Annotated in this window: 52 protein-coding genes and 1 pseudogene; 27 read left to right on the forward strand and 26 right to left on the reverse strand. The window is 60.0% G+C overall.

Going from position 1 to position 56,440, the window contains the following annotated elements:
* Positions 1 to 129: 129 nt before the first annotated feature.
* Positions 130 to 798, reverse strand: a complete 669-nt coding sequence (locus tag SLW75_RS27660; protein WP_065987576.1) for a hypothetical protein — start codon at positions 796 to 798, stop codon at positions 130 to 132.
* Between the two features lie 410 nt (positions 799 to 1,208).
* Between SLW75_RS27660 and SLW75_RS27665 the strand changes: the two genes are divergently transcribed.
* Positions 1,209 to 2,414, forward strand: a complete 1,206-nt coding sequence (locus SLW75_RS27665; RefSeq protein ID WP_065987575.1) for an MFS transporter — start codon at positions 1,209 to 1,211, stop codon at positions 2,412 to 2,414.
* Between the two features lie 3 nt (positions 2,415 to 2,417).
* Positions 2,418 to 2,885 (forward strand): metallophosphoesterase family protein, encoded by a 468-nt coding sequence (locus tag SLW75_RS27670; RefSeq protein ID WP_410936014.1) that lies wholly within the window; start codon positions 2,418 to 2,420, stop codon positions 2,883 to 2,885.
* Positions 2,886 to 2,901: 16 nt separating this feature from the next.
* Here the strand turns inward: SLW75_RS27670 and SLW75_RS27675 are convergent, their stop codons facing one another.
* On the reverse strand, positions 2,902 to 3,693 hold the full coding sequence (locus SLW75_RS27675) for a substrate-binding domain-containing protein (protein WP_065987573.1): 792 nt from the start codon (positions 3,691 to 3,693) through the stop codon (positions 2,902 to 2,904).
* Here SLW75_RS27675 and SLW75_RS27680 point away from each other — a divergent pair.
* Positions 3,628 to 3,882: a hypothetical protein gene (locus tag SLW75_RS27680; protein WP_167355776.1), complete on the forward strand. Its 255-nt coding sequence runs from the start codon at positions 3,628 to 3,630 to the stop codon at positions 3,880 to 3,882. The genes SLW75_RS27675 and SLW75_RS27680 overlap by 66 nt on opposite strands.
* On the opposite strand, the gene SLW75_RS27685 is transcribed toward SLW75_RS27680, so the two are convergent.
* Together SLW75_RS27685 and SLW75_RS27690 are read right to left on the reverse strand one after the other, a co-directional pair.
* Entirely contained in the window at positions 3,867 to 4,745 is an 879-nt protein-coding gene (locus tag SLW75_RS27685) for a methyl-accepting chemotaxis protein (protein ID WP_410936044.1), read from the reverse strand. The two genes, SLW75_RS27680 and SLW75_RS27685, sit on opposite strands and share 16 nt — an antisense overlap.
* Positions 4,722 to 5,861: pseudogene (locus tag SLW75_RS27690) on the reverse strand (methyl-accepting chemotaxis protein); the annotation flags it as partial. The gene SLW75_RS27685 and the pseudogene SLW75_RS27690, both read right to left, overlap by 24 nt.
* A 303-nt stretch (positions 5,862 to 6,164) precedes the next feature.
* On the opposite strand from SLW75_RS27690, the gene SLW75_RS27695 reads away from it, so the two are divergent.
* Positions 6,165 to 7,340, forward strand: coding sequence for an acyltransferase family protein (locus SLW75_RS27695; protein WP_410936015.1), 1,176 nt, complete (start codon positions 6,165 to 6,167; stop codon positions 7,338 to 7,340).
* A gap of 23 nt (positions 7,341 to 7,363) precedes the next feature.
* Here the strand turns inward: SLW75_RS27695 and SLW75_RS27700 are convergent, their stop codons facing one another.
* Complete coding sequence (locus tag SLW75_RS27700; RefSeq protein ID WP_410936016.1) at positions 7,364 to 8,602, reverse strand: TIGR03862 family flavoprotein; 1,239 nt, start codon at positions 8,600 to 8,602, stop codon at positions 7,364 to 7,366.
* Positions 8,603 to 8,797: 195 nt separating this feature from the next.
* Positions 8,798 to 9,715, reverse strand: coding sequence for a histone deacetylase (locus SLW75_RS27705; RefSeq protein ID WP_410936017.1), 918 nt, complete (start codon positions 9,713 to 9,715; stop codon positions 8,798 to 8,800).
* A gap of 127 nt (positions 9,716 to 9,842) precedes the next feature.
* Between SLW75_RS27705 and SLW75_RS27710 the strand changes: the two genes are divergently transcribed.
* The 3 genes from SLW75_RS27710 (at position 9,843) to SLW75_RS27720 (ending at position 11,997) form a co-directional block, all read left to right on the forward strand.
* Positions 9,843 to 10,406 (forward strand): GNAT family N-acetyltransferase, encoded by a 564-nt coding sequence (locus SLW75_RS27710; RefSeq protein ID WP_065987568.1) that lies wholly within the window; start codon positions 9,843 to 9,845, stop codon positions 10,404 to 10,406.
* Positions 10,407 to 10,534: 128 nt separating this feature from the next.
* Positions 10,535 to 11,404, forward strand: coding sequence for an acyl-CoA thioesterase II (gene tesB, locus SLW75_RS27715; protein WP_065987567.1), 870 nt, complete (start codon positions 10,535 to 10,537; stop codon positions 11,402 to 11,404).
* The gene (locus SLW75_RS27720; RefSeq protein ID WP_410936018.1) at positions 11,401 to 11,997 is read left to right on the forward strand and encodes an HAD family hydrolase; all 597 of its coding nucleotides are present in this window, start codon (positions 11,401 to 11,403) and stop codon (positions 11,995 to 11,997) included. Before tesB ends, SLW75_RS27720 begins: the two co-directional genes overlap by 4 nt.
* A gap of 348 nt (positions 11,998 to 12,345) precedes the next feature.
* On the opposite strand, the gene SLW75_RS27725 is transcribed toward SLW75_RS27720, so the two are convergent.
* From SLW75_RS27725 to SLW75_RS27765, 9 genes are all read right to left on the reverse strand, one after another.
* A complete protein-coding gene (locus SLW75_RS27725) occupies positions 12,346 to 13,335 on the reverse strand; it encodes a hypothetical protein (protein WP_065987565.1) in 990 nt (329 codons plus the stop codon).
* A gap of 4 nt (positions 13,336 to 13,339) precedes the next feature.
* On the reverse strand, positions 13,340 to 14,233 hold the full coding sequence (locus SLW75_RS27730; protein WP_192132908.1) for a neutral zinc metallopeptidase: 894 nt from the start codon (positions 14,231 to 14,233) through the stop codon (positions 13,340 to 13,342).
* A 227-nt stretch (positions 14,234 to 14,460) separates the two neighbouring features.
* Positions 14,461 to 14,832, reverse strand: coding sequence for a hypothetical protein (locus SLW75_RS27735; RefSeq protein WP_410936019.1), 372 nt, complete (start codon positions 14,830 to 14,832; stop codon positions 14,461 to 14,463).
* A 141-nt stretch (positions 14,833 to 14,973) separates the two neighbouring features.
* A complete protein-coding gene (locus SLW75_RS27740) occupies positions 14,974 to 15,333 on the reverse strand; it encodes a hypothetical protein (RefSeq protein ID WP_410936020.1) in 360 nt (119 codons plus the stop codon).
* Positions 15,323 to 16,285, reverse strand: a complete 963-nt coding sequence (locus SLW75_RS27745; protein WP_410936021.1) for a hypothetical protein — start codon at positions 16,283 to 16,285, stop codon at positions 15,323 to 15,325. Before SLW75_RS27745 ends, SLW75_RS27740 begins: the two co-directional genes overlap by 11 nt.
* A 9-nt stretch (positions 16,286 to 16,294) precedes the next feature.
* Positions 16,295 to 16,783 (reverse strand): Hcp family type VI secretion system effector, encoded by a 489-nt coding sequence (locus SLW75_RS27750; protein WP_065987559.1) that lies wholly within the window; start codon positions 16,781 to 16,783, stop codon positions 16,295 to 16,297.
* Between the two features lie 246 nt (positions 16,784 to 17,029).
* Complete coding sequence (locus SLW75_RS27755; protein ID WP_410936022.1) at positions 17,030 to 18,322, reverse strand: MFS transporter; 1,293 nt, start codon at positions 18,320 to 18,322, stop codon at positions 17,030 to 17,032.
* A 203-nt stretch (positions 18,323 to 18,525) separates the two neighbouring features.
* Entirely contained in the window at positions 18,526 to 19,611 is a 1,086-nt protein-coding gene (gene trmA / locus SLW75_RS27760) for a tRNA (uridine(54)-C5)-methyltransferase TrmA (RefSeq protein WP_065987557.1), read from the reverse strand.
* Positions 19,608 to 20,900, reverse strand: coding sequence for an NCS2 family permease (locus tag SLW75_RS27765; protein WP_410936023.1), 1,293 nt, complete (start codon positions 20,898 to 20,900; stop codon positions 19,608 to 19,610). Before SLW75_RS27765 ends, trmA begins: the two co-directional genes overlap by 4 nt.
* Positions 20,901 to 21,206: 306 nt before the next feature.
* On the opposite strand from SLW75_RS27765, the gene SLW75_RS27770 reads away from it, so the two are divergent.
* The 8 genes from SLW75_RS27770 to SLW75_RS27805 all read left to right on the forward strand — a co-directional run bounded on the left by SLW75_RS27770 (position 21,207) and on the right by SLW75_RS27805 (position 30,149).
* The gene (locus SLW75_RS27770) at positions 21,207 to 21,731 is read left to right on the forward strand and encodes a (2Fe-2S)-binding protein (protein ID WP_296307552.1); all 525 of its coding nucleotides are present in this window, start codon (positions 21,207 to 21,209) and stop codon (positions 21,729 to 21,731) included.
* Complete coding sequence (locus tag SLW75_RS27775) at positions 21,728 to 22,714, forward strand: FAD binding domain-containing protein (protein ID WP_065987554.1); 987 nt, start codon at positions 21,728 to 21,730, stop codon at positions 22,712 to 22,714. The genes SLW75_RS27770 and SLW75_RS27775 overlap by 4 nt, the downstream gene beginning before the upstream one ends.
* Positions 22,714 to 24,933: a xanthine dehydrogenase family protein molybdopterin-binding subunit gene (locus SLW75_RS27780; RefSeq protein WP_410936024.1), complete on the forward strand. Its 2,220-nt coding sequence runs from the start codon at positions 22,714 to 22,716 to the stop codon at positions 24,931 to 24,933. The genes SLW75_RS27775 and SLW75_RS27780 overlap by 1 nt, the downstream gene beginning before the upstream one ends.
* 253 nt (positions 24,934 to 25,186) lie before the next feature.
* Complete coding sequence (choX, locus tag SLW75_RS27785) at positions 25,187 to 26,128, forward strand: choline ABC transporter substrate-binding protein (protein WP_065987552.1); 942 nt, start codon at positions 25,187 to 25,189, stop codon at positions 26,126 to 26,128.
* A gap of 39 nt (positions 26,129 to 26,167) precedes the next feature.
* Entirely contained in the window at positions 26,168 to 27,103 is a 936-nt protein-coding gene (locus tag SLW75_RS27790; RefSeq protein WP_410936025.1) for an alpha/beta hydrolase, read from the forward strand.
* A gap of 337 nt (positions 27,104 to 27,440) precedes the next feature.
* Positions 27,441 to 28,880 carry a cytochrome ubiquinol oxidase subunit I gene (locus SLW75_RS27795; protein WP_065987550.1) on the forward strand — a complete coding sequence of 480 codons (1,440 nt, stop codon included), beginning with the start codon at positions 27,441 to 27,443 and terminating at the stop codon, positions 28,878 to 28,880.
* A gap of 3 nt (positions 28,881 to 28,883) precedes the next feature.
* Positions 28,884 to 29,891, forward strand: coding sequence for a cytochrome d ubiquinol oxidase subunit II (gene cydB / locus SLW75_RS27800; protein WP_065987549.1), 1,008 nt, complete (start codon positions 28,884 to 28,886; stop codon positions 29,889 to 29,891).
* A gap of 57 nt (positions 29,892 to 29,948) precedes the next feature.
* Positions 29,949 to 30,149, forward strand: coding sequence for a DUF2474 domain-containing protein (locus SLW75_RS27805; RefSeq protein ID WP_065987548.1), 201 nt, complete (start codon positions 29,949 to 29,951; stop codon positions 30,147 to 30,149).
* 81 nt (positions 30,150 to 30,230) lie between these two features.
* Here SLW75_RS27805 and SLW75_RS27810 read toward each other — a convergent pair whose 3' ends face one another.
* Both SLW75_RS27810 and SLW75_RS27815 read right to left on the reverse strand, forming a co-directional pair.
* Complete coding sequence (locus SLW75_RS27810; protein WP_410930592.1) at positions 30,231 to 31,355, reverse strand: methyltransferase; 1,125 nt, start codon at positions 31,353 to 31,355, stop codon at positions 30,231 to 30,233.
* Between the two features lie 159 nt (positions 31,356 to 31,514).
* Positions 31,515 to 31,763: a helix-turn-helix transcriptional regulator gene (locus SLW75_RS27815; RefSeq protein WP_410936026.1), complete on the reverse strand. Its 249-nt coding sequence runs from the start codon at positions 31,761 to 31,763 to the stop codon at positions 31,515 to 31,517.
* Between the two features lie 320 nt (positions 31,764 to 32,083).
* Between SLW75_RS27815 and SLW75_RS27820 the strand changes: the two genes are divergently transcribed.
* Entirely contained in the window at positions 32,084 to 32,860 is a 777-nt protein-coding gene (locus tag SLW75_RS27820) for a ferredoxin--NADP reductase (RefSeq protein ID WP_410936027.1), read from the forward strand.
* Positions 32,861 to 33,099: 239 nt separating this feature from the next.
* Here SLW75_RS27820 and mscL read toward each other — a convergent pair whose 3' ends face one another.
* On the reverse strand, positions 33,100 to 33,549 hold the full coding sequence (mscL, locus tag SLW75_RS27825; protein ID WP_410936028.1) for a large-conductance mechanosensitive channel protein MscL: 450 nt from the start codon (positions 33,547 to 33,549) through the stop codon (positions 33,100 to 33,102).
* A 198-nt stretch (positions 33,550 to 33,747) separates the two neighbouring features.
* Between mscL and radA the strand changes: the two genes are divergently transcribed.
* A complete protein-coding gene (gene radA, locus SLW75_RS27830) occupies positions 33,748 to 35,115 on the forward strand; it encodes a DNA repair protein RadA (protein ID WP_074888638.1) in 1,368 nt (455 codons plus the stop codon).
* 11 nt (positions 35,116 to 35,126) lie between these two features.
* Here radA and SLW75_RS27835 read toward each other — a convergent pair whose 3' ends face one another.
* Positions 35,127 to 35,495 (reverse strand): PilZ domain-containing protein, encoded by a 369-nt coding sequence (locus SLW75_RS27835; protein ID WP_065987543.1) that lies wholly within the window; start codon positions 35,493 to 35,495, stop codon positions 35,127 to 35,129.
* A gap of 153 nt (positions 35,496 to 35,648) precedes the next feature.
* Between SLW75_RS27835 and SLW75_RS27840 the strand changes: the two genes are divergently transcribed.
* The 6 genes from SLW75_RS27840 to SLW75_RS27865 all read left to right on the forward strand — a co-directional run bounded on the left by SLW75_RS27840 (position 35,649) and on the right by SLW75_RS27865 (position 41,156).
* Positions 35,649 to 37,718: a carbon starvation CstA family protein gene (locus SLW75_RS27840; protein ID WP_410936029.1), complete on the forward strand. Its 2,070-nt coding sequence runs from the start codon at positions 35,649 to 35,651 to the stop codon at positions 37,716 to 37,718.
* Between the two features lie 26 nt (positions 37,719 to 37,744).
* Entirely contained in the window at positions 37,745 to 37,942 is a 198-nt protein-coding gene (locus SLW75_RS27845; RefSeq protein WP_065987541.1) for a YbdD/YjiX family protein, read from the forward strand.
* A gap of 132 nt (positions 37,943 to 38,074) precedes the next feature.
* On the forward strand, positions 38,075 to 39,046 hold the full coding sequence (yjiA, locus tag SLW75_RS27850) for a GTPase (protein WP_410936030.1): 972 nt from the start codon (positions 38,075 to 38,077) through the stop codon (positions 39,044 to 39,046).
* Positions 39,047 to 39,199: 153 nt separating this feature from the next.
* Complete coding sequence (locus tag SLW75_RS27855) at positions 39,200 to 40,177, forward strand: hypothetical protein (protein ID WP_410936031.1); 978 nt, start codon at positions 39,200 to 39,202, stop codon at positions 40,175 to 40,177.
* A 64-nt stretch (positions 40,178 to 40,241) separates the two neighbouring features.
* A complete protein-coding gene (locus SLW75_RS27860; RefSeq protein WP_410936032.1) occupies positions 40,242 to 40,523 on the forward strand; it encodes a hypothetical protein in 282 nt (93 codons plus the stop codon).
* A gap of 246 nt (positions 40,524 to 40,769) precedes the next feature.
* Positions 40,770 to 41,156 carry a hypothetical protein gene (locus tag SLW75_RS27865; RefSeq protein WP_410936033.1) on the forward strand — a complete coding sequence of 129 codons (387 nt, stop codon included), beginning with the start codon at positions 40,770 to 40,772 and terminating at the stop codon, positions 41,154 to 41,156.
* 152 nt (positions 41,157 to 41,308) lie between these two features.
* Here the strand turns inward: SLW75_RS27865 and glyA are convergent, their stop codons facing one another.
* The 3 genes from glyA to SLW75_RS27880 all read right to left on the reverse strand — a co-directional run bounded on the left by glyA (position 41,309) and on the right by SLW75_RS27880 (position 47,019).
* A complete protein-coding gene (glyA, locus tag SLW75_RS27870; protein WP_410936034.1) occupies positions 41,309 to 42,562 on the reverse strand; it encodes a serine hydroxymethyltransferase in 1,254 nt (417 codons plus the stop codon).
* Between the two features lie 220 nt (positions 42,563 to 42,782).
* Positions 42,783 to 46,610, reverse strand: a complete 3,828-nt coding sequence (locus SLW75_RS27875) for an EAL domain-containing protein (protein ID WP_410936045.1) — start codon at positions 46,608 to 46,610, stop codon at positions 42,783 to 42,785.
* A 217-nt stretch (positions 46,611 to 46,827) separates the two neighbouring features.
* Positions 46,828 to 47,019 carry a hypothetical protein gene (locus SLW75_RS27880; protein ID WP_410936035.1) on the reverse strand — a complete coding sequence of 64 codons (192 nt, stop codon included), beginning with the start codon at positions 47,017 to 47,019 and terminating at the stop codon, positions 46,828 to 46,830.
* 3 nt (positions 47,020 to 47,022) lie between these two features.
* Here SLW75_RS27880 and ettA point away from each other — a divergent pair, with 3 nt between their 5' ends.
* Positions 47,023 to 48,687, forward strand: coding sequence for an energy-dependent translational throttle protein EttA (gene ettA, locus SLW75_RS27885; protein ID WP_065987538.1), 1,665 nt, complete (start codon positions 47,023 to 47,025; stop codon positions 48,685 to 48,687).
* A 75-nt stretch (positions 48,688 to 48,762) separates the two neighbouring features.
* On the opposite strand, the gene SLW75_RS27890 is transcribed toward ettA, so the two are convergent.
* Both SLW75_RS27890 and SLW75_RS27895 read right to left on the reverse strand, forming a co-directional pair.
* Positions 48,763 to 49,257 (reverse strand): GreA/GreB family elongation factor, encoded by a 495-nt coding sequence (locus tag SLW75_RS27890; RefSeq protein WP_410936036.1) that lies wholly within the window; start codon positions 49,255 to 49,257, stop codon positions 48,763 to 48,765.
* Between the two features lie 83 nt (positions 49,258 to 49,340).
* Positions 49,341 to 49,700 (reverse strand): hypothetical protein, encoded by a 360-nt coding sequence (locus SLW75_RS27895; protein WP_410936037.1) that lies wholly within the window; start codon positions 49,698 to 49,700, stop codon positions 49,341 to 49,343.
* Between the two features lie 226 nt (positions 49,701 to 49,926).
* Here SLW75_RS27895 and SLW75_RS27900 point away from each other — a divergent pair, with 226 nt between their 5' ends.
* Together SLW75_RS27900 and SLW75_RS27905 are read left to right on the forward strand one after the other, a co-directional pair.
* The gene (locus SLW75_RS27900) at positions 49,927 to 51,135 is read left to right on the forward strand and encodes a multidrug effflux MFS transporter (protein WP_065987536.1); all 1,209 of its coding nucleotides are present in this window, start codon (positions 49,927 to 49,929) and stop codon (positions 51,133 to 51,135) included.
* Between the two features lie 713 nt (positions 51,136 to 51,848).
* The gene (locus SLW75_RS27905) at positions 51,849 to 52,541 is read left to right on the forward strand and encodes an ArsR/SmtB family transcription factor (protein ID WP_065987535.1); all 693 of its coding nucleotides are present in this window, start codon (positions 51,849 to 51,851) and stop codon (positions 52,539 to 52,541) included.
* A gap of 71 nt (positions 52,542 to 52,612) precedes the next feature.
* Here SLW75_RS27905 and SLW75_RS27910 read toward each other — a convergent pair whose 3' ends face one another.
* Positions 52,613 to 53,566, reverse strand: a complete 954-nt coding sequence (locus tag SLW75_RS27910) for an adenosine deaminase (RefSeq protein ID WP_065987534.1) — start codon at positions 53,564 to 53,566, stop codon at positions 52,613 to 52,615.
* 329 nt (positions 53,567 to 53,895) lie between these two features.
* Here SLW75_RS27910 and SLW75_RS27915 point away from each other — a divergent pair, with 329 nt between their 5' ends.
* Positions 53,896 to 54,987: a calcium:proton antiporter gene (locus SLW75_RS27915; protein ID WP_065987533.1), complete on the forward strand. Its 1,092-nt coding sequence runs from the start codon at positions 53,896 to 53,898 to the stop codon at positions 54,985 to 54,987.
* Between the two features lie 68 nt (positions 54,988 to 55,055).
* Here the strand turns inward: SLW75_RS27915 and SLW75_RS27920 are convergent, their stop codons facing one another.
* Entirely contained in the window at positions 55,056 to 56,411 is a 1,356-nt protein-coding gene (locus tag SLW75_RS27920) for an 8-oxoguanine deaminase (RefSeq protein WP_410936038.1), read from the reverse strand.
* Positions 56,412 to 56,440: the final 29 nt, after the last annotated feature.

Consider the following 56,440-nt stretch of genomic DNA (forward strand, 5'->3'; position numbering starts at 1 on the left):
TCAAACGCCACCCAAGTTTGTGGCCCCCAAAGTTAGCCTTTTGTGGGCCGTCAAAGGAAACCTTTTGGGTTTTTTTGGGGGGGGGGCCCGGGCGCCCGTTCCCCCGCGGCCAATACGCAGGCGCCGGGTTTAGATGCTGGTTTCCATGGCCTCGGCGACGGCACGAGGTCTGGCTTTGACGGGCATGGAAATCTGCAATTCGGTGAACTCGTCAAAGCGCGAAAGCTCGCGGCGCAGTTCAAGGATGTAATCCAGCGCGCCGCTCAGGCAGATGCTGTAGGCCAGCAATTCGACGCCTTCTTCGACGGTGGTTTTCGCCAGTCGCGCGTAGCCGCCCTGAAGGATGCCGTGCCACAGCGAGCCCATGCCGAAGAGTCGCGAGAAGATCAGCACCAACAGGCCCGCCATGACGAAACCGAAGGCCGGGCGCACTGAAAAACGAGCCAACCCCGAGACCACGTCGCGCCACGCGTTCCTGTAACCCAATGCCTTATAGACGCAGGTGCCAGCCGTCAGCAGTGCAGGCCAGAGCCAGAAACTGTGACTGATCGGGTCAAACAACCCGTCCAGCTCACGGATCAGCATGCAGGCGAAGAAGCCGCCAATCAGGATGCCAACGCCACGTTGCCCTGGCTGGCGCGCCGAAAGCCAGAACACACCGGCGATGAGCGCCAGCATGACTTCCTGACTGACCTCGGTGAACGAGGTTTCGAGAATGTCGGTCTTGGCGACAAAGATGTCGATGAACACCATGCCGATACTGAAGAGCGTCAGCGTCAGCATGACGGCGAAACGCATCAGTGCTGACTTAACAAGTTGTAGATCGTTATTCACACGTTTTTCACTGTTGAGCGGGTATTAAGGCCGGGACTCTAAAGAACTTTTCCGGGTTAGCCAAACGGCCGCTTAGTGCTCTCTTTTAGTTATTCTTCCATTCAGTAACAGTCTTTTGCGGTATCCGGTATTGCGGTTTTTTAAATCTGCCCTGTTGGCCTGATTGTTCTCTCAATATTGTTGCGTTAGGGCGTTGATCCGCGCGAATGGGCGAGACGCACGCAAAGTCAAAGTGTTTAACCTGATGATGAATATTTTCACGCATACATCAAAACTGCCCTGAGCATGAGCCCCGGTAACGCTTGCAGGTCTACCTTGCCTGGCCGGTATCAGCGACACTGCGTGTCTTGTTTATACCGGTGCCCGGAGCGCTCATGTCTTTGCCTGCTTCTACCTCCACGCGCGACTTCATCTTCGCCGCCTGCGCGTTGCTCATTGCCATGGTCGGCACCACGCTGCCGACGCCGCTGTATGCCCTCTATCAACAGCGGCTCGGCTTCGACGCCAGTTGGCTGACAATCATTTTCTCGATCTACGCGGCGGGCGTTATCGCAGCGCTGCTGGCGGTGGGCAGCTGGTCCGATCAACTGGGGCGCAAGCCGTTGCTGCTGGCAGGGCTGGCAATGGGGGCGATCAGTGCGGTCATCTTTCTGTTCAGCGATTCGATTGGCGGCCTGCTGACAGGACGGCTTTTCTCCGGCTTCAGCGCGGGCATCATGACCGGCACGGCCACCGTGGCCGTCATCGAGCTGGCCCCCAAGACTTGGAAGAACGCCACGTTGGTGGCCACGGCCGCCAACATGTTCGGCCTCGGCATCGGGCCTCTGCTCGCCGGCTACACCTCCCAGTTTCTGCCGGACGCGCTGCACCTGGTGTTCTACGTGCACTTGGGCATGCTCCTGCTGGCGACGGTCGGTATCGCACTGATTCGCGAAACCGTGCAGCGTCCGGCGGTGCTGAAACTGGGCATTCAAAAGCCTTCCGTGCCGGCGTCCGTGCGCAGCGTGTTTATCTCCGCGTCCATCGCCGGGCTGGCGGGTTTCAGCGTGGCAGGCCTGTTCACCAGCATGGTGCCGTCGGTGATGATTCACGTCATGCACGAGCAAGGCGGGCTGTTGATCGGCGCGGTCATCGGCTTGTTCTTCGTCGCGTCGATCATCGGCCAGGCGCTGCTGCAGGTGCTGCCGAAGGACCGGCATATGACCCTCGGTTGCGTCGGGCTGATTGTCGGCATGATCTGTCTGGGCCTGAGCATTGCCACGTCGCAGTTGGGGCTGTTGATCGCGGCGGGTCTGGTGGCGGGTATCGGCCAGGGCATGATCCTGCGCGCCGGGATGGGCGCGGTCACCGCCAGCAGCCCGCCTGATCAGAAGGCTGCCGTGACGTCCGCCTTCTTTGTGGTGCTTTACGTGTCGATTTCGGTGCCGGTGGTGGCGGTGGGTTTCAGCGTGCGAGTGTTCGGGCTGGAGCATGTGGGCGAATTCTTCGCCTCGTTGGTGGCGGTGGTTGCCTTGCTGGCGATGATCAGCATGAAACGCGTGCAGTCCAGACAGGCCGCTCTGTCGGCGTCCGGGAGCTGAGCAATGAGCGTCAAAATCGGCTTGATCTCGGACACCCACGGTCTGCTGCGCCCTCAGGCACTGGAGGCGTTGCAGGGCTGCGATTACCTGATCCACGGCGGCGACATCGGCAAGCCGGAAATCCTCGACGCGTTGAAGGCCATCGCGCCGCTGACGGTGGTGCGAGGCAACAACGACACCGATGACGCCTGGGCTTGCGACGTGCCCTATGAGGCGGTTTTGCGGATTGGCGACGTAGGGATTTACATCACGCACATACTGGCCGACGTACCGAAATCGCTGCCGGAGGGGATACGCGTGGTGGTCACCGGGCACTCACACCGACCCTTGCAGCAGATGCGCGATGGCGTGCTGTTCATCAACCCGGGCAGCGCCGGGCCGCGTCGCTTCAAGTTGCCGATCACGGTGGGTCTGCTGCACATCGACGGCGATGAGGTGCGCGGCGAGTTGATCGAGCTGGCGCTCAAATAAGCCGCCGGGCATCCAGCTACTTCGCGATCGGGTCCAGGCCACTGGCTTTGATGGCCGGGGCCGCTGCCGATGAACTCAGGAATTCCAGAAACTGTTTCGCCTGTTCAGGGTGTTTGCTCTGAGTGACGACGCCTGCGGAGTAGAGGGTCATCTGCTGCGCCTGGTCGGGGATCAGGCCGATGATGTCGATACCGTCCACCGGCTTGAGCTCGCTCAGCTGTTGAAAGCCAATCTCGGCGTCTCCCCGTGCCACGACTTCGCCGACGGGCTCGGCGGGGATCATGCGGCTTTTGCTCTGGATCCGGTCGGCGATGTGCATCTGACTGAACAGCACACGGGACAGGTACACGCCGCTGGCGCTGTCCGAGTACGCAATGCTTTTAGTGTCCAGCAGGGTCTGCTTGAAGGCTTCCATGGTGCTGATGTCAGGGTGTGGCGCACCATGACGCACGGCCATGGCGATGTAGGATTTGCCCAGATCGACGCGGGTTTTCGGATCGACCTTGCCGTCCTTGATCAACTTGTCCAGCGCTGCACCGACCATCAACACCACGTCGGCCGGCTCATGGCGGGCCAGTCGGTTGGGAATGGCCTGGGGCGTCGCGCCCATTGACGGCGCGACTTCGCCCTGCAGCTTCACACCGGCGCGCTGTTCGTAATCGGGGGCTACTGCTTTGAACGCGCCCATGATTCCGCCGGAACTCAGCACGATCAGCTGGACAGGTGCAGGTGCCGTGGCGGCATGGGAGAAGGCGACTGGAACGAGGGAGAGGGCAGCACTGAGGAGATAAGGCAACATTCTTTTCATGGAGATAAACCCGGCGTTGAAGATGAATATGACGAAATAAAACAGCGCGGGCAGTATGTGGCAATTGTAGGATCAGTAAATCCCTTTCTTGCCAACGCACCCGCGCTGTTCGTCTTCAACCCCTTGCACCGCCTGCGCCGGGCGGCTTTTCGTCCGACGCAGATAAAGCCGGTTTACACCTTGAAGTGACTGACCAGCATTTGCAGCTGATTGCCCAGTCGTGCGAGTTCGACGCTTGAAGCGGCGGTTTCTTCGCTGGCGGCAGCCGTCTGTTCAGACACGTCGCGCACGTTGACGATACTGCGGCTGATCTCTTCGGCCACCGAGCTTTGCTGCTCGGCAGCTGCCGCGATCTGCTGGTTCATGGCCTGAATGTTCGACACCGTCTGGGTAATGCTTTCCAGCGACGTCCCGGCCTTGCGGGTCAGGGTAACCGAGCTGTCAGTCAGGTTGCGGCTGCTGAGCATGATCTCCGACACCTGGCGTGTGCCGTTTTGCAGTGCGGCGACCAGGCCTTCGATCTCTTCGGTGGATTGCTGAGTGCGTTGCGCCAGGCCACGGACCTCATCGGCGACCACGGCAAAACCGCGACCGGCTTCACCGGCACGGGCCGCCTCGATTGCCGCGTTAAGGGCCAGCAGATTGGTCTGCTCCGCAACGGCTTTGATCACGTCCATGACCTTGCCGATCTTGTCGCTTTCCTGTTCCAGCACGGACATCGCGTCAGTGGAACGGACCACTTCACTGGCCAGTTTCTCGATCTGTATGATCGCTTCGCCCACCACTTTGTCGCCTTCCCGTGCCTGCTTGTCAGCGGCGGAGGCGGCAACCGATGCCTGCTCGGCGTTGCGCGCGACCTCGTGAACAGTGGCTGACATTTCGTGCATCGCGGTGGCGACCTGGTCGGTTTCGACTTTCTGGCTGTTGACCCCGGCGCTGGTCTGTTCGGTCACCGCCGACAGCTCTTCAGCAGCGCTGGCAATTTGCGTGACGCTGTCACGGATGCCGCCGATCAATTCGCGCAGCGTGGCGCCCATGCGCTGGATGCCCATTTGCAGAACGCCCAGCTCATCTTTACGGGTCACGACCATGTTGTGGGACAAGTCGCCGGAGGCAATGCGGTCAACGACAGCCAGGGTCTGCTGAAGCGGACGGGTGATCTGACGGGTAATGATGATCGCCGCCAAGGTGCCAAGGATCAGCGCCAGAAGCGTGCCGGCCAACTGCAGCATACGGGCTTGCTGAATGTCAGCCTGGCCCAAGGTGTTCTGCAGATCAGTGAGCTGTTGTGCCAGCTTGACGATGACACCCTGTTCCTCGGTCATCTCTGTGCGCGCAGCATTGATATTGCCAGTGGCGAGCTTGAATCCCTGAACCGAGTTGCGATAGCCGATCAGCGCCGCTTCCAGCTGCTTCAGGCGCTCGGCCTGAGTACCGCCAAACATGGCGTTGAGTGGGGCGAGGCCGTCAAGGGCGACGGTCAGTTGGCTCATGGCCGCTTCCTCAGTTTTGGCCGAGACGCCGGCGGTGTAGCCGCGCACTTCGTAGCGCACCAGCATCACGTCTTCGCGGGCTTTAATGACGGCCTGGTACTGCTCGGAACGACGTTCATCCGTAGGGTCGAGCTTCATCACATCATCGTTGATCGCGGCAATCAGCTCCGCTGCTTTTACCGCGTCGACGCCCATGCTATCGCGCACCCCGGCGCTCGCCTGGTAGGCCTCGCGCATTTTTTTCAACGAGGTCTCATAAGCGCTGAGTTGCTCGCCCATCGTTTTGATGAGCGGCACATTCTGTGGGTTAGTGAACGTTTTTTGCAGAAATTGCTGCTGCGCCTTGAATGCGTCGAGCGCGGTCTGAACGCTTCGCGCGGCCACTTCGTCGCCGTTGCTGAGCATATATTGCAGGCGCGTCACCCGCAGGTCTGTGAGCTTCTGGCTGAGCTTGGTGATATCACCCACCCATTGGCTGCGCAAGCTCATCTGGCCCAAGCTGTTCCAGCCCACCAGGGCCAGCAGGGCAGTCAGTACAAGCACGACGCCGAAGCCGAGGGCTAGCTTCTTGTTGACGCTGATATTGGCCATCCAGCTGTTCATTCCATTTCTCCAGAATCCGTAATATTTGAAATCGTCAGCTGGAGGTTTTTTGTTATGGAGCCAGCAAAACATTCATGTGTACGAGTGCATCGGCAGGTTCGCGAGAATCTGAAACCGATGTAGGAATTGTCCGACAGTCGACGGCGAGGCTGGCAGCAAAGTATTGACGGGTGTCGTTGCTGCTGCGACCAGAAATCCTCAATGTGACTCATTGGTCACGACTGACAAACGCTGGCGTCAATCTTTGCGCCGTCGGATGTACCGGACATGAAATATTTCAACTGTTGATAAGCCGGCCAACCCCCTACCGTGTAAAGGCCGCGAGAATTCGCGGCCGCCAAAGGCGTTTTCTCACTCAGGACGGGGCGTTGGGCCATGGGATCAGTTCAGCGATTTACCACGCTCGACAGCTTCAGGGGCGTGTTCGCCTTGCTGGTGGTGTTCTACCACCTGCATGTCGTGGGCGCTTTCATCGAGCTGCCGTTTTTCCGCAGAGCTGACATCCTGCTTAACTTCTTCTTCGTGCTCAGCGGTTTTGTCCTGGCCCACTCGTATGGGCTGAAGCCGCAGTTCGGTTTCAAGCGTTTCGTCATCTCGCGCCTGTTCCGCCTGTACCCGCTGCACGTGGTGATGCTGTTGGTGTTTATTGGCTTCGAAGGCGTGCGTTGGGCGGCCTGGAAGAAAGGCTTCACCCTCAACAACGTGCCGTTCACCGGGCTGTTCGACCCGACAGAGATCCTGCCCAATCTGCTGCTGTTGCAAGCCTGGACGCCGCTCACTGAGACCATGTCGTTCAACTACCCGTCATGGAGCATCAGCATCGAGTTCTACATCTACATGCTCTTTGGCGCCCTGTGCCTGCTTTCGCTGAGAAGCCGTTTCGCGACGTTTGCCTGCGTGGCCGTCGTCGCGTTCACGATGATCTTCACCGAAAACGAGCCGCTGGTCTGGCGTGCGATGCTGGGTCTGTCCTGCTTCTTCGCCGGCAACATCACGTACCTGGCCTACTTGCTGGTTCGCGACCGATTCGTGCCGGTGCGCTGGCTGATGACGGTGTTCGAAGTGGCGCTGACGGGCACCACGTACTGGATGGTGATGAACGACTACAGCGACCGCTCGCCCATCGCCAGTCTGACGTTCTGCGTGCTGGTGCTGGTGTTCGCGTTCGAGGCCGGGCTGGTATCGACGTTCCTGAAAACCGCCGTGTTCAGGCTGCTGGGCAAATTGTCGTACTCCATCTACATGACCCACGCCGCGCTGCTATTTTGCCTGTCGACGGTGTTCATCGTGGCGCAGAAGCTCACGGGCCGCGACCTAGCGCCCATGATCAATGGTCAGCGTTTCATGGACACCGGGTCAGAGCTGGGCAACAACGCGCTGGTGGTCGCCGTCACCCTCGTGGCGATCGGCCTGGCTGCCTTGGCTCACACGTACATCGAACTGAAGGGCGTCGCGTTGGGCAAACGGATGGTCGGGCCTTCGCAGGGCAAGGCGCCGGTCAATCAGGGGCTTGGTGGTGGCTTGAAGCCGCAGGTCGATCGCGCGGCGTGAATCCGTGAGGGTTGCGCTGAGCCTTACTCGCGGCGCAACCAGTCAACCATTCCCAGCCCTGCCGCGCGGCCGCTGGCGAAACAGGCGGTGAGCAAATAGCCGCCGGTGGGCGCCTCCCAGTCGAGCATCTCGCCGGCGCAGAACACGCCGGGTAGGGACGGGATCATCAATTGCTCGTTCAGCGCTTCGAACCTCACCCCGCCCGCCGTGCTGATGGCCTCATTCAGCGGGCGCGGCTTGATCAGTGGCAGCGGCAAGGTCTTGATCGCCATCGCGAGCAGGGCCGGAACAGTGAATGTCGTCGCGGGGGTGAGCTCACGCAACAGCGCCGCCTTCACGCCGTCGAGCCCTAACTGGCTGTGCAGATGCTTGGACATCGAACGTGAACCGCGCGGTTTGCTCAGGGCCTTCTGCACCTCGGCGATGGTTTTGCCGGGCAGCAAATCAATCTCGACCGGGGCCGAGCCTGATCGATTGATCGCCTCGCGGATCTGCGCGGACAGCGCGTAAACGAGGCTGCCCTCCACGCCTGTCTGGGTGATTACGCATTCGCCCAGTCGAAGGGTGTGCCCCTCCAGGCCCATCGCGATGTTTTTCAGCGGCGCGCCGGCGAACTTGCTGAGCAGCAGCTCGCTCCAGGCCGAGACCTCAAACCCGCAATTGGCAGCCTGCAGCGGCGCGATCCTGACCCCGCGGTGTTCAAGCAGCGGTACCCACGCGCCGTCCGAGCCCAGCCGCGACCAGCTTGCCCCGCCCAATGCCAGCAACGTGGCGGCAGGGCGCAGGGCAAGTTCACCTTCAGGGCCGGCGATCCGCAGCGTATTGTCGGCATTCCAGCCCATCCATCGGTGACGGGTGTGGATAACTACGCCGGACTCCCGCAGCCGCTTGAGCCAGGCGCGCAGCAGTGGCGCGGCTTTCATGTCAGTGGGGAACACGCGGCCCGAACTGCCGACGAAGGTCTGGATGCCCAAGCCGTGAATCCACTCGCACAGCGCCTGCGCGCCGAAGCTGCGCAGTAAGGGCGCGATCATTTGGGCGCGTTCGGCGTAGCGGGCGACGAATGCAGGGGACGGCTCGGAGTGGGTGATGTTCATACCGCCCACGCCGGCCAGCAGGAACTTGCGCCCAACCGAGGGCATGGCGTCGTAGAGATCCACCTTGAACCCCGCCTGGCTCAGCACTTCAGCGGCCATCAGGCCGGCAGGGCCGCCGCCGATGATGGCGACTGTCTGGGTGCGTGAGGTGGCGGGTAAGGTCATGGCTGAACGGACACCGGTTGAATGAAGGGCGCGCATTCTACGCGAGCTTCGTGAAACGCGACCAGCCTGTGGAAAACTAATCGATCAAAAAACGTACAGTGCGCGCCAGGCCCTTTGTAATCAGGGGGTCGTGGCCTTGCGCTCAGGTTATCCACAGGCCGTTCCACAGCGGATGTGGGTAAGTTCTGTGGTCAATCAAAGCCCGCGCTCCACCGACACCCGCTGCGCACTGTGGTGCAGAATGCCGTGCCGCCGGGCGAGTGCTTCGCGGTCCTTGCTGTAACCACCGCCAATCACGCCCATCACCGGAATGTCGCGGCCCAGACAATGACGCATCACCGCCTCGTCACGGCGGGCAACCCCCGCGTCCGTCAGCTGTAGGTAACCCAACGCATCGTCCTTGTGCACATCCACGCCGGCGTCGTACAGCACCAGATCAGGCCGATACAGCGGCAGCAGGTAATTCAGCGTGTCGTCGACCACCTTCAGGTAATCGTCATCCCCCATGCCCATTGGCAGCGGAATGTCCCAGTCACTTTGGGCCTTGCGCGCGGGGAAGTTCTTCTCGCAGTGCAGCGACACGGTGATCGCGTCATCGGTGTGTTCGAGGATCCGCGCGGTGCCGTCGCCCTGATGCACGTCGCAGTCGAAAATCAGCACCCGGTCGACGCGTCCGCTGTGCAGCAGGTACTGACTGATGATCGCCAGGTCATTGAAGATGCAGAACCCGGCCGGGTAATCGTAATGGGCATGATGGGTGCCGCCGGCGAGGTGACAGGCCAGCCCGTGTTGCAGCGCCAGTTCCGCTGTCAGCAAAGAACCCCCTACCGCACGCACCGTACGTCGGGCCAGATCCTCGGTCCAGGGCAGGCCAAGGCGACGTTGATCCTCGCGCGACAGCGCGCCTTCCATATAACGGCTGATGTAACCGGGGTCATGGGCCAGCGCCAGGATGTCCGTTGGGCAGACCTGCGGGCGAAACAATTGAGCATCTGTTGTCAGGCCGCTGTCGATAAGGTGGTCGCGCAGAAGTCTGAACTTGTCCATCGGGAAGCGATGGTCCGGCGGAAAGTCCGGGCTGTAGTCTTCGTGGTAAATGAGGGGCAGGGGCATGGTGTGCACGCGTCTGGTTCGAAGGGGAATCTTGCCAGTTCTGACGACCACCGCACAGCGATTTGCCTGAGCGGGAGAATCGCCAGCCGGCAGGGAATTTGAAAGGCGAGGCACAGGGAGACGATCGATGGAGCCGATTCTTGAGCTCAACAGCGCACGCTTGTTGATGCGTCAATGGCGAGATGATGATTTGCCGGCTTTCGCGCAGATGTGCGCCGATCCCCAAGTGATGCGCCATTTCCCGCAGCCCTTGAGCCGCATGGAGAGCGCCAAGCTGATTGGCCGCGTGCGCGGGCATTTTGCCGAATACGGTTTTGGGTTCTGGGCCCTTGAGCGCAAGGACACCGGCGAATTCATCGGTTTCACCGGTTTGAGCGTGGTGGGCTTTGAAGCGGCGTTCACGCCTGCGGTGGAAATCGGCTGGCGCCTGGCTCGCGAGCATTGGGGCCTGGGTTACGCCAGCGAAGCCGCGTGGACGGTGCTCGGCTGCGGTTTCGAGCACCTGGATCTGGATGAAATCGTGGCGTTCGCGGCGGTCAACAACCTGCCCTCGCAAAAGGTCATGCAGGCCATCGGCATGCGCAACGATCCGGCCGACAACTTCAATCATCCCAAATTGCCCGAGGGTCATCCCCTCAGGCCCCACGTGCTGTATCGCATCAACCGGCCAGGCTGGCTGGCGACCCTGTGATTCGCTGCGGGAATCGGGCTACAAACCTCTGTATCATTTCGTCCCACTTCCATCTGCGCCGACCTTCGGCGCCCATGGCCTGATTGATGCGATGACGGTCGGCGAGACGACCGTGTGAGGAACCCTGAATGAGTCACGTGCTGGATGATCTGGTGTCGCTGTTGAGCCTGGAGCCGATCGAAGAAAACCTCTTTCGCGGGCGCAGCCAGGACCTTGGCTTTCCCCAGCTGTTTGGCGGTCAGGTGCTGGGGCAGTCGCTGTCGGCGGCGAGCAAGACGGTCGAAGACGCGCGCCATGTGCATTCATTGCATGGCTATTTTTTGCGTCCCGGCGACGCGCACCTGCCGGTGGTGTACCAGGTCGACCGGGTCCGTGACGGCGGCAGTTTCAGCACGCGCCGGGTGACGGCGATTCAGAAGGGGCAGCCGATCTTCACCTGCAGCGCGTCGTTCCAGTACGACGAAGAGGGCTTCGAGCACCAGACTCAGATGCCACAGGTGGTCGGCCCCGAGAGCCTGCCGTCGGAGCTTGAACTGATGCGTCAGCGCGAGCACCTCATCCCCGAGCACATGAAGGACAAGCTGCTGTGCCCCAAGCCCATCGAATTCCGCCCGGTCACCGAGTCTGATCCCTACAATCCCAAGCCTGCGGACCCAGTGAAGTATGTGTGGTTTCGTGCAGACGGCACGTTGCCCGACATCCCCGCGTTGCACCGCTACATGCTCGCCTACGCCTCGGACTTCAATCTGTTGACCACGTCGCTGCTGCCCCACGGCAGGACGGTCTGGCAGAAGGACATGCAGATCGCCAGCCTTGATCACTCGCTGTGGTTCCACGGCGAACTGCGCGCCGACGACTGGCTGCTCTATGCCATGGACAGTCCATGGGCCGGCAACGCGCGCGGATTTTCCCGCGGAAGCGTGTTCAACCGCGCGGGCAAGCTCGTGGCTTCCGTCACTCAGGAAGGTTTGATTCGCCACCGCAAGGATTGGTCATGAGCCTTAAACAGGTACGCCACTGGGTATTCGACATGGACGGCACGCTGACTGTCGCCGCCCATGATTTTCCGGCCATTAAACGGGCGCTGGATATCCCGCAGGAAGACGACATCCTCGGGCATCTCGCTGCGTTGCCGGCCGACGTCGCAGCGGCCAAACATGCCTGGCTGCTGGAGCACGAGCGCGCGGTGGCGATTGAGTCCAAACCCGCGACGGGGGCTGTCGAGTTGGTGAGGGAGCTGGCAGGGCGGGGGTATCGTCTGGGCATCCTGACCCGTAATGCCCGGGAGCTTGCTCACGTGACACTGGAAGCCATCGGCATCGCGGACTGCTTTGCGGTGGACGACGTGCTCGGTCGCGACGAAGCGGCGCCGAAACCCGATCCGGGAGGCCTGCTGAAGCTGGCCCAAGCGTGGAATGTGAAGCCGTCGGACATGGTGATGGTGGGTGACTATCAGTTCGACCTGGCCTGCGGTCGCGCAGCTGGGAGTCAGACCGTGCTGGTCAATCTGCCGGACAACCCGTGGCCGGAGTTGACCGATTGGCATGCGGCGGATTGCGCGGCGTTAAGAAAGATGATTGAAGTGAAATAGGACGCGCATTCAAATAGTTGGACCGGCTTTAGCCGGTAGAGCGTCTGGCAATTCACCACAAAATGAGTGGTATACGCACCGGGCTCTTCCCGGCTGAAGCCGGTCTTACTACCGGATCGCGTTTAAAGAGTAGGACCGGCTTCAGCCGGGAAAGCGGCAGGCAAGTCACCACAAAATTAGTAGTGCCCACGCTGGCCTCTTCCCGGCTGAAGCCGATCCTACTGCCGGATCGCGTTTAAAGAGTAGGACCGGCTTTAGCCGGGAAGGCGGCAGGCAATTCACTGCAAAATGAGTGGTGTACGCACCGGCCTCTTCCCGCTTAAAGCAGGTCCTGCTAGCGCAGTGCTCTCAATTCGCCTTGAACAACGCCGTCTGACCTTCAGGTGAAGTGAACATCGCTTCGCCGTTATGCCCGACGTTTTTCACTTCCACCAGGCGCTGATTCAAGCCTTCCGGATGACGCTTGGTCAGGTAATCGAAGTAGTTGTGACCACGGGCCAGACGCTGAGGCCCCTGTGCTTCGGCGCCACAATCCTTGTCCAGCGCCGGGTGCTCCGGATCGGTGTCCAGTTCGCCCAGCAGGTAAGTAATGTCGCGCTTCACGTAAGCAGCCTCAAGCTCGGCCGGTGTTTCCTTGCCGGCATAGGCTGGCAGTTTGTTAAGACCGTACTTCCAAGTGTCAAAGGTCGGGCAGCTCGCCGCATCGACCGGCAGCGGCCGGGTCGCGTCGAAATACGCATAAGAAGACGGATTGGCGATCACATAGCGCAGCTTGATGCCTTCCTTCTTCAGCAACGCATCCTCCTTGCCGCCGATCATCGCGTAACGCTGCACCACCTGAGCACCGCCGGAATGGCCAGCGATCACAATCTCCTTCAGATTCGGGAACAGCTTGCTGTCGCTCAGACGCTTGAGGATGTGATCGATGACCACAAACGAGCTGACTGGCTTGGGGCCCAACGACTTTTCGCCTGCCATCCAGTCATTGGCGTGCCAGCGCAACACCGATTCGGGCAGGCGGTGCTGTGAAATGTCTTTCTCATCGAGAAATTGCGGCGCGATCAACAGCGTTTTCGAGCGCTGATGCGACTGGTTGGCCGCGCGCTCGACGCTGCGCAGGTAGGTTTGCGCGTTGCGCAGCCGACCGTGAAAGACAATGACAACCCGCTGGACCTGCGGGCTTGGACGAACCCAGCTCTGACTCAGGCCGAGCGTGGCCTGGGTGGTCCCGTTGATCTGAAGCCGGTCGGGGCTGATGGATTTAACCGCCTGATCCGCCGCATGAGCATTGAGGCTCATCAGGGTGCCCAACAACAGGATCGAAAGCGGTTTCATCATGTGATCAGAGGCTCTTGGCGGCGAATGTATCGCATTGGTTGATTTGTCCTGCGGCAAAACCTGTCTTGAACCAGCGCACGCGCTGAGCAGAAGTGCCGTGGGTAAACGAGTCTGGCACGACCCGGCCCTGACCCTGTTGCTGCAAGCGGTCGTCGCCAATGGCATTGGCGGCGTTCAGCGCCTCTTCAATATCACCCGGCTCCAGCCAGTTCAAACGCTTTTGTGCGTTGTTGGCCCAAACGCCTGCCAGGCAGTCAGCTTGCAGCTCCTGACGCACCAGCAAACCGTTGTCACCTTCCATTTTCATGCCGCGTTGGCGGGCGGCGTCAACTTTAGCCGAAACCCCCAGCAAGGTCTGCACATGATGGCCAACTTCGTGCGCAATCACGTACGCCTGAGCGAAATCTCCCGCCGCCTTGAAGCGCTGACTCATCTCACGGAAAAACTCCATGTCCAGATAAACGCGCTGGTCAGCCGGGCAATAGAACGGGCCGCTGGCCGATGAAGCCGAGCCACAGGCCGATTGCACCCGACCGCTGAACAGGATCAGCGTCGGCGCCTTGTACTGGCTCCCCATTTGCTGGAACACCTGCTGCCACGTGTCTTCGGTGTCGCCCAGGACAGCGCGCACGAAATCAGCCTGCTCGTCATTGGCCGGCGGCGCCTGGCGCGTTTGCGGGTTGACCGCGGCGGTCTGATCCGAACCCATCTGGCCGGTGATCTCACCCAGAATCCGCATCGGGTCCTGGCCGGTCAGCAGACCAATCGCGACGATGATCACGATCCCCCCAAGCCCCAACCCCTTGCCGCCAATGCGCATCCCGCCGCCCCCGCCGCCCCCGGAATCGCCACGTGCGTCCACGACGTTGTCACTGCGACGTCCTTTTTTCCATAGCATGTGGGAATCCTCTTTTGGTCGTGTGGGAAGTGTAGACGGCGGGCGTGCGACGTCTGGTCTGCTGGACTAAGAGAGGAGAGGAGGGGGAATAGTTCGCGAATCGGATCTTCAAGGACATTGCTGGCCTGCGAAGCTTCTTGATGGAGGTTGGCAGCTCGGAACCTTTCTTTGTGCTTTTCAATCTGCCGAGAAGTAGACCCATGCCAAGGTAGCGCCGTTTGAGCGGCCTAATGAGGCGCACGAAAATAATAGAGCAGTCCGCTACTCACGCCGATGAGAATCATCGAGCCATAAATTATCCGCACTCCCCACAGCAGTCTGGGAGGCAATTTGAGCAGCTTTTGCCTGGGGATACGTTCCTGCCTCCAGAAGATCTCAGGTGCGACTGCAACCAGCATCACGAATGTTTCCCTCATTCTTCGTCCGAAAAGGCTGTCTCCGCAGACCGCTCTGTTCAATGAAAACATCTCGATATCACACAGGTAGTCTTCGATCTTTTCCAGATATATGTAGAAGAATATATGGGAGACCACAATGTGGGCGGCGATCATCAGTAGCATGATGAACGAGAGCAGCCCGGTCGAAATGTTGTCAGTCATGGCGTCCGTTCATAGAGATATTTTCGGTCTTTGTGTCACTTCATATACTCGGGGGCCGATTAATCGATGCATCGATAAAGCAGGTGCAAATTTTATCCTTAATTAAGTTCGTGAGATCTTGCACAGCCCTGTCAGATTTTTTCAGTCTAGGGAGAAATAAACCCAAGCTAAAGCGGCGCCGTTTGTATATGAGAAAAGGTAGAGCGTTTGCAGTTGAAATCTGAGCGCAGAGGACAACCGCTTATCTGCATCGAGAGGCATCTCACCCCGACTGTTCATAAGCTTATGCATGATGATAATCATCGCTACCCCGTTCAGCCTCATCTGCCTGCCAATGAGGCCCCGGCCCCACACGCTTTTGTTCCACTGGACAAGTTTTACGTCTGATAGCTGTTCCTCCATAGCCGCTAACTTATTGAGCTGGAAGTAAATCATTATGATGATATTGACGAATATGCTTCCAAAAACCGCCATCACCCACCAGACTTTCTCAATCACCATTAGTGTGCGGGCTCCATTCATAAAGTTTGGTTCCTATGAACTCTCCGCTTTTCTCACCTGCCAACCCACCTCCATACCCTCCAGCAACTGCGCCCACGACCAAACAGGCAAGTGCGACCGGGCCGCTTGTTGGACCCAATACCGCGAAGCATACGGTAGCCGCCGCTGTGCCACCTAGCGTTCCGCCTAAGGAGCCGCCGCTGACATTGCCCACCAGCTTCACGCCTTCGACGAACTTCGCTCGCGTGCAAATATCTTCCCTTCCGGTCGAGCAGGCTTCCTTAATCTCAAGCGCGGTAGATGCTAAGTTCAGCCCGATCCCAATCGCTGTCCCGTGCTTCAACAACTTCGCCACCTTGGCAATCCTCCCAACCCGCGCCGCATATCCCTGGATTTCACCTGTGTGCAGATAACTCTTGGTCGACAACCCCAGCATCTTCTTAAGCGGACCTTTTTTCCGCAACCCGGTCCCCCAGCGGGCAATGCCTTCCAGTTGCTTATCAAGCGTGGCAAACAGCGCTCTTCGCTGGTTGATGAACTCCTGCCGGGCAATGGGTGTTCCGCGCGCCAGCGACAATTTGTAAAGCCGCTCGATCTCTTCCAGGGTTTTCTTCACACCTTCAAGGTGCTTGCCCCAACTCCCGGTGGCAGCGCCGATACCCAGCGATCCATAACTGAGCATGTTCTGCAGCAGGTCGTAGTTCTCGATGAGCTGGCTGCCCGCCCCTTTCACTTGACGATGGACGTTACGCGCCAGGTTCATCAGCTCTGTCTCTTCCGCCGTGAGAGTGCCGTTTGAACCGTCGCTGACAATTACCAGTTGGCCTGGCATCACCACAACGTTTCGGATATGTGCGTTAAGCACATCGAACTTCGCACCTCCGCCCACCCGTGCCTTGAGTGTGAAATAGGTCTGTATGCGGTCATTGATAAACACATATGGTTTGGACACGGGCTGTCCTCAGCTAAAGCGCTTGTTGGCGATGCGGTCCCAGCCGCCAACTACATTGCCGGCTGCCGCGCCATCGCTGCGTTTCTGCTGGGTGTACAGAATGCGGACGCGGCCGAAGTTGATTTGCACGTGTTCCAGCGGCTCGCCGCTCTCACCGCTTTGGCTGAAGTCAGAAATGATCACCTCTTCGAGGCGCACTTCGTAGTACTTGAGCTTGTCGCCTCCCGCGCGGTACAGGCACAACGTCAGGTCCTTGATGTGCGTGCCCGCGCAACTGGCTTCAAACAACGCAGCGCTGGATTGATCCAGGCGTTTGCTGAAGCTGAAGTCGCTGAGGCTGGCCCGACCCGAGCCCGCGCCGCCGTTCGAGCTGGCGGTGGCCGAAGTACTCTGGCTAACGCCGAAGTCGTAGGCCACGATTTCGATCCAGCCCTTGTTGCGCTCATCCAGCGACTCGCCGTCGATCCCGTTCACCTTGATGAATCCGTCAAATGCCATGCTGCGTGTCCTTGCTGAGGTCAGATCCAGCAAGGATAGGGAGAGGGCATTGGGCTTTGAAGCGCGGCGAGGGGGGCTGAAAGTGATTTTCAGAACGGTCCTACACTGGTCCCTTGGCACGTCTTACGGAAGATTCCGTAACGGGTGATGTTCGCCGCAGTAGTCGTTCAAAAGGGCTGGAAACTGCCGGATTCGCGTGGCGCGCAGAGGGTGCGCGCCAACAGTAAATACCCGAGAGGGCTTACATCAAACCCGCGCCGTCTGCTTCTCGATGGTCTCGACCGGCGAGGCGTCGGCGAAGTGGTTCACCTGGCGCAGGGCCTTGAAGCCAACCATCCAGGCGCCAACGACACCCAGTGTGCACAGGCCGCCGATGATCGCAGCGGGCACGGCACCCCACAGCGCTGCGCTGCTCCCGGCGCGGAATTCGCCCAGCTCGTTGGACGAACCGATAAACAGCATGTTCACGGCGTTGACCCGCCCGCGCATGTCGTCCGGCGTCGAGAACTGCACCAGCGTGGAGCGGATGTAGACGCTGACCATGTCCGCCGCACCGGCAATCATCAAAGCGAGCAGCGACAGCCAGAACAGGGTCGACAGGGCGAACACCAGGTTAGCGACACCGAACACCGCGACGGCGATGAACATGACCAGGCCAACATTGCGATCAAACGGCCGGAAGCTCAGGTACAGACCCGTGCCGACCTCACCCAGACTCATCGCACTGCGCAGCGCGCCCAGGCCTTGCGGCCCCAAGTGCAACACTTCATGGGCGTAGATCGGAAGCAGCGCCACCACGCCCCCCAGCAGCACGGCAAACAGGTCCAGGGAAATGGTGCCCAGGATGATCGGCCGCGAGCGGATGAAGGCGATGCCTGCGGTAAAACGCTTCCAGGCCGTGGATTCGAGAATCTGCTTTTTGCCGGCGTACAGCACCGGCACGCGGATCAGCAACAGCACGCCAGCGATGAAGCTGGCCATGCACACGGAATAGGTCAGCCCGCCGCCGCCTGCTGCATACAGACCGCCGCCGACCAGCGGCCCGGCGATGGTTGCAATGCGCATGATCATGCTGTTGGTGGCGATGGCCGACGCGAGTTTTTCACGCGGGACGACTTGTGGCAGCAGGCTCTGCAACGCCGGCCCGGTGAACGCCCTCGCGCAACCGAACAAGGCGAGGGTGGCGTAAATCAGCCGTGTGTCTTGATGATGGGTCACAGAGAACAGCATCAGCATCAGGCTGCATACGGCTTGCACCGACCAACTGATGGTCAGGATCATCTTGCGATCATAGCGGTCGATCAAGTCGCCGGCCGGCATCAACAGCAGCAACATGGGAATGAACTGCGCCAGGCCGACATAGGCCAGGGAGATCGGGCTGCGGGTCATGTCGTAGACCTGCCAGGCGACAACCACTGCCTGAATCTGCATGGCGAAAACGGCAGCAAGGCGCGCGGTCAGGAAGGCGAAAAAGCCGGGCAGCCGCAGGGCGCTTTTGGCGGAAGATTCAGACGATGAGGCGGGCGATTCGGAGCTCAAGGCAAGGCATCCATCGAAGCGAAAGACGGCCGAGAGTTATACACCGGTCTGGCGCGGTTCGCCGCTAGCTGTCAGGAATTTAATGATGGATGGTGCGGGATATGCTGCGGGCGCATGGAGATCAGAAGGCCTGTTCCCGGCTGAAGCCGGTCCTACTGATGATAGTAGGACCGGCTTCAGCTGGGAACGACCGAATCGCGCTGTTAGCGGCGAACCAGCAAAACCCCCGACTCCATGTGATGGGTATACGGAAACTGATCAAACAGCGCGCACCGCTCGACCCGGTGGGTGTCGTGCAGTTGTGCGATGTTGGCGGCCAGGGTTTCCGGGTTGCACGAGATGTACAGGATGCGCTCAAAACGTCGCGTCAGCTCGCACGTGTCTGGGTCCATGCCGGCGCGGGGCGGGTCGACGAACACGCTGCCGAAGTCGTAGCTTTTCAGGTCGACACCGGCCAGACGACGGAACGGGCGCACCTCATTCAGGGCTTCTGTCAGCTCCTCAGCCGACAGTCGCACCAGCGACACGTTATCCACAGCGTTGTCCGCCAGGTTACTCAGCGCCGCGTTGACCGACGTCTTGCTGATCTCGGTCGCCAGCACCTTGCGCACGCGGGTCGCCAACGGCAGCGTGAAGTTGCCATTGCCGCAATACAGCTCCAGCAAATCATCGTCGCGGTCGCCCAGCGCGTCATACGCCCAGCTCAGCATTTTCTGGTTTACCGTGCCGTTGGGCTGGGTGAACGCGCCCTCCGGCTGGCGATAACTGAAAGTCCGGCCAGCGACGTCCAGCTGCTCGGTCACGTAATCGCGGCCAATCACCAGTCGCTGCCCTTTCGAGCGGCCAATCACACTGACCTTCAGATCAGCCGCCAATTGCTCCGCCTCGACTTGCCAGGCCTCATCCAGCGGGCGGTGATAGCACAGGGTGATCATGCCGTCGCCGGCCAGCGTGGTCAGAAAATCCACCTGAAACAGCTTGTGATTGAGGGTCTTGCTGGCCTCCCAGCGATCCCGCAGCACCGGCATCAGCGCGTTGATCTGCTGGCTGGCAATAGGGAAGTCGTTGATCAGGATCGGCGTGTGCTTGTCCCCCGGCGCGAACATCGCATAGTGACGCTTGCCGTCGTCGCGCCACAGGCGGAACTCGGCGCGCAAGCGGTAGTGCTCGCGCGGCGAATTGAAGACCTGAGGCTCGGGCGCCTCGAAAGGCGCCAGTAGCTCGCGCAGGCGCGCGGCCTTTTCATCGAGCTGAGCGGCGTAGTTTGCAGGGTCGAACGTAGAACTCATGGATAAAAGCCCAGCTTGATCACGAACAGAATCGACAGCACGACCAGCGCCGAATTCAGCTCGCGACCCCGGCCCGACAACAGCTTGATCACGGTCCAGGAAATGAAGCCAAAGGCGATGCCGTTGGCGATCGAATACGTGAATGGCATGGCCAGGGCGGTGATCACCACAGGTGCTGCTTCAGTGATGTCGTCCCAGTTGATTTCGGCAAGGCCCGACGTCATCAACACAGCCACGAACAGCAGGGCAGGGGCGGTGGCGAATGCTGGAACGCTGCCAGCCAGCGGCGCGAAAAACAACGCCAGCAGAAACAACACCGCAACCACGATAGCCGTCAGACCGGTCCGGCCGCCGGCACTCACGCCCGCCGCGGATTCGATGTAACTGGTGGTGGTCGAGGTGCCCAGCAGAGAGCCGGCCATTGCGGCGGTGCTGTCGGCGATCAGCGCACGGCCCATCTTCGGCATGTGGCCGTCCTTGCCCATCAGGCCCGCACGCTTGGCGACGCCGATCAGGGTGCCGGAGTTGTCGAACAGGTCGACGAACAGGAAGGAGAAAATCACGCTGACCAGACCGATGTTCAGTGCGCCGGGAATGTCCAGCTGCAGGAAGGTCGGCGCCAGTGAAGGCGGCATCGACACCACACCGCCGAACGGCGAGAAGCCCATCACAATCGAAATGATGGTCACGGCCAGAATGCCGATCAGCACGGCGCCGCGCACTTTCAAAGCTTCCAGGGCCACGATCAGTGCGAAGCCCAGCGCCGCAAGAATGGGTGCCGGTTTGGCCAGATCGCCCAGGCCAAGCATGGTGGCCGGGTTAGTCACCACGATGCCGGCGTTGTGCAGCGCAATCAGCGCCAGGAACAGGCCGATACCGGCGGCAATGGCCGAGCGCAGCGGCAGCGGGATGCTGTTGATGATCCATTCGCGGATGCGGAAGATCGACAGCAGGAAAAACATCACTGCCGAAATGAACACCGCGCCCAGCGCTACTTGCCAGGTGTGGCCCATGTGCAGCACCACGGTGTAGGTGAAGAAGGCATTCAGGCCCATGCCCGGCGCCAGCGCGATCGGGTAGTTGGCGATCAGCCCCATGACGGTGGAGCCGATGGCCGCCGCCAGGCAGGTAGCGACAAAGATCGCGCCCTTGTCCATGCCGGTCTCGCCAAGAATGCTCGGGTTCACGAACAGGATGTAGGCCATGGCCAGGAAGGTGGTGACCCCGGCCAGAATTTCGGTGCGCACATTGGTGTTATGTGCCCTGAGTTGAAACAACCGCTCCAGCATTTAAGGCTCCCCGGTGACGCTCCGCGTCATTTATGTAGTCGACTGAAACAGCAAAGCACAGCTCACCGAAACGGCTTGCACAAATTCTGCCAGTTGCAAAAAGCCGCGCATCATACCAGCAGCTCCGGGCGATGGGGCCTGGCGCGTGTCGTCGGATTGCAAATGTCCGGATCGGCTTGCCCCATCCGGGCGCCCCGCTGCGTCAAAACGCTCATCACAAACCCTGAACGTTTCCGAAACCGCACAAGTCGTACCCCTTAAGACGCAGATCACTGCGCTGATCGAGTACCTACCGTGAGGCTTCCCATGAGTGCAACCAATGAACAGGCGTTCGCAGGGCATTCCATCGCCCTGACGTTGAACGGCCAGACCCGACAAGTGGACGTGCAGCCCTGGACCACGCTGCTGGATCTGCTGCGCGAGCAGCTCGATCTGGTCGGCACCAAAAAGGGCTGTGACCACGGCCAATGCGGTGCATGCACCGTGCTGCGCGATGGCAAACGCATCAATGCGTGCCTGACCCTGGCGATCATGTGTGACGGCGCCGAGCTGACCACGATTGAAGGGCTTGCCGAAGGCGACACGTTGCACCCGATGCAGCAAGCGTTCATCAAACATGACGCCTTCCAGTGCGGCTACTGCACGCCCGGGCAGATCTGCTCGGCAGTCGGCCTGGCCAACGAAGGCCGCGCCAGCACCGACGACGAAGTGAAAGAACTGATGAGCGGCAACCTGTGCCGTTGCGGCGCCTACAGCAACATCCGCGCGGCGGTGGTGGAAGTCTTGCCATCAATGAATGCCGCACCGGATCAGGGAGGGCGCGGCCAATGAATCCCTTCAGCTACAGCAAGCCGTCCGACATCGCTCAGGCGGTCAATCTTGCAGGCCCTGCCAGCCGTTTCATTGCTGGCGGTACGAACCTGCTGGATTTGATGAAAGAAAACATCGCCCGCCCCGAGCACCTGATCGACATCACCGGGCTGCCGCTCAAAGACGTCCGCGCAACCGACAGTGGCGGCCTGATGATCGGCGCGCTGGTGAGTAACGCCGACCTGGCCTGGCATCCGCTGATCGAGCGCGATTATCCGCTGCTGTCCCAAGCCATTCTGGCGGGCGCCTCGCCGCAGTTGCGCAACATGGCGAGCACCGGTGGCAACCTGCTGCAGCGCACCCGCTGCTACTACTTCTACGACTCAACCGTGCCGTGCAACAAGCGCGAGCCTGGCACGGGTTGCCCGGCGAAAGAGGGCCTGAACCGCATCCACGCGATCCTGGGCGCCAGCGATGCCTGCGTCGCGACTCACCCCTCGGATATGTGCGTGGCCCTGGCTGCGCTCGAAGCCCGCGTCCACGTCCAGGGGCGCGCCGGTGCCCGGGTGATCGAGTTCGCTGACTTCCATCGCTTGCCGGGAGATGCGCCGCAGCGCGACAACCAGCTCGCCGACGATGAACTGATCACCGCTGTCGAGCTGCCAGCGCCACGTTTTCAGCAGCACAGCCACTACCTGAAAATCCGTGACCGCGCCTCTTACGCCTTTGCCCTGATCTCAGTGGCCGCTGCTGTCGAGCTTGATGGCGATGTCATCCGTGACGTGCGCATCGCCCTGGGTGGCGTGGCGCACAAGCCTTGGCGCGACACGGCCGTCGAGCAATCGCTCAAAGGTCAGCCGGTCTCGCGGGAAAACTTTGTTGCCGCCGCCGACGCGATGCTGCGCGACGCTCAGCCGCTGGCACACAACGCTTTCAAGATCAAGCTGGCCCGCCGCGCGATCGTTCGCGCCTTGAGCGATGCCACCTTGGGAGGAACTGTTTAATGAACGCCAATACACCCACCCCGGGAACGGCCTCCGCGCTGGGCCAACCCATGGACCGCGTCGATGGACGCCTGAAAGTCACCGGCCAGGCCCGCTACGCCGGCGAGTACCCGGAGGCAGGCTTGCTGCATGCCAGCGTGGTCTCCAGCACTATCGCCTCGGGTCGCGTCGTGCGTATCGATGCCTCGCAAGCGCTGGCGGTCCCTGGCGTGATCGCGGTTATTGATCACACCAATCGCCCGCACATTGCCAGCTATGACGAGGACTATCAGGACGCCGACGCCGCCGAAGGCTCGCCGTTCCGCCCGTTCTACAACGACCACGTGCTTTACAGCGGCCAGCCTCTGGCGCTGGTGGTGGCAGACACCCTTGAACTGGCGCGGCATGCCGGCTCCCTCGTGCGCATTGAGTACGAAACCAAGCCGCACCAGACCGACCTCAGTGTGGGTCAGAGTGACGCCCACACCGCGCCGGCCGAAACGCCGAAACCGCGTGGGGATTTTTCGGGCGCATTCGCCCAGGCGGCGGTCACGGTCGACAGCCACTACAGCACGCCCAACGAACACCACAACCCGATGGAGCCGCACGCCTCCACGGTGTTCTTCAAGGCTGACGGCAGCCTGGAGATCCACGATAAAACCCAAGGCACGCAGAACTGCCAGGACTACCTGCACAGTGTGTTCGGTCTGGAGAAAGAGAAGATCCGCATTCTCGCCGCTTTTGTCGGTGGAGCCTTCGGTTCCGGCCTGCGTCCGCAATACCAGTTGCCGCTGGCCGTCATGGCGGCATTGAAGCTCCAGCGTTCGGTGCGTCTGACCCTGACCCGCCAGCAGATGTTTACCTTCGGCTATCGTCCGCAAACCTTGCAGCACATGCGGCTCGGGGCGTCCAAAGACGGCAAGCTGATGGCAGTCGCCCACGACGCCATCGGTCAGACCTCGCGCTTTGAAGACTTTGCCGAGCACGTCGTTGAATGGAGCGGCATGCTCTATCAGTGCGACAACGTGGCATTGAGCTACAAGCTCGCGCCGCTGGACGTTTACACGCCGCTGGACATGCGTGCACCGGGCGCCGCTTCCGGCATGGTCGCGCTGGAATGTGCGATGGACGAGTTGGCCATTGCGGCCGGTATCGACCCCGTGCAGCTGCGAGTGGTCAACTTTGCCGACAGCAACGGCAACGAAGGCAAGCCGTATTCCAGTAAAGAACTGCTGGCGTGTTACGAACAAGGCGCCGAGCGTTTCGGCTGGAGCAAGCGCAACCCCGAGCCGCGCAGCATGCGTCAGGGCCGGCAACTGGTGGGTTGGGGCATGGCCGGCGGTGTATGGGAAGCCATGCAGATGCCCGCCAGCGCCAAGGCCAGTATCGACAGCAGCGGCAAGATCACTGTAAGCAGCGCCACCACCGACATCGGCACTGGCACTTACACGGTCATGACCCAGATCGCCGCTGAGGCCGCTGGCGTGAAGCCTGAGGACGTCACCTTCGTACTGGGTGATTCGTCGCTGCCGACGTCGCCATTGCAGGGTGGCTCGTTCACGGTGTCGTCCGTGGGCACGGCGGTGCAGCAGGCCTGTCGTGCCTTGCGCGCCAAGTTGCTCGACGCCGTGCGCATGGCGCATCCGCAACACGCGGTGGTGGACATGGCCGATGTTGTCTGTGGCGACGGTTACTTGCTCATCGACGATGAGCGTTTTGCTTACGCCGACATCGTCCGCGAGTCGTCCCACGAGACGCTTGAAGTGCAGATCGACGCCAAGCCTGACGACAAGCGCGAAGGCTATTCGACGGCAACGCACTCGGCGGTATTCGTCGAAGTGCTGGTGGACGAAGACCTGGGCACTGTCCGCGTCAATCGGGTGGTCGACGCCGTTGCGGCGGGCCGTGTGGTCAATCCGAAAACCGCGCGCAGCCAGATTCTCGGCGGCGTGGTCTGGGGTATCGGTCAGGCGTTGCAGGAAGAAAGCCAGACCGACCACACCCTCGGGCGCTTCATGAACCACAGCCTGGCCGAGTATCACATTCCAGTGAACGCGGACATCGCCGAGATCGACGTGCTGTTCGTGGAAGAGAACGACAGCATCGTCAATGACCTGGGCTCAAAGGGTGTGGGCGAGATCGGCATCGTCGGCGTGGCCTCGGCCATTGCCAATGCCATCTACCACGCCACGGGCAAGCGGGTTCGGGAATTCCCGATTACGCTGGATAAAGTGCTGTAACCAACGCCGTACCTTGTGCCCTGATCGTTCACACGCTCTGCGTGGGAACGATCATTTTCTCTGCTGTGCCCTCGAATCCCCCTCATTCAATGTCGCCCCAGTGCAAGCACAGGTCGCGCTGGTGCGCTTGTTGCTCAGGCCTGCTGCGTACCTTGCACCAACGCGGCAGCCACCGAATTGCCGTGGGTCTTCAAGCCTTGAAAAACTGCCGAAAAGAGCTGAATAAAATAACGAGCCGACCCGAGGAGCACCCATGAACTCATTTATTCGTCATATCAGTTGCGCTGTGTTGATGCTGAGCAGCAACGCCCTGATGGCTGCAGAAGCCGCCAAATGCCAAAACGTGCGCATGGGTGTGGTCAACTGGACGGACGTCGTCGCCACCAGCGCTGTTGCCGAAGTGCTGCTTCAGAACATGGGCTACGAGGTCAAACAGACCAGCGCCGCTCAGCAAATCGTCTTCGGCGGTTTGCGTGACGATCGACTCGACGTGTTCATGGGTTACTGGAAGCCGGCGATGGACAAGAACATTGCGCCGTTTGTGGCCGCCAATCAGGTCAAAGTCCTCGACGTGCCGAGCATGAGTGATGCCCAGGCAACCCTGGCGGTGCCGGATTACGTGGCGTCAGGCGGATTGAAAACATTCGGCGATATCGCCAAATTCAAGGACAAACTGGGTGGCAAGATCTATGGCATCGAGCCCGGCACCGGCGCCAACGCCAACATCAAGGGCATGATCGAGAAGAACCAGTTCGGGCTCGGCGGTTTCCAGTTGGTCGAGTCCGGGGAGGCGGGCATGCTCGCGGCGGTGCAGCGTGCGATCAAGCGTAATGAATGGGTGGTATTCGTTGGCTGGACCCCGCACCCGATGAACATCAACATGAAGATCGCCTACCTGACCGGCAGCGAAGATGTGTTCGGGCCGGGTGAAGGGGCTGCGACCGTTTCCGTGGTCACGGCGCCGGATTACGCATCGCGCTGCCCGAACGTCAGCAAGCTGATGAGCAACCTGAAGTTCACGGCCGCTCAGGAAAGCCAGATGATGGTGCCGATCATGGACCGCAAGGCGCCAACCGACGTTGCTCGCCAGTGGCTCAAGGATCATCCTGAAGACATGAAGCGCTGGCTGGATGGCGTGACAACCTTCGATGGCAAAGACGCAGCGTCCGCCGTGCAAGTGGCGGTGAACAAGTAACCAAGCACGCCTGGCCAAGGGCTCGGGCTGGAGCAGCCAATGCCCACGTCTTACCCGCTGTCCCCCGAAATGTCGGCGTTCGTGACCCATACCCTGAGTTTCAGCAGCACGTCCGAGGACATCAACGAGCAGCGCCGCGCGTATTCCCGGATGAGTGAAGCGTTCACGCCCACCCGTCCGGGGCAGCTCGATGTAAGGGACTTCGCCCTCGGCGGCGTGGCGGTGCGCAGTTACCGGCCTCAGCGGTTGTCCCTCGAACACCCGGCGCCGTGCGTGATGTACCTCCACGGCGGCGGCTGGGTGGTGGGCGATCTCGATTCCCACGACTTTCTGACCGCGGCACTGGCGGCCGACCTCAATGCCGTGGTCATCGCCGTGGATTACCGGCTGGCGCCCGAACATCCATTTCCCGCAGGGTTCGGCGACTGTCTGGCGGTCTGGCACGCCTTGCAGATACACGCGCAGCGGCTGGACATCGACCCACGCCGTATCGCCATCGCCGGGGACAGCGCCGGCGGCAATCTTGCCGCTGCAGTGTGCCTGGCATTGCGCGATTCCGGTGAGCGCCAGCCGGTGGGGCAGGCGCTGATTTACCCGGAACTGGGCGGCGCCAACGATCTGCCGTCGCGCCATGAATGCGCCGACGCGCCGCTTCTTTCTACCGCTGAGCTGGCGTATTACCGGCAGCTCTACATGACGGCGGACGAACAATCGGCCTATGCCCGGCCCCTCCACGCCGGAAATTTCAATGATCTGGCGCCTGCGTTCATTGCTGTCGCGCAGTTCGACCCCTTGCGTGATGACGGCGTCTGCTACGAGCGTGCATTGCGCGAAGCGGGTGTGCGCACCGAGTTCGATCCCGGGCTCGGGCTGCTTCACGGCAGTCTCAGGGGCAAAGGCCAGGTGCCGGAAGTGGACGCGCTTTATCAGCGGCTGGTTTGCGCGCTGTTGGGCTTTATTCGCGATCCTTTGTAGGGCCTTGCACCTGGAGGTTTTAACTGCCGTGCTGCAGATTCGCCGCTCTGCTCTGCTTCCCGTCAACTGCACTGCCCTGAAAGGTGAGTCAACTCGCCACGCGACAAAAGACCACGCAGAGCAAGTGCCGAAATGGGACTACTCTTTCCATGTCAGCTGACCTGGATCAATACCTTGGCGTGTATTGGTCGAACTGGCCGCCTGACGCATCTCCCCGGTCGCCGACCTGAGTACGAAACCACGAGAACAACGGCCACACCTCGTACTCAATACACCGTGGGGGCAGTCGCTGCAGGCCCCAAGTCTGAAGCCAGTTCCACCTGATAGAGGAAGACCTATGTTCGGCTTAGAGGCGCTCGATCTCGCCCGAATCCAGTTTGCGTTCACTGTTTCATTTCACATTCTTTTCCCTGCCATCACCATTGGTCTGGCGAGCTTCCTCGCGGTGCTCGAAGGCTTGTGGCTGAAAACCCATGACAACACTTATCGCGACCTCTATCACTTCTGGTCGAAAATCTTTGCCGTCAACTTCGGCATGGGTGTGGTTTCCGGGTTGGTCATGGCCTACGAGTTTGGCACTAACTGGAGTCGCTTCTCCGACTTCGCCGGTGCTGTGACCGGGCCCTTGCTGACCTACGAGGTGCTCACGGCATTCTTCCTCGAAGCGGGCTTCCTGGGCGTCATGCTGTTCGGCTGGAACCGTGTCGGTCGCGGCCTGCACTTTTTCGCCACGTCCATGGTCGCGGTTGGCACGCTGATTTCGACCTTCTGGATTCTGGCCTCCAACAGCTGGATGCAGACCCCGCAGGGCTTCGAGATCATTGATGGCCGCATCATCCCGGTGGACTGGTTCGCGGTGATCTTCAACCCGTCGTTCCCGTACCGCCTGATGCACATGGCAATCGCCGCCTTCGTCTCCACGGCGTTCTTCGTCGGCGCATCGGCGGCCTGGCATCTGCTGCGTGGTCGTGACAATCCGGCGATTCGCAGGATGCTGTCCATGGCCATGTGGATGGCGCTGATCGTTGCGCCAATTCAGGCCATGGTGGGCGACGCTCACGGCCTGAACACCCTTGAGCATCAACCGGCCAAGATCGCAGCCATCGAGGGTCACTGGGAGAATGTCGGTGACGAGCCGACCCCGCTGATCCTGTTCGGCATCCCGGACATGAAAGAAGAGCGCACCAAATACGCGGTCGAGATTCCGTATCTGGGCAGCCTGATCCTGACCCACAGCCTGGACAAGCAGATCCCGGCGCTGAAGTCCTTCCCGCCGGAAGACCGTCCGAATGCGCTGATCGTGTTCTGGTCGTTCCGCGTCATGGTGGCGCTGGGCATGCTGATGATCGCGGTCGGTCTGTGGAGTGCCTGGTTGCGCTGGCGCGGCGGGCTGTACACCAATCGCTGGTTCCTGCGGCTGGTCATGTGCATGGGGCCGGCCGGTCTGATTGCGATGCTGGCGGGCTGGTTTACCACCGAAATCGGGCGTCAGCCCTGGGTGGTCTACGGGATCATGCGCACGGCGAATGCCGTGTCCAGACACAGCGTTGAACAGTTGAGCATCACTCTGGTGCTGTTCGTGGTGGTGTATTTCCTGCTGTTCGGCACAGGCTTCGGCTACATGATGCGTCTGGTGCGCAAAGGGCCAAAAACCCATGAAGGCGACACGCCGGCACATGGCGGACCAGGGCAGAAACGCACCCCGGCGCGTCCTCTCTCTGCTGCTGATGAAAGCAGCACGGACCACCGTAAAGACAGCCTGACTGAGGGGAACTGAGCCATGGGTATCGATCTTCCACTGATCTGGGCCGTGATCATCATCTTCGGCGTCATGATGTACGTCATCATGGACGGCTTCGATCTGGGCATCGGGATACTGTTCCCGTTCATGAAGGACAAGACGGACCGCGACGTGATGATGAACACCGTCGCACCGGTCTGGGACGGCAATGAAACCTGGCTGGTACTGGGCGGGGCCGGCTTGTTCGGCGCCTTCCCGCTGGCCTACTCGGTCGTGCTCGAAGCGCTGTACCTGCCGTTGATCTTCATGCTGTTCGGGCTGATATTTCGCGGCGTGGCCTTCGAGTTTCGCTTCAAGGCCACTGATATCAAGCGGCACCTGTGGGACAAGGCGTTCATCGGCGGTTCGCTGGTGGCGACATTCTTCCAGGGCGTGGCACTGGGCGCGTACATCGACGGCATTCCCGTGGTCGACCGAGCCTATGCCGGCGGTGGCCTGGACTGGCTGACGCCGTTCTCGATCTTCTGCGGCCTGGCGCTGATCGTGGCCTACGCATTGCTCGGCTGCACCTGGCTGATCATGAAGACCGAAGGGGCGTTGCAAAAAGCCATGCACGATCTGGCACGACCTTTGGCCCTGGCCACGCTGGTGGTCATGGCGATCGTCAGCCTGTGGACGCCACTGGCCCATCAGGCCATCGCCGATCGCTGGTTCAGCCTGCCAAACCTGTTGTGGTTCATGCCGGTGCCGGCGCTGGTCATGGTAACGATGTACGGCCTGTTCAAAGCGGTGGCGCGCAACGCCAACTACGCACCGTTCCTGTTGACGCTGGTGCTGATCTTCCTTGGCTACAGCGGTCTGGGCATCAGCTTGTGGCCGAACATCATTCCGCCAACCGTGTCCATCTGGGCCGCTGCCTCGCCGCCACAGAGCCAGGGTTTCATGCTGGTCGGTACGCTGTTCATCATTCCGCTGATCCTGGGTTACACGTTCTGGAGCTATTACGTATTCCGCGGCAAAGTCACCCACGAACACGGCTATCACTAGCAGCCAGTGGCCCCGGGTTATTGCCGGGGCCTGACTGCGGGAGAGGAGGGTTTAGCGATGTCGGTTAAAGAATCTGTTCAGTACGAAGGTCGGAATCAAAACGAGCACAAGCGCGAGGTTGATCCAGCGCAAGGCAAGCCACTGTGGCAGCGCATCGGCTGGCTGTTGATCATCTGGACCGGCAGCGTGCTGGCGCTGTTCGTGGTCGCCATGCTGCTGCGCATGTTCATGACAGCGGCAGGCATGAAGTCGCACTGAGTTATTCCCGCTCGATAAAAAACCCGCCTCGGCGGGTTTTTTTGGCTGCACATCTGAAGTCAGGACGACGAGCGCGGTGAGCTATTTACGCGCCTTGAGGATCACGAACTTCGGCGTCGCCGCCACTTGCTCCACGCCCCGGAACAGCCGCGCCAGTTTGCTGTGGTAGCCCAGATGACGATTGCCGACGATGTACAGCGCACCGCCAGTGACGAGCGCCGAGCGCGCCTGCTGGAACATCCGCCAGGCGAGGAAGTCGCCGACCACTTGCTGCTGGTGAAACGGCGGATTGCACAGGACGACGTCCAGCGAATCGGGTTCCTGCGACGCCAGCCCGTCACCTGCGTGAATCACCGCCGGCCGCTCGCCGAGGGCAAGTCTCCAGTTCTCCTGCGCCGACTGCACCGCCATGAACGACTCGTCCACCAGCGTGTAATGCGCGTCAGGGTTGTCCAGGGCACTGGCGATGGCGAGCACGCCATTGCCGCAGCCCAGATCCGCGACCCGCGCCGAGCCCAGGCCTTTGGGCAAGTACGGCAGGAAGGCCCGCGTGCCGATGTCCAGACCGTCACGGCAAAAAACGTTGGCGTGGTTGACCAGTTCGATCTTCGGCTCGTCCAGCGTGTAACGGGTGGGATAGGGCGAAGGCTGAACGGTTTTGACTTCAGGGGTGCAGAACAGCAGCCGCGCTTTTTTCACGGCGAGGGATGCCTGCACGGGGCCGATGTACTCTTCCATCAGCTCGCCAGCCGAGCGGGGCAGGTGCTTGATCATCCCGGCAGCGACGACTTTGGCGTTCGGGGCCAGTTGGTCCTGCAAACGAATCAGCTGTTCTTCCAGCAAGGCGAGTGTCTTCGGCACGCGAATCAGCACCCAGTCGAAGGGGCCGGTCAACGGCGCGCTGGCCGGGATCACTGGCACCGCGTCATAGGTCAGGCCGTTGCGCACCAGGTTCTTTTCCAGAGCCTGGGCGCCAAGGTACGAATCCGTGCTGCTGACCACTGTGGCATGGGGCGCGAGACTGGCTGCGAGCGCGCCGAAACTGTCGTTGAGCACCAGTACCCGTGTTTGCAGCGTCACGCCCTGTTCAGCGACGTGGTTGAGCAGGTACTCGTCAGCGGCATCGAAGGCCTGCAAGGGCTCATCCGACTGTTCCGGCTGGCGGATCAGATCGAGCTGGGCAAGCGGGGTGGTAAGCAGGGGCATGGGCGGAGCATTTCCAGTCGTTGATGGCGTGATCGGCGTGCTGGCGGGAGTTGCACCTGTGCCGGCGTCACGAGGTTCGCGAAGCCGGCGATTTTACGTGTTTTTTGCCCACACGCACCGGGCTTTTCGTCCTGGCTTCGCCCCAGCGTGGCCTTATGCCTAGATCAACCCGTCTTTCGTTGCCTGAACCACTGCCGACATCTTGTTGCAGGCGCCGATCTTCTGAATGGCTTTGCCCACGTGGAAATTAACGGTGCGCGCTGTGACATCAAGGATCAACGCGACTTCGGCCGCCGTCTTGCCCGTAGCGCACCACTTCAATACCTCTACCTCTCTGATCGTCAGGCCCTTGTAGGTGAGCGTCTCCGCGCTCGTCGTGCAGCCGTCCCCCCTCTTGCCGATGTCCATCGCGTGCCTCCATGCTCAGTCTTGATCGTCCTGATCGAAGTCTAGGAAACAATCACGGCCTCAAAAGCGTCGCGCCTGGGGAACAAGCCGCAGTGGTGACTGATGAGCTACCAGCGGCATCTTTAAACGACCATAAAATCAAAAGGTTAGGGCAGCGTTAGTGCGCCGTTGCGAGCCACTTCGCGATTACACCGATAGCGAAATACTCTAAAAATCGCTCAGTCCGCTGCGGATATCACTACAAACCGACGGTGTTTATCGCGGCGGGTTTGCGGGACACTGATCACCCTTTTTTGCGAGACAGGAGCCAGGAGCGCCCCATGACTGCCAGTGCAGAGAAATTCACCCGGCAAACGCTGCTGGACGTTACGCCGCTGACTCCCAGTCTCTTTACCTTTCGCACCACCCGCGATCCCGGTTTCCGCTTCACGGCGGGACAATTCGCACGTCTGGGCGTCACCAAACCCGATGGCACGACGGTGTGGCGGGCGTACTCGGTGGTGTCCTCACCCTTCGATGAATTCCTCGAGTTCTTCTCCATCGTGGTGCCCAACGGCGAATTCACCAGCGAGTTGAGCCGGCTTCGTCAGGGCGACACGCTGATGGTGGAAAAACAGGCGGTGGGTTACCTGACCCTGGATCGCTTCACCGATGGTCGCGACCTCTGGATGTTATCCACGGGCACTGGCGTGGCGCCGTTTCTGTCGATTCTGCAGGACTTTGAGGTCTGGGAAAAATTCGAGCGCATCATTCTGGTGTACAGCGCTCGCGAGTCCCGGGAGTTGGCCTACCAGCAGCTGATTGCCGAGCTGACCCAGCGCGAATACCTGGCTGAGTACGCTCACAAGTTCACGTTTATCGCGACGGTAACGAGGGAGTCGCATCCGGGGGCGCTCAGCGGACGGATTACCACGCTGATCGAAAACGGTGAGTTGGAGAAGGCGGCCGGTGTGGAGCTGACACCCGAGCACTCACGGGTGATGATTTGCGGCAATCCGCAGATGATCGAAGACACCCGCGCGATACTGAAGACCCGCGACATGCGCCTGGCGCTGACGCGCAAGCCGGGACAGATTGCGGTGGAGAATTACTGGTAGGTTGATACAGCGGTGCAATCGCAAGACCCGCACAGAAGCGGGCTTGCTCGAGTAGATGGGGGTGCATCCGCTGAGTTTACAGCGGCCGGTATGCCGTCTTCGCGAGCAAGCTCGCTCCCACACGTCCAGCAGCGAGCGGTGATTCCGAGCCATCCCCCGATCCTGTGGGAGCGAGCTTGCTCGCGAAGCTCGCGTTCAGTATGCAGAGCAAACAGCCGGATGCTCGCAGCTCTCAGCCCTTAAACGAACCGGTCGGGCGCCACTGGCAGTGGCGCAGCCGGTTTGCTGTTCTGCTCTTTCAGCAGATCGCGGATTTCGCCCAGCAGCAGTTCTTCTTTGGACGGCGTTGGCGGCAGGGTCGGGGCTTTGGCTTCTTCGCGTTTCAGGCGGTTGATTGCCTTGACGCCCATGAAGATGGCGAATGCCACGATGATGAAGTCGATCACGGTCTGAATGAACTTGCCGTAAGCCAGCACCACTGCTGGCGCGGCACCTTCCGCAGGTCGCAGCACGACCGACAGATCACTGAAGTCCACGCCGCCGATCAGCAACCCGAGGGGCGGCATGATTACATCGCCTACGAACGACGAAACGATCTTGCCGAATGCCGCGCCGATGATGATACCGACGGCCATGTCGACGACGTTTCCTTTTACGGCAAAGGCTTTGAACTCGCTTAGTACGCTCATGGGTGTATTCCTTTGTTACAGATGTGAGGGGTAAATGTAGTGTAAGTCAGCTAGTTGCATCCCGCTTAAACCATGCAATCGACCGGGTGCGACCCGGTAAGTTTTATTTAATCCTCCAAAAGCATGCATGCCCGGTAGCGCTGCGCCCGACGGTTTGACGCATCGGGTATGATTGCCCCTTTTTACATCGGGGGTGTCATGGCCAAGGCCAAACGCATGTACGGCTGCACCGAGTGCGGTTCGACGTTTCCCAAATGGGCCGGCCAGTGCAGCGAATGCGGCGCATGGAACACCCTTGTTGAAACCGTAATCGACAACAGCACAGCGGCTGCGCCCAGCGGTCGTTCCGGCTGGACCGGCCAACAGGCACAGATCAAAACCCTGGCCGAAGTCAGTGTCGAAGAAATCCCGCGTTTTTCCACCAACTCCACTGAACTGGACCGCGTCCTTGGCGGCGGCCTGGTAGATGGCTCGGTCGTGCTGATCGGCGGCGACCCCGGCATTGGCAAGTCGACCATTCTGTTGCAGACCCTCTGCGCCATAGCCGAGCGCATGCCGGCGCTGTACGTCACCGGCGAAGAGTCGCAGCAGCAGGTCGCGATGCGTGCCCGCAGGCTTGGCCTGCCCCAGGACAAGCTGCGGGTCATGACCGAGACCTGCATCGAAACCATCATTGCCACGGCGCGCATCGAGCAGCCGAAGGTCATGGTGATCGATTCGATCCAGACCATCTTCACCGAACAGCTGCAATCTGCGCCCGGCGGCGTATCCCAGGTGCGCGAGAGCGCCGCGTTGCTGGTGCGATACGCCAAGCAGAGCGGTACCGCGATCTTCCTGGTCGGCCACGTGACCAAAGAAGGCGCGCTGGCCGGGCCTCGCGTCCTGGAGCACATGGTCGACACCGTGTTGTATTTCGAAGGTGAGTCCGATGGCCGCCTGCGCTTGCTGCGCGCCGTGAAGAACCGCTTTGGTGCCGTCAACGAACTGGGCGTTTTCGGCATGACCGACAAAGGTTTGAAAGAAGTCTCGAATCCCTCGGCGATCTTTCTCACCCGCGCGCAGGAAGAAGTCGCGGGCAGCGTGGTCATGGCCACGTGGGAAGGCACCCGGCCGATGCTGGTCGAAGTGCAGGCGCTGGTCGATGACAGCCACCTGTCCAACCCGCGTCGCGTGACGTTGGGGCTGGATCAAAACCGGCTCGCCATGTTGCTGGCCGTACTGCACCGCCACGGCGGCATTCCCACCCATGACCAGGATGTGTTTCTCAACGTCGTGGGCGGGGTGAAAGTGCTGGAAACCGCTTCCGACCTGGCCTTGATGGCCGCCGTGATGTCCAGCCTGCGCAACCGGGCGCTGCCGGGCGACTTGCTGGTGTTCGGTGAAGTGGGCTTGTCGGGAGAAGTGCGGCCCGTACCCAGTGGGCAGGAGCGCCTCAAAGAGGCGGCCAAGCACGGCTTCAAGCGCGCCATCGTGCCCAAGGGCAACGCCCCGAAAGAGTCGCCGCCGGGCCTGACGGTCATCGGCGTGACTCGCCTTGATCAAGCGCTGGACGCGTTGTTCGAATAAGGCGGCGCGGCCTATAGATGTATCAGCGCACCCAGCTCGCGCTCCAATTCATCGTGATCGGCAATGTTGAGTTCGATCAGTCGGCGCAGGTGCGTCACTGAATCGAGCTCGATGTGCTTGCAAACAAATCCCAGGTGATTGTGATCATCGTGGGTCAGTTGCACCTCCATCACGACGTCTATACCGTCCTGCAACTCGATGTCGACCATGAATCGCTGGTTGGCATCGCCCTCCCAGGGCGAGGGTTTTTCGATCAGCAGCCCCTTGAGCGACAGGTCGATCAGTTGAACCGTCCAGGTCTGCTCGCCCTGGCTGAGTTTGGTTTTCGCGTCGAATGCAACGCGTTTGAAGCGACGACGTTCATTGGGATTCTCGGTCATTACGCTACTACTCCTTCTGCGCCTCAAGCGCCCATTGCGTTGACTATAGGACAAATATCGCGCTAGACCATCGTGGGGGTAGCCTTTCGCTCCGGCGGCGCTAAACTCCGCTTGCTGAATAAAAATAAGTCCACTCAGTTGGAATCAAAAAAAATGAAAAACAATAATGGTCTGCTGCGCCACGTGCCCTGGCTGATGGTTGCCATCCTTGGGGCATGGGCGCTGGGAGTGGTTGCGTTGCGTCGCGGGGAGGCGATCAACGCACTCTGGATTGTGGTCGCCGCAGTGGCCATTTATCTGGTCGCTTATCGTTACTACAGCCTGTTCATCGCAACCAAGGTCATGCAACTCGACCCGACCCGGGCCACCCCCGCGGTGCTGAAAAATGACGGGCTCGACTACGTTCCCACCAATAAACACATCCTCTTCGGTCACCACTTCGCTGCCATTGCCGGCGCCGGCCCTCTTGTCGGTCCGGTGCTCGCCGCGCAGATGGGGTATCTGCCCGGTACGCTGTGGCTGATTGCCGGTGTCGTGCTGGCCGGTGCGGTTCAGGACTTCATGATCCTGTTCCTTTCCACGCGCCGTAACGGGCGCTCTCTGGGCGACATGGTCCGCGAAGAAATGGGCCGCATTCCCGGCACCATTGCGTTGTTCGGCTGCTTCCTGATCATGATCATCATCCTTGCGGTGCTGGCGCTGATCGTCGTCAAGGCACTGGCCGAGAGCCCATGGGGCATGTTCACGGTCATGGCAACGATTCCGATCGCGATGTTTATGGGCATCTACATGCGCTTCATCCGTCCGGGCCGTATCGGCGAGATCTCGGTGGTGGGCGTCGTGCTGTTGCTGCTGTCGATCTGGGTCGGTGGTCTGGTGGCCGCGAGTCCTGAGTGGGCGCCGATGTTCACGTTCACTGGCGTTCAGATCACCTGGATGCTGGTCGGCTACGGCTTTGTCGCCGCCATGCTCCCGGTCTGGCTGGTACTGGCGCCTCGCGACTACCTGTCCACGTTCCTGAAAATCGGCACCATCATCGCCCTGGCGATCGGCATCCTGATTCTCGCGCCAGAGCTTAAAATGCCTGCGCTGACGCAGTTCACCGACGGCACCGGTCCGGTCTGGAAAGGCACCCTGTTTCCGTTCCTGTTCATCACCATCGCCTGTGGCGCGGTATCCGGTTTCCACGCGCTGATTTCTTCGGGCACCACGCCGAAGCTGCTGGATAACGAAGTCAACGCCCGTTACATCGGTTACGGCGGCATGCTGATGGAGTCGTTCGTGGCGATCATGGCGATGGTCGCGGCTTCGGTCATCGAGCCAGGCGTGTACTTCGCGATGAACAGCCCGGCGGCGATCGTCGGCTCCGATGTCAATTCGGTCGCGCAGATGGTCAGCAGTTGGGGCTTCCTCATCACGCCGGATCAATTGACCGCGGTGGCGAAGGACATCGGCGAAAACACTGTGCTGGCACGTGCCGGTGGTGCACCGACCCTGGCCGTGGGGATCGCTCAGATCCTGCACCAGGCGTTCCCGGGTCAGAACACCATGGCGTTCTGGTACCACTTCGCGATTCTGTTTGAAGCGCTGTTCATCCTGACCGCAGTCGATGCCGGTACCCGTGCCGGCCGCTTCATGCTGCAGGATTTGCTCGGCAGTTTTGTCCCAGCACTGAAACGCACCGAGTCCTGGACCGCCAACGCCATCGGCACCGGTGGTTGTGTCGCGCTGTGGGGGTATCTGCTGTATCAGGGCGTGATCGATCCGCTGGGCGGGATCAACACGTTGTGGCCATTGTTCGGTATCTCCAACCAGATGTTGGCGGGTATTGCGCTGATGCTGGCGACGGTCGTGCTGATCAAAATGAAGCGCCAGCAGTACGTCTGGGTGACCATCCTGCCGGCCTCGTGGCTGCTGATCTGCACTGTCACGGCAGGCTTCATCAAGCTGTTCGACCCGAGCCCGGCCGTTGGCTTCCTGGCGCTGGCGAAGAAATACAGCGCGGCGGCAGATGCCGGTCAGGTACTGGCCCCGGCCAAGACGATGGATCAAATGCAACACGTGATCTTCAACGCTTACACCAACGCCACCCTGACCACGCTGTTCCTGTTCGTGGTCCTGAGCATTCTGTTCTATGCGCTGAAAGTGGGTCGCGCGGCGTGGATCAAGAAGGAGCGTACCGACAAGGAATCGCCATTCCAGGCCTTCCCGGAATCCCACTGAGTGCGCTGTAACGCGAGGAACTGTTTATGTTCAACGATCTGAGTCGCTTGGGTAAGTATCTCGGTCAGGCCGCCCGCCTTATGGTGGGCATGCCGGATTACGACAACTACGTTGAGCATATGCAGAAGACCCACCCCGACAAGCCGGTGATGTCCTACGAAGCGTTCTTCCGGGAACGCCAGGACGCACGGTACGGCGGGAAGGGCGGTCCAAAGTGTTGCTAATGATGTGACCCGTGGTCATGCAGGAGTGAGCTTGCTCGCGATGCGTTAATTCAGTCGCCGCTGTACTGACTGACATTTCGAATCGACCGCAACCTCACTCCTGTTTTTTTTCAGCGAATCGAGGTCTTTTTTTTGTTCACACCTATCCCCGTCACGATCCTCAGCGGCTTTCTCGGCGCCGGCAAAACCACCTTGCTGCGCCATCTGCTCAAGGAGGAGCACGGCCTGAAGATCGCCGTGATCGAGAACGAATTCAGTGACGCCGGCGTTGATACCCAATTACTGGGCGATGAGCCCGTGCAGGTCATGACCCTGTCCAACGGTTGCGTCTGCTGCACCATTCACACCGACCTGACCAAAGCGCTATTCCTTTTGCTGGAGCGGCTCGACAGCGGCGAAATAGCTTTCGATCGGCTGGTCATTGAGTGCACCGGTCTGGCAGACCCCGCACCGGTGGCGCAAACCTTCTTCATCGACGAGGAGCTGCGTGAGCGCTACATCCTCGACGGCATCATTACGCTGGTCGACGCCGCCCATGCCGACACGCACCTGGAGCAGACCATTGCCCAGGCGCAGATCGGCTTCGCGGATCGTCTGCTGGTGAGCAAGACCGATCTGGTGGACGAAGCAGCCTTCAATGCATTGAGCGAGCGCTTGACCCGCATCAACCGACGTGCGCCGATCCGTGTGGTCGAGCACGGCAAGATCGATCTGGCCGAACTGCTGGACGTGCGCGGCTTCAACCTCAACGCTGACATCGGCGGGATGACCTTGCGACCGGCAGCCCCTGCAGGCCGCTCCATCGACCGGATCAGCAGCCTGGTCCTGCGCAGTGACCAGCCGCTGGATATCGACAGGCTCAGCACCTTCATGAACGAGTTGCTGGAAGAGCACGGCAAACAACTGCTGCGCTACAAAGGCGTGCTGAACATCGCTGGCGAAGACCGCAAGCTGGTGTTTCAGGGCGTGCTGAAGCTGTACGGATTTGATTTCGATGTGGAGTGGGCAGAAGGCGAAAAGCGCGAAAGCGTGATCGTGTTCATTGCCGATGAACTGCCGGAAGAGAAGATCCGGGCAGGTTTTGCAGGCGTTGCTGCAGATTAGATATCGCGTGCGGGAATGGTCCGTAAGACGAGCTATGCCGCCTGCGTAGGACCGTTCCGAATCGTACTTTCAACCCCCCTCTCTACGCTTCTAAACCCTACATCCCGTCCCTATCCTCGCTGGATCTGAAGTCAAGCAAGGACGGGCAGCCTCATGTCCAAGCCCTACGTGTTCATCAATGACCGCATACAAACCTATTTCACGCTCAAAGCTCGGGTCGGCGGCAGCGCAAAGTTTGATGTGCTGAATGCGCATATTCGCAATGTGGTGGTTATGCCGGGCCAGTTGGTGATTGTCAGCGACGGTTCGATGGGCAGCCTCACGGCAGAAGAAACCGAGCTGATGAACCTGGCGCGGAACGTCCATCGCCAGGTTAAAGGCTCGGGCAGCGAACTGATCAACAACTACGACCTGATGCAGAACATGCTCAATTACGGATCGGTGGGCGTCGGCGCCGCTACCGGCAGTTGGAGTAAGCACCTTGGTGGCGTGCAGAAAACCCTCGAAGAAATCGAGCGGCTGTACAAGCTGTCGCTGTCCCGCGGGACGCCCATTGCGCGGCAGGAATTCATCAATCAACGGCGCGTGCTGTTTGCCAGGCTGGATGTTCAGCTGGAAGGTGTCGCCCGCTGGGGGGCTGGGTTGACTAAAAAAGGCCCGCTGAAAAAGATGCTTGGGCTATCGACCAAGAGTTATCTGCGCACCGGGGAGATACAAGGGTACGCCGCACGAATTGCAAAAGTCGCCAAGGTGGCGAAGTTGTTGAAGCATGGGACGGCGGTGGGGATCGGGTTGAATATCGCATCAACCGCGCTGGAGATTAAGGAAGCTTGCTCGACCGGGCGAGAGGAAGTATGTCGACGGGCTTATTACGTTGAAGGAGCAAAGTTAGCGGGTGGCGTGCTACTCGGACTTGCTGGAGGGGAGGTAGGGGCAGTAGCCGGACCGGTGGTGTGTATGGCTGTGTTTGGTGCGCCTACCTTGGGGATAGCTGCTTTAGGTTGCGGAATTATTGCCGGCGGGGCTTTAGCCTATGCAAGCGGCACAATGGGCGAAGCAGGTGGCGAACTTCTTGGGGAGAAGCTCTACGAATGGACACCCTGGTTTCTTACGACGCAGCTATTTGGTTGACGCTGATAGAGTTCGTTTTGATCTTCATCCACTTGGTCTCGTCTCATATTTTTTCTTGAAATACATGGAATGCATTGAGGATTATCTTTCCGACATCGACATGATCGGCTTACATGCAGACTATTACGGTAATACTTGGTTGGGCCGAAGAATGCGCGAGTCGTTCATTACGATGATCTTGATCATGCCGGGAGCATTTAAAAAGCAGGAAGTCATTCCCCTGTACAAGCTTCAGAAGCTTCCTGGCCACTTTCGGTTTTGGATAAAATTTTTCTTCTATTCGGCGATAGTTCTTCTTTCTGCAATGACCGTGCTCTACCTGCGTCTTAAGCAGGGCCGCGCATAGCGAGTTCTCGATCGAAGATTATTGAAATATATTTGACTTTATTTGGATGGTTTCGCCTCACCGTCTTGTGCTACTTGATAAAGATGTCACGAGAGTCCGCAATCTGACGGTCAGACATCCGAATCTATATCGCACTGGGATATACGGCTGCATTAGGTTGCGGGATTATTGCCGGCGGTACTTCGCTTATGCAGGCGGTACCCTGGGCGAAATAGCCGGTGAGTCATTTGGGGAGAGGGTCTACGAATGGATACCCTGATCTCTTACGACGTGGCTGTCTGGTTGGGGTTTATGGATTTCGTTTTGGCCTTCATTCATATAGTGTCGTCTCATCTTTTTTTCCTGAAATACATGGAGCGCGTTGAAGATTATCTTTCTGATATCGAGATGATCGGCCTGCATGCAGACTATTACGGTGACACATGGCTGGGGCGGAGAATGCGCGAGTCGTTCATAACAATGATTTTGATCATGCCGGGAGCATTTAAAAAGCAGGAAGTCATTCCCCCGTACAAGCTTCAGAGGCTTCCTCGGCACTTTCGGTTTTGGATCAAGTTTTTCTTCTATTCAGCGTTAATTCTTCTCGGTGCACTCGGCCTGATTTGCTTGCGTCTGAAAATGGGGCGGCCATAGACAGTTCTCGATTGAAAGATCATCGAAACTTTCATCCTGATTTTCCGATGATCTTTTACTCTATCCGCTTCGGTCAGGAGTAAATGGGAGGAGCAGTTCCCAACAAAAAGCCCGGCTAACAAGCCGGGCTTTTTCACATCAAACAACCGCTATCAAGCGCCGTAAACCGGCAGCTTGGCGCAGATGGCCTGGACCTTTTCGCGAACGGCGTTGATCACCGCTTCATTGTTCAGGTCGGCCAGGATGTCGCAGATCCAGCCGGCCAGCTCCTTGCACTCTGCTTCCTTGAAGCCGCGCGTGGTCACGGCCGGGGTGCCGAAGCGCAGGCCGGAGGTGACGAACGGGGAGCGTGGATCGTTTGGCACCGAGTTCTTGTTCACGGTGATGAACGCTTTGCCCAGTGCGGCGTCGGCGTCTTTACCGGAGATGTCCTGCTTGATCAGCGACAGCAAAAACAGGTGGTTTTCAGTACCGCCGGACACCACGTCGAAACCACGCTCGATGAACACGCCGGCCATGGCCTTGGCGTTTTTCACCACTTGTTCCTGGTAGGTCTTGAACTCAGGCTGCAGCGCTTCTTTGAAGCAGATCGCCTTGGCCGCGATGACGTGCTCCAGAGGACCGCCCTGGCCACCCGGGAAAACAGCGGAGTTCAGCTTCTTCTCGATCTCGGCATTGGCGCGCGCCAGGATCAGGCCGCCGCGTGGGCCGCGCAGGGTTTTGTGGGTGGTGGTGGTGACGACGTCAGCGAAGGGAACAGGGTTCGGGTAAACGCCTGCAGCGACAAGACCGGCTACGTGCGCCATGTCGACGAACAGGTAAGCGCCGACCTTGTCTGCGATGGCGCGGAAACGCGGGAAGTCGAGGATCTGCGAGTAGGCCGAGAAACCGGCAACGATCATCTTTGGTTTGTGCTCAACAGCCAGACGCTCGACTTCGTCGTAGTCGATCAGGCCGTTGCCGTCGATGCCGTACTGAACAGCGTTGTACAGCTTGCCCGAGGAAGAAACGCTGGCGCCGTGGGTCAGGTGACCGCCGTGGGCCAGGCTCATGCCCAGGATGGTGTCGCCAGCATTGAGCAGCGCCAGGTACACCGCGCTGTTGGCCTGGGAACCCGCGTGTGGCTGGACGTTGGCGTAATCGGCGCCGAACAGTTCCTTGGCGCGGTCAATGGCCAGTTGCTCGACGATGTCGACGTATTCGCAGCCGCCGTAGTAACGCTTGCCGGGGTAGCCTTCAGCGTACTTGTTGGTGAGGACCGAGCCCTGGGCTTCCATGACGGCCGGGCTGGTGTAGTTCTCCGAGGCGATCAGCTCGATGTGATCTTCCTGACGCTTGGCTTCCTGTTCCATGGCGGCGTACAGGTCGGAGTCGTACTTGGCGATGGTCAAATTGCGGCTGAACATGGCGGTCCTCGAGGATCGGGCAGTAGAAAAGGGGAGCATTCTAACCCATCGGGTTTTATCTGGCATATGAAAGCGGGTCATGTGCGTGATGAGCGCGATGCAAGGCTAAAGCCTGGCTGCAAGCCTCAAGCCTCAAGCCTCAAGCTTCAAGCCGTTAGCTTCAAGCTGAATGCGGCGCGGCTTCTGCTTGTAGCTTGCCGCTTGAAGCTTGCAACTCGCGTCAGTCGAGCATGAACAGCGCATCGTTGCTGAACTGCGCCTCGAACCGCGTCGCCGGCATGGGGCGCCCGAACAGATAGCCCTGCACTTCGTCGCAGCCGTGTTCGCGCAGAAACTCCAGCTGCTCGTGGGTTTCCACGCCTTCGGCGATCACTGACAGATTGAGGCTGTGGGCCATGGCGATGATCGCCCGGGCGATTTGCGCGTCCTGTTCGCCGGACGGCAGGCCATCAACGAAGGTGCGGTCGATCTTCAGCACGTCGATGGGGAACTGCTTGAGGTAATTCAGCGACGAGTAGCCGGTGCCGAAGTCATCGACCGCAATGCTCAGGCCCAGTCGCTTGAGCCCGGCCAGAATTTGCATGGCTTCGCTCACCTCACGCATCAGGATGCTCTCGGTCAGTTCCAGCTCGAGGCAGGCGGGCGGCAGACCGATTGCCTGAAGGATGCCGGCAATGCGCGTGCCCAGCTGACCGTCCGAAAACTGCCGTGCGGAAATGTTCACCGACACCTTGGGCACGCGAACCCGCGCCAGGTGCCACTCGCGCAACTGGAGGCAGGCCTCCTTGAGCACCCACTCGCCGACTTCGACCACCAGCCCGAGCTCTTCGAGCACCGGGATGAATTCCACTGGCGGTACCAAACCGCGGCGCGGGTGACGCCAGCGCAGCAGCGCTTCGGCGCCGGTCAGACGCTTGCCGTCGCCACTGAACTGCGGCTGGTAATACAGCGTGAACTCGCCCTGCTCCAGGGCATGGCGCAGGTCGCTTTCCAGCTCCAGACGCTCAAGGGCACTGGCGTTCATGTCGGCTTGGTAAAACTGAAAGTTGTTCTTGCCGCGTTCCTTGGCGTGGTACATCGCCGTGTCGGCGTTCTTCATCAGCTGACTCAGTTCGTTACCGTCCTGAGGGCTGAGCGCGACGCCGATACTGGCCGTGACGAAAAACTCGCGCCCTTCCAGCACGAAGGGTTTCACCAGACTGGCAAGAATCTGTTCGGCCACATGAATCGCACGGTTCAGCGCCGCCTGTTGAGTGGGGCGAGGTTGCAGCAGCAGCGTGAATTCATCACCGCCCATGCGCGCTACGGTGTCGTCTTCGTCGACGCATCCGAGCAGGCGCAAAGCCATTTCCTTGAGCATCCGGTCGCCGGCAGCATGGCCCAACGAATCGTTGATCGGCTTGAAGCGATCGAGGTCGAGGAACATCAACACCACCCACGTTTGCTGACGTTCGGCGTGCAGCAACGCGCTGTGCAGGCGATCCTGAAACAGCGTGCGGTTGGGCAGATGGGTCAGTGCGTCGTAATAAGCCAGCCGATGAATACGCTGCTCGCTGGCCTTGCGCTCGCTGATGTCGCTGAAGAAGCACACGTAGCTGGCCAGATCGCCTTCGTCGTCGAGCACCGCAGTAATTCCGACCCATGCCGGGTAGTGCTCGCCGTCGCGCCGTTTGAGCCACAGCTCACCCTCCCAGCTACCGCGCTGGCTCAGCTGTTTGAGGATGTAGCCCAAGTGCGCTGCCTGCTGGTTTTCGACGGTCAGCATCATCGGCATTTGATCCAGCACTTGCGATACGGCGTAGCCACTGACCCGGGTGAAGGCGTCGTTGGCCTGCACGATGTAGCCCGCAGGGTCGGTGATCAGAATAGCCGAGGTCGAGTGCTCGAATACCGTGGCTGCCATCCGCAGGTCTTTTTCGGCGCGCCGCTGCTGACTGACATCACGTCCCACACCGAGAACGCCTTCGAAGGTCCCGGATTCATCCCACACCAGAACCAGACGCAGTTCCACGGGAATCTTGCGACCATCAGCGCGCATGCAATCGAACAGGAACAATTGAGTCGTGACCTCGCTGCGCAGGTCTGCCAGGGTTTCGGGCTTTTTCAACGCCTTACTGATCCGCTGCAGCAGCCCATTGAAGCCGCTGAGCTGCTGAGGGTTGGCGATGATCGCTTTCCAGCCGTTCTGCAGGATCCACTCGGCGGTGTAACCCAGCACGGTGTGGACAGAAGGGCTGATGTAGTTGGCCCGCAATAATGGGTCGGTGGAGAAGATGACGTCGCTGATGCTCTCCGCCAGCATGCGGTAACGCTGTTCGCTCTCGCGCAGGGACTGACTGGCCTCCACTTGCTCGGTGATGTCTTTGGCGACGCCCACAATGCGCCGCACCTGACCGTCGTCATCCGCCGCCAGCGCCTGTTCGCGGATGTCGAGCAAGCGCCAGCCGTCATGCCGGTCACGAAAGCGCAGCTGACGATGAATCGTCTCGCCGCTGCAAGGCTCGCCATGGGTCCGGCGTAACTGCTCGTAGGCGCTGAGATCATCCGGGTGCAGCAAGACCTCCCAGAAGTATTCGCCCATCTCCTCCAGCTCGGGCCGGCTGTAACCCAGCGTCTGGCCCAAGTGGTGGTTGCTGTAGATCATTCTGCGCGTGACTACATCCTGTACGTACAAATGGTCGGGAACGGTTCGCACCACATCCGACCAGAACCGCTCCCGCTCTTGCAGCGACAGCTCGGCCTGCTTGCGGTTAGTAAAATCACTGATGCTGAGGATCACGGCGTTGAAGTCTTCGGGCTGCTCGGGCAAACGCATGACCAGCCAGAGATGCTGGTCACTGCCCTGAGCGCCGGGTAGCAGGATTTCCAGCTCCAGTTGACGTTGCCCGTCGAGGACGGCCTGAAGGATCTGCAGACCGATGCCGTTTTTGAGGCGGGGGCAACCTTCGATGAGCTGTTGCCAGACATGCTGGGCCGACTCTGCGTGCAACAGTTGAGCGGCGACCTGATTGACTTCGGTGATGCGCAACTGCTGAAGCAGATCGCTGATTTGCTCAGGCTGGCGGGTCAGGCGCGCGTTCAGGTCTTCGCCACTGTTCACGTGCAGATGCTTCAGACAGGCCGGCAGACCTGAGAGGTCCAGCACACAGAGCGCGACGCCAGAGCCTTCAAAAATGTCTTTGTAGCGGCGACGGCTTTGATGCAACTGGAGTTGGCGGCGGCGCAGGCTGCGCAACGCGAACAACGGGATGATTGAACAGAGCAGGGCGAGCAGGCATTTGCCGATCAGTGGCAGCAGCAGAGTCTGGCGAGCTTTCTGCGGGTCGAACAGGCCACGCAGTTGCCAGTCGCTGTGGGTCAGCGGCTGCAAAAGGACGGTCTGCAGTTCACTGTCAGCGGACTCATCGGCGTCAGGCAGGCTTTTGTAAAGGGGGCGGTGACTGCTGATATCTTCCAGTCGCCAAGCGGGCTGGAAATCCAGGTCGCTTTGGTGGGACAGGGATTTCAGCATGTCGGGCTTGAGCCGTAGCGCCCAGTAGCGCTCATTGCCGGTGCCGGTGCCCGGCTGCCGGATGAACAGGTAGAGCGTCGAGGCGCTCGAGTCGTTGGCATAAAAGTATGGGTGACCCTGGACGACCGAATGCATCTGGGTCAAAAAGCCGACGTCACGGGTATCGCCGTCGCTGTCAACAGCGACATTCCCGTCGCTGTCGAGCCAGACCAGGCTTTTCAGCGCCGGCATGGACTGACGCAGACTGGCCAGCACTGCCGCTGATTCGTCTGCAGATTGCGAAGCGTCGTGCGCCTCGTCGAGCACGTTCAGTGCCACCTGCGCGTTGAGGGCCATGTTCAGCCCCAACCGGTCGGCGAGCTGCACGCTGTAATCAATGCTGCGCTTGTGCTGACGCTCCTGAGACTGCTGGAACTGCTCGATCATCTGCCATAACAACAGCATCAACATCATCAGAACCAGGACCGCGAGCGCACCTCTGAGTACGCCTCTGTAAGGCACATTCGTTGCGCTATCGGATGGGCGCAGGGGTGAGATGGGTGTCGGTTTGAACAAACTGTGATCCTGACTACTGGACTGAATCAGCATGTGCGATACGCACTATAAGCCCGGTGCGCAAAAGGCGGCTAGCATGCCACCGAGCTGTGGCAAAGTGCCATCGCTATTGGGCCGGACGGTTTGCCCTGCTGCGTGCATTCGGGTAGCTTTGCGCCACGCGCGACGCGCCGGTTTCTGCACGGTGTGCTTGCATGCTTCAGAAGACTGCAAGCATTGCTCCAGCTTTAATACCGGTGCTCGGAAGTTTGTCCCCGCCGCGCCGCTTCGGCCTGATCAATTCAAGGCCCGGAATCGCGCTACGGCAAGCTGCGGCGCGAAGATAAACGCATTTTTTGCGACGCAGCACCAAGCTCGCTCCTTTATTCACCGTCTCATTCCAGGTTTTCATTCCATGGCTCAATACGTCTTTACCATGCATCGGCTGAGCAAAGTTGTTCCGCCGAAGCGGGAAATCCTGAAAAACATCTCCCTCTCGTTTTTCCCCGGCGCCAAGATCGGCGTCCTCGGCCTCAACGGTTCGGGTAAATCCACGCTGCTGAAAATCATGGCCGGTGTCGACACCGAGTTTGATGGTGAAGCGCGCCCGATGCCCGAGCTGAACATCGGCTATCTGCCCCAAGAGCCGCAGCTCGACCCGACCAAGACCGTACGTGAAGTGGTCGAGGAAGCGGTCAGCGTGATCAAGGACGCTCAAGCGCGCCTGGACGAAGTCTATGCCGCCTACGCGGAGCCGGACGCTGATTTCGACAAGCTGGCGGCCGAGCAGGCCAAGCTGGAGTCCATCCTGCAAGCCAGCGACGGCCACAACCTGGAGCGCCAGCTGGAAGTCGCCGCCGATGCGCTGCGTCTGCCGGCCTGGGATGCCAAGGTCGAACACCTCTCTGGTGGTGAGAAACGTCGCGTCGCGCTGTGCCGCCTGTTGCTGTCCGCCCCGGACATGTTGCTGCTCGACGAACCGACCAACCACCTGGACGCCGATTCTGTCGCCTGGCTCGAGCATTTCCTGCACGATTTCCCGGGCACCGTGGTAGCGATCACCCACGACCGGTACTTCCTCGACAACGTCGCTGGCTGGATTCTGGAACTCGACCGCGGTGCGGGCATTCCGTACGAAGGCAACTACTCCGGCTGGCTTGAAGCCAAGTCCGATCGTCTGGCGGCCGAATCGAAGCAGCAGTCGGCCCATGAAAAGGCCATGAAAGAAGAACTCGAGTGGGTCCGTAAAGGCGCCAAGGCGCGCCAGTCGAAATCCAAGGCCCGTCTGCAGCGCTTCGAAGAGCTCCAGTCCCAGGAATTCCAGAAGCGCAGCGAAACCAACGAGATCTACATCCCGGCTGGTCCGCGCCTGGGCGACAAGGTCATCGAGTTCAAGAACGTCACCAAGGGCTATGGCGATCGCGTGCTGATCGACAACCTGTCGTTCTCCATGCCTAAAGGCGCCATCGTTGGCGTGATCGGCGGTAACGGTGCCGGTAAGTCAACGCTGTTCCGCATGCTGATGGGCAAGGAGCAACCGGATTCCGGCTCCATCGAAGTCGGCGAAACCGTGCAGCTGGCGTGCGTCGATCAAAGCCGCGACGACCTGGACGGCAGCAAAACCGTGTTCGCGCAGATTTCCGACGGCTCCGATCAGATCAAGATCGGCAACTACGAAATCCCTTCGCGCACCTATGTCGGCCGTTTCAACTTCAAAGGCGGCGATCAGCAGAAGTTCGTGAAGGACCTGTCTGGCGGTGAGCGCGGTCGTCTGCACCTGGCGCTGACGTTGAAGGAGGGTGGCAACGTCCTGCTGCTCGACGAACCGTCAAACGACCTAGACGTTGAAACCCTGCGTTCCCTCGAAGAAGCCCTGCTGGACTTCCCGGGCGCTGCCATTGTGATCTCTCACGATCGGTGGTTCCTTGACCGCGTTGCGACTCATATCCTCGCGTACGAAGATGACTCGCAAGCCGTGTTCTTCGAAGGCAACTACACCGAGTACGAAGCCGATCGCAAGAAACGCCTCGGTGACGCAGCTGCTCAGCCGCACCGCGTGCGTCACAAAAAACTGGCCTGATTCGGGTTGGTGTCATAAAAAAAACGGAGCCTTCGGGCTCCGTTTGTTTGTCTGGCCTATTGCCGGTCAATTGAGTCAGTCGCCGGCCTCAATCCGCATGACCTCGATGACTGCATCGCCGACCGGCCGCTGCCAGGTGACTTCGTCCCCGACACTGGCGCCGAGCAACGCCTTGCCCAGCGGTGACGCCCAATTGATCAACTGACTGCCAGCATCGGCCTGATCCTCTCCGACCAGTTGCACGCGCTGCTCGGCACTGTCCTCGTCGGCAAAGGTCACCCAGCTGCCAATCTGAACCTTGTCCTCTGACGTGCTGCTGACCACTTGGGCGCTCTGCAGGCGCTGGTTGAAATAACGCAGGTCGCGTTCGATTTCCGCCATGCGCTGTTTGTCGGCGTCATCACCTTGGGCGTTCTGTTCGCTGTATTGCGCTTGCAGCTGCTCAACCTGAACGTGCAATTGATCAAAGCCGCGCTGGGTGACGTAGTTGATCTGGGCGCTGATCTGCCGTTCAACCGGCGGGTCGATTTGCGCGGCGGCGTTGTCTTCGTTGACGAAGGCGCGACTCATGGCGGGCTCCTGTTCATGGCTTGATCACATTGGGCCATAGCGAGTCCCCGATAGTTTCACGCGCTGTCCGCCGGCGCAGGCTTTCAATGAGAGCGGTACGCCTTGGCGGCGTCCTGGGTTCGCTGACGGTCCCAATCGCGGTCCCGGTTATTCCAGATGCTGTCGCGGCCCTGATCCTGGACATTGCTGTTGGCAAGTTGCGCCTGGCACTGGCGGAATCCGTCCGACCAGCCTTGCGCATACAGCGTGTCACGCAAATAGCGCGGCACGTCCTTTTTGAATTGCCCTTTCATGAGATCGATGGATTGCCGCCCGCTCCCGCAGCCATCCTGAAAACCGTCAGCGAATGCCGGTGGGTAACCTTCGGCCACTAACTGGTCGTGGGTAGACTGACATCCGGCGATGACTACAACGCACCACAGCACAGCCCATCGCGTATTCATTTTGATTTCCTCACTGCTTGAGAAAAGTTTAGAAGCGCTTCTGTGAGTTATTGGTAAAAACGCTGTAGGAAATCCATTAACTGATGCCCGGTCACGCGCAATAAGTTCCGCCTTCTTTGCTTGGCGACGATAGCTTGAAAAACGTCCGGTAATTTTCCTCTGAGCGGGCCGTGCAGATTCAAGGTTGTTAAACTGTCGCGCTGCGCAAAACCGTTTAGGAAGATTGATGAACCTCAGAACGATTCTGATCCTCGGCGCACTCAGCGCTTTTGGCCCATTGGCCATCGACTTTTACCTGCCAGGTTTCCCGGCCATCGCGTTGGCGTTCGGCACCGACGAGAAACACGTTCAGCTGACCCTGGCCTCTTATTTCCTCGGCCTGAGCATCGGCCAGCTTGCCTATGGCCCGATCGCGGATCGTTTCGGCCGTCGGATCCCGCTGTTGTTTGGCGTCGGCTTGTTCACCCTCGCATCCCTGGCGTGCGCCCTGGCGCCTTCACTGGAGTGGCTGATTGCTGCCCGCTTCGTACAAGCGTTGGGCGGATGTGCCGGCATGGTGCTGTCGCGGGCGATCGTCAGCGACAAATGCTCACCCGTCGACTCGGCCAAGGTGTTCTCGCAATTGATGCTGGTCATGGGCCTGGCGCCGATTCTGGCCCCCATGCTGGGCGGGTTGTTGGTCAACGTCGTGGGTTGGCAGGCCATCTTCCTGACCTTGACGGGATTCAGCGCACTCACCGCAGTGGCGGTATTCAGGGGCTTGCCGGAAAGCATGCCGGCCGGCCACCCGCGACTGCCGCTCTCGGGCGCGCTGGGTTCTTACTGGAACCTGCTGGGCGACCGGATCTTTCTGGGCCACGCGCTCACCGGCGGCATCGCGATGGCCGGGATGTTCTCCTACATTGCTGGCTCGCCTTTCGTTTTCATCAAGCTCTACGGCGTCCCGGCGGAACACTACGGATGGTTGTTCGGCATCAACGCTGCCGGCTTCATCCTCATCGCCCAGGTGAACGCCCGACTCGTTGGCCGCTATGGTCCGGCGTGGTTGCTGTCGCGGACTGTCTGGATCTATCTCGCTGCCGCTCTCGTGCTCTTGACCATCGCCTCCCTGCACACCGAAAAGCTGTGGCCGCTGCTGATCCCGCTGTTCATCTATATCGCCAGCCTGGGCTGCATCATCCCTAACGCTTCGGCGTGCGCGATGAGCGGGCAGGGCAAACGCGCGGGCAGCGCGTCGGCCTTGTTGGGGTGTTTGCAATTCAGTGTCGCAGCGGGCGCTGCGGCACTGGTTGGCGTACTGCATGACGGGACAGCCGTACCGATGGCGACCGTCATTACCTTGTGTGGTGTGCTGGCTGTGACGCTTGCCATGATCACTCGCCGGTCGCAGCAGAAGCGAGACGCGCAGACTCCTCACACGGATGTGCGTATCTAACCGATGTCGGCAATGTTAATGCGTTGCCGATTTTCACCGGGTTTAATGTGTGCCTGTACAAGCATGTTCAGCCTGTTGAAAAAGAGTGGGTTATATGAGGTTGTTTACTACTTCCGAATTGGAAACTTCTTACAGAGAATCACAACGCTTAAGGGAGTCGCGTGATTTATCCAGAGAAGTTCACTTCTGACATCCCCCGTCAGCAGATTATTTTCTTGAAGGGCTCAGGAGTTTCCGTTGTAGGCAATCGCCCTAGCGCTAAACTCGCGAACTGCCCTCATTCCCGCAAATGCCCGTCCTTTAAGGGGGGAAGGCGGCTATCCAGCTGAGTCTGTCCATCAAATGATATGCCGGATTATGCTGAACATTCGCCAAAACGGCCCACAAACAAAGGGCTAGCCCATGGACAAGTTGATCCGCCGATCGGCTGCAGGTCTTATACTAAGCGCCGTCATGGATCCGATTTAATTCTCATTTTTCTAACTGTATTGCGATGGCGCAGCTATCTGTATGGCCTGCAAGTTCAAGCGATCAGAGTTCGTATGAGGTGATTTAAATCAAGGTTCGTTTTCGCCTTAAACACCGATGATGGTCCACCACAGCAGCGGCCCGGCGCTTTCGACTGATTACGCCCGTGATCCCGCGCCAATGCACGCCTCGACCTGCGCACCGGCGCCGGTCCGCTTAGATAATGTTCAACAGGGAGTGAAGACATGGAATATGTACCTTGCATCAGCCAGATCGCTGCGTTGCTCGCCGACCCCAAACGCAGCGCGATCGTGTGGGCATTAATGGACGGAACATCGCGAGCGGCCAATGAAGTAGCTTCGCTGGTGGGTCTTTCCACTTCCTCCGCCGGTGCGCATCTGGCGCGCCTTGCCGCCGGGGGATTGCTGCGCCACGAAGTGCGTGCCCGCAAGCGCTACTTCAGGCTCGCTGCCCCGGAAGTCCGCACCGCCGTCCAGGCGCTGGTCAGTGCATCAATGGTCAGCGCGGATCTGATCAGCCGCAGCATGGCGCAACCGTTGCCACCACTGCCGCTGTGTCGCGCCAGTGTCTGCGCGGATCACCTGGGTGGCGAAATGGGGGCCGAGCTGTATTTGAGGATGCTGGGCGCGGGCTGGATCGAACAATCCGAGCACCGTCTCGAAGTCACCAGTGTCGGTATTTCCCGCTTTGCCGAACGGGGGATTTTTATTCCCGCGCTGGCCCACAGACGACGCGAAGCCGTGTGTGCCTGTGTTGACTGCCATGAAAGCAGGCCGCACCTGGGCGGCGCCTTGGGGGCAGGGCTGTTGCAGTTGTTCATGCAGCTGGGTTGGCTGCGGACGACGGAAGAGGCCTCTACGTTGCAGGTCTCTTCCAATGGGCAGCGAGAAATCAGCAAGATCGCTTCGGCGGCGTGACGCCTTCGGAGGAAGCGCGGCGTGTGGCGCAGAACGTCCACACGCTTTTGCTCATCAAAGGACGTGACGGATCAGGGCTTGATCAGGCGGGCGTCGAGGCTGTTTTGCGCCAGGCGCTTGGCCTGATCCTGGGTCATGCCCAGATGGGTGTGCAGCGCGTGGAAGTTCTCGGTCACGTAGCCCCCGAAGTACGCCGGATCATCGGAGTTGACGGTCACTTTCACGCCGCGCTCGAGCATGTCCAGAATGTTGTGCTGACCCATGTGATCGAAAACGCAGAGCTTGGTGTTGGACAACGGGCAGACCGTCAGGGGGATTTGCTCATCGATGATGCGCTGCATCAGGCGCTCGTCTTCGATGGCGCGCACGCCGTGATCGATACGCTGGATCTTCAGCAAATCCAGTGCTTCCCAGATGTACTCCGGCGGACCTTCTTCACCGGCGTGGGCAACAGTCAGGAAGCCTTCACCGCGAGCGCGATCAAAGACGCGCTTGAACTTGCTCGGCGGATGGCCCATTTCCGAGCTGTCCAGGCCGACGGCGACGAAGGTATCGCGATAGGGCAGGGCCATATCGAGGGTTTTCTGCGCTTCGTCTTCGCTCAAATGGCGCAGGAAGCTGAGGATCAGGCCACTGCCGATGCCGAGTTTTTCCTTGCCGTCTTTCAAGGCGCCGGCAATGCCGTTAAGCACGACTTCAAACGGGATGCCACGGTCGGTGTGGGTCTGAGGATCGAAGAACGGCTCGGTGTGAATGACGTTCTGCGCCTTGCAGCGCTCTAGGTAGGCCCAGGTCAGGTCGTAGAAATCCTGCTCGGTGCGCAGCACGTCGGCGCCGCGGTAATACAGGTCGAGAAACTCCTGCAGATTATTGAAGGCATAGGCCTTGCGCAGGGTTTCGACGTCTGCCCAGGGCAGGGCGATCTTGTTGCGCTCAGCCAGAGCGAACAACAGTTCCGGCTCCAGCGAGCCCTCCAGATGCAGGTGCAGTTCTGCCTTGGGCAGGGCGTTCAACCAGTCGTACATGGGCGTTGTCTCTTAAGGTGCAATGTCGGGCATTCTACAGAGTCAGGCGCGTGGGCTGAATAAAACCTGACCGGACGGTTCACACGGTACTTTGGCTTGCATCACCAACGGTTCAGGCGACGATACGCCGCAGTTGCCGGCGTTTATAGGCGACTGCCGGTCCTGAACACCGTCAGATTGAAGACAATTTGATGGGGCGGCGCGACGATGTGTCGCGACCCGCTGCTAACCTGTCTTGAAACCTTTGTTTACATCCACACTCTCAAGCGCTTCAGTAAACTTCACTTCATGGATGTGCGGCCAGGGTCGCAAGGGGCTAAAAGGCAGCGATGGGCACGATTCTAAAGCAGGAAAAGTTTCTTCTACTGGCGGTCATTGCGACCTTTTTCGCGTACTTCTACGAACATCAGTTGCTCAGCAATGGGAACACCATCGCGCTGATCGCGGGCATCGCCCTGGTGGGCTTCATCATATGCGCCTCGCTGCGCGTGGCTCACCATGCCGAGTTGCTGGCGGAAAAGGTTGGTGATCCCTACGGCACGATGATCCTGACCTTGTCGGCGGTGCTGGTTGAGGTCGTGATTCTGGCGATCATGATGAGCAACGAACCTTCACCCACGCTGGTGCGGGACACCATCTACTCGGCCGTAATGCTCGACATCAACGGGATTCTGGGTCTGGCCGCGTTGATGGGCGGGCTCAAGCACGGCGAACAGTCTTACAACGATGACTCCGCGCGGTCTTACAGCGTGATGATTCTGACTGCCATGGCGGTGTCGATGGTGGTGCCGGAATTCATTCCCGAAGGGAAGTGGAAGCTTTACTCGGCCTTCACCATCGGCGCAATGATTCTGCTTTATGCGCTGTTCCTGCGTATGCAGGTTGGGCCGCACAGTTACTTCTTCAGCTACAACTACCCGGACAAGAAGCGCCGCAAGGGTGAGGCCGAAGAAGCGCACGAGCCAGTCAACCTGACGCGTTCGATCGCCACGCTGGTTTTCGGCGTGGTGGTGATTGGAGCGTTGGCCGAGGTCATGTCGAAAACCGTCGATCTGGGTCTGGAAGGCAGCGGCGCGCCGCCTGTCATGACGGCGATTCTGGTGGCGGCGATCTCGGCAGCGCCGGAAATACTGACCGCCTTGCGAGCCGCGCTGGCCAACCGCATGCAGTCAGTGGTCAACATTGCGCTGGGCGCCTCGCTGTCGACGGTGATCTTGACCGTTCCGGTCATGGAAGGCATGGCGCTCTACAGCGGTCAGGCGTTCCAGATGGCGATGACGCCGGTGCAGACAGTGATGATCTTCGTCACCTTGCTGGTCTGCGCCATCAACCTCAACGACGGCGAAACCAACGCCATCGAAGGCATGACGCATTTTGTGCTGTTTGCCACCTTCATCATGCTGTCTTTGATGGGGCTGTAGACCGGTTTCGGCTTGAGGGCAGCAGTGGGGAGTCAGCAGTTTCACTTCCCCACCGCTGCAGCAGCGCATCACCCCCTGATCAATTCCGCAGCGGCCTGCCGATGGTCTGCGACCAATCCCTTCAGATCCAGTCCTTCTACCTCACCGTCAATCACTCGCCATTTGCCGCCGATCATCACCCGATCTGCGCGATCAGCCCCGCACAGCAACAGCGCCGAGAGCGGATCGTGGCTGCCGGAGAAGCGCAACTCGTCCAGCTTGAACAGCGCCAGATCAGCCTGTTTGCCTGCAGCCAACTCGCCAATGTCCTGCCGGCCCAACAATTGCGCCGAGCCCTTGGTCGCCCAGCCCAATGCCAGTTCCGGCGTGATCTTTTCCGCACCGTAACGCAAGCGCTGCAGGTAAAGCGCCTGCTTGGCCTCAAGCATCATGTTCGAGGCGTCGTTTGACGCAGATCCATCGACGCCCAGACCGATTGTCGCGCCCGCCGCAAGCAGGTCCAGCGTGGGGCAGATGCCTGACGCAAGGCGCATGTTCGAACTCGGGCAATGACAGACCCCGGTGCCCGCCTGGCCAAAGCGCGTGATCTCTTCACTGTTGAAGTGAATCCCGTGCGCCAGCCAGGTACGAGGGCCAAGCCACCCGACGCTGTCCAGGTAATCCACTGTGCGCAGGCCGAAGCGCTGCAGGCAGAAATTCTCCTCATCCAGGGTTTCGGCCAGATGCGTGTGCAGGCGCACGTCGTGCTTCTCCGCCAGCGCCGCGCTTTCAACCATGATCTCGGTTGTCACGGAAAACGGCGAACACGGTGCTAACGCAATCTGGACTTGCGCGCCGTCATCCCGCTCGTGGTAGGTCTCGATCAACCGTACGCTGTCATCGAGAATCACCTGGCCCTGCTGGACGGTTTGTTGGGGTGGCAGGCCTCCGTCTGCCTCGCCCAGGGTCATCGAACCCCGCGTCAGCATCGCGCGCATCCCGAGTTCGCGGACGCTTTCTACCTGGACATCGATGGCGTCTTCCAGACCCTGCGGAAACAAATAATGGTGGTCGGCGGCGGTGGTGCAGCCCGACAGCAGCAACTCGGTCAGGGCGACCTTGCTGGCCAGTGCGAGCTTTTCCGGCGTTAATCGCGCCCACACCGGGTACAGGGTTTTCAGCCAGGGGAATAACGGCTGATTGACCACCGGGCCCCAGGCGCGAGTCAGCGTTTGATAAAAGTGGTGGTGAGTGTTGATCAGGCCGGGCAGCAGCACATGCTCCCGTGCATCGAATACGTGATCGCAAGGCTGTGCAGGCTGTTGCCCGAGCGGGAGCATCTCCACGATAACCCCGCCTTCGACCACCAGGCCGCCGCGAGCATCGAGTTCATTGGCCGTGAAAACGGCGAGGGGGTTTTTCAACCAGGTACGGATCGCGGGCATTGGCCGGCTCCTCTGAAAGTGGGTTCAGG

Origin of the sequence: Pseudomonas sp. W5-01 (assembly GCF_046540435.1) — a bacterium.
In the GTDB taxonomy this organism is placed as follows: Bacteria; Pseudomonadota; Gammaproteobacteria; order Pseudomonadales; family Pseudomonadaceae; genus Aquipseudomonas; species Aquipseudomonas graminis_B.

Excerpts from the sequence above, each read along its gene's own strand:
- SLW75_RS27660 (WP_065987576.1), bottom strand. The coding sequence starts at position 798 with ATGCGTTTCGCCGTCATGCTGACGCTGACGCTCTTCAGTATCGGCATG.
- SLW75_RS27665 (WP_065987575.1), top strand. The coding sequence starts at position 1,209 with ATGTCTTTGCCTGCTTCTACCTCCACGCGCGACTTCATCTTCGCCGCC.
- SLW75_RS27670 (WP_410936014.1), top strand. The coding sequence starts at position 2,418 with ATGAGCGTCAAAATCGGCTTGATCTCGGACACCCACGGTCTGCTGCGC.
- SLW75_RS27680 (WP_167355776.1), top strand. The coding sequence starts at position 3,628 with ATGGGAGAAGGCGACTGGAACGAGGGAGAGGGCAGCACTGAGGAGATA.
- SLW75_RS27675 (WP_065987573.1), bottom strand. The coding sequence starts at position 3,693 with ATGAAAAGAATGTTGCCTTATCTCCTCAGTGCTGCCCTCTCCCTCGTT.
- SLW75_RS27685 (WP_410936044.1), bottom strand. The coding sequence starts at position 4,745 with ATGGGCATCCAGCGCATGGGCGCCACGCTGCGCGAATTGATCGGCGGC.
- SLW75_RS27695 (WP_410936015.1), top strand. The coding sequence starts at position 6,165 with ATGGGATCAGTTCAGCGATTTACCACGCTCGACAGCTTCAGGGGCGTG.
- SLW75_RS27700 (WP_410936016.1), bottom strand. The coding sequence starts at position 8,602 with ATGACCTTACCCGCCACCTCACGCACCCAGACAGTCGCCATCATCGGC.
- SLW75_RS27705 (WP_410936017.1), bottom strand. The coding sequence starts at position 9,715 with ATGCCCCTGCCCCTCATTTACCACGAAGACTACAGCCCGGACTTTCCG.
- SLW75_RS27710 (WP_065987568.1), top strand. The coding sequence starts at position 9,843 with ATGGAGCCGATTCTTGAGCTCAACAGCGCACGCTTGTTGATGCGTCAA.
- tesB (WP_065987567.1), top strand. The coding sequence starts at position 10,535 with ATGAGTCACGTGCTGGATGATCTGGTGTCGCTGTTGAGCCTGGAGCCG.
- SLW75_RS27720 (WP_410936018.1), top strand. The coding sequence starts at position 11,401 with ATGAGCCTTAAACAGGTACGCCACTGGGTATTCGACATGGACGGCACG.
- SLW75_RS27725 (WP_065987565.1), bottom strand. The coding sequence starts at position 13,335 with ATGATGAAACCGCTTTCGATCCTGTTGTTGGGCACCCTGATGAGCCTC.
- SLW75_RS27730 (WP_192132908.1), bottom strand. The coding sequence starts at position 14,233 with ATGCTATGGAAAAAAGGACGTCGCAGTGACAACGTCGTGGACGCACGT.
- SLW75_RS27735 (WP_410936019.1), bottom strand. The coding sequence starts at position 14,832 with ATGACTGACAACATTTCGACCGGGCTGCTCTCGTTCATCATGCTACTG.
- SLW75_RS27740 (WP_410936020.1), bottom strand. The coding sequence starts at position 15,333 with ATGGTGATTGAGAAAGTCTGGTGGGTGATGGCGGTTTTTGGAAGCATA.
- SLW75_RS27750 (WP_065987559.1), bottom strand. The coding sequence starts at position 16,783 with ATGGCATTTGACGGATTCATCAAGGTGAACGGGATCGACGGCGAGTCG.
- trmA (WP_065987557.1), bottom strand. The coding sequence starts at position 19,611 with ATGAGTTCTACGTTCGACCCTGCAAACTACGCCGCTCAGCTCGATGAA.
- SLW75_RS27765 (WP_410936023.1), bottom strand. The coding sequence starts at position 20,900 with ATGCTGGAGCGGTTGTTTCAACTCAGGGCACATAACACCAATGTGCGC.
- SLW75_RS27770 (WP_296307552.1), top strand. The coding sequence starts at position 21,207 with ATGAGTGCAACCAATGAACAGGCGTTCGCAGGGCATTCCATCGCCCTG.
- SLW75_RS27775 (WP_065987554.1), top strand. The coding sequence starts at position 21,728 with ATGAATCCCTTCAGCTACAGCAAGCCGTCCGACATCGCTCAGGCGGTC.
- SLW75_RS27780 (WP_410936024.1), top strand. The coding sequence starts at position 22,714 with ATGAACGCCAATACACCCACCCCGGGAACGGCCTCCGCGCTGGGCCAA.
- choX (WP_065987552.1), top strand. The coding sequence starts at position 25,187 with ATGAACTCATTTATTCGTCATATCAGTTGCGCTGTGTTGATGCTGAGC.
- SLW75_RS27790 (WP_410936025.1), top strand. The coding sequence starts at position 26,168 with ATGCCCACGTCTTACCCGCTGTCCCCCGAAATGTCGGCGTTCGTGACC.
- SLW75_RS27795 (WP_065987550.1), top strand. The coding sequence starts at position 27,441 with ATGTTCGGCTTAGAGGCGCTCGATCTCGCCCGAATCCAGTTTGCGTTC.
- cydB (WP_065987549.1), top strand. The coding sequence starts at position 28,884 with ATGGGTATCGATCTTCCACTGATCTGGGCCGTGATCATCATCTTCGGC.
- SLW75_RS27805 (WP_065987548.1), top strand. The coding sequence starts at position 29,949 with ATGTCGGTTAAAGAATCTGTTCAGTACGAAGGTCGGAATCAAAACGAG.
- SLW75_RS27810 (WP_410930592.1), bottom strand. The coding sequence starts at position 31,355 with ATGCCCCTGCTTACCACCCCGCTTGCCCAGCTCGATCTGATCCGCCAG.
- SLW75_RS27815 (WP_410936026.1), bottom strand. The coding sequence starts at position 31,763 with ATGGACATCGGCAAGAGGGGGGACGGCTGCACGACGAGCGCGGAGACG.
- SLW75_RS27820 (WP_410936027.1), top strand. The coding sequence starts at position 32,084 with ATGACTGCCAGTGCAGAGAAATTCACCCGGCAAACGCTGCTGGACGTT.
- mscL (WP_410936028.1), bottom strand. The coding sequence starts at position 33,549 with ATGAGCGTACTAAGCGAGTTCAAAGCCTTTGCCGTAAAAGGAAACGTC.
- radA (WP_074888638.1), top strand. The coding sequence starts at position 33,748 with ATGGCCAAGGCCAAACGCATGTACGGCTGCACCGAGTGCGGTTCGACG.
- SLW75_RS27835 (WP_065987543.1), bottom strand. The coding sequence starts at position 35,495 with ATGACCGAGAATCCCAATGAACGTCGTCGCTTCAAACGCGTTGCATTC.
- SLW75_RS27840 (WP_410936029.1), top strand. The coding sequence starts at position 35,649 with ATGAAAAACAATAATGGTCTGCTGCGCCACGTGCCCTGGCTGATGGTT.
- SLW75_RS27845 (WP_065987541.1), top strand. The coding sequence starts at position 37,745 with ATGTTCAACGATCTGAGTCGCTTGGGTAAGTATCTCGGTCAGGCCGCC.
- SLW75_RS27855 (WP_410936031.1), top strand. The coding sequence starts at position 39,200 with ATGTCCAAGCCCTACGTGTTCATCAATGACCGCATACAAACCTATTTC.
- SLW75_RS27860 (WP_410936032.1), top strand. The coding sequence starts at position 40,242 with ATGGAATGCATTGAGGATTATCTTTCCGACATCGACATGATCGGCTTA.
- SLW75_RS27865 (WP_410936033.1), top strand. The coding sequence starts at position 40,770 with ATGGATACCCTGATCTCTTACGACGTGGCTGTCTGGTTGGGGTTTATG.
- glyA (WP_410936034.1), bottom strand. The coding sequence starts at position 42,562 with ATGTTCAGCCGCAATTTGACCATCGCCAAGTACGACTCCGACCTGTAC.
- SLW75_RS27880 (WP_410936035.1), bottom strand. The coding sequence starts at position 47,019 with ATGAAAACCTGGAATGAGACGGTGAATAAAGGAGCGAGCTTGGTGCTG.
- ettA (WP_065987538.1), top strand. The coding sequence starts at position 47,023 with ATGGCTCAATACGTCTTTACCATGCATCGGCTGAGCAAAGTTGTTCCG.
- SLW75_RS27890 (WP_410936036.1), bottom strand. The coding sequence starts at position 49,257 with ATGAGTCGCGCCTTCGTCAACGAAGACAACGCCGCCGCGCAAATCGAC.
- SLW75_RS27895 (WP_410936037.1), bottom strand. The coding sequence starts at position 49,700 with ATGAATACGCGATGGGCTGTGCTGTGGTGCGTTGTAGTCATCGCCGGA.
- SLW75_RS27900 (WP_065987536.1), top strand. The coding sequence starts at position 49,927 with ATGAACCTCAGAACGATTCTGATCCTCGGCGCACTCAGCGCTTTTGGC.
- SLW75_RS27905 (WP_065987535.1), top strand. The coding sequence starts at position 51,849 with ATGGAATATGTACCTTGCATCAGCCAGATCGCTGCGTTGCTCGCCGAC.
- SLW75_RS27910 (WP_065987534.1), bottom strand. The coding sequence starts at position 53,566 with ATGTACGACTGGTTGAACGCCCTGCCCAAGGCAGAACTGCACCTGCAT.
- SLW75_RS27915 (WP_065987533.1), top strand. The coding sequence starts at position 53,896 with ATGGGCACGATTCTAAAGCAGGAAAAGTTTCTTCTACTGGCGGTCATT.
- SLW75_RS27920 (WP_410936038.1), bottom strand. The coding sequence starts at position 56,411 with ATGCCCGCGATCCGTACCTGGTTGAAAAACCCCCTCGCCGTTTTCACG.